A 57,671-nucleotide genomic window follows, 5' to 3' on the forward strand; every position below is an offset into this window, starting at 1 on the left:
AATGAAAAAGTTTCTTTTATACCTTTTCACGTTTCCGTGGGTTGCTAAACATAAAAAAGGATCAGATAATCATCTGATCCGTAAATGGCCTTATTTCTGTGTCTGTAATTTTAACGGTGCGGAAATTGATTCTTTCACTTTTTTCCCCTTTAGGATATCGTTCGCTGCTTCTGTTGCCAGCTTTCCGATCAGTTCTGGCTGCTGGGCGACGGTGGCTGAAAGCTTCCCGGCTTTAATGGAAGAAATCGCATCCGTATTGCCGTCAAAGCCGACGACGAGAATGTCTTTTCCAGAGCTGTTGATGGCTTCAAGAGCGCCGAGCGCCATTTCATCATTATGGGCGAAAACCGCCTTGATTTCAGGATGCCCTTGCAGCAGGTTTTCCATGACGGTCAGCCCTTTGGTACGGTCAAAGTCTGCGGATTGCTTTGTCACGACATCCAGTTTTTTGTCCGCTATATTGTGGAAGCCTGAGCCGCGTTCCCTTGTCGCGGAAGCACCCGGCACGCCTTCGAGCTCGGCAACCTTGGCGTTTTCTCCAAGCTGTTCAGCGATATATTCGGCGGCCATTTCACCGCCCTTGATGTTATCAGAGGCGACCAGTGTCTCCACTTTGCCTTTTTCTGCAGAACGGTCAAGCGTCACGACAGGGATTCCAATCGAGTTTGCTGATTCTACGGCTGTTGAAATGGCCGATGAGTCGGTCGGATTAATTAAGAGAGCGTCTACTCCTTGCTGAATGAGATCTTCCACATCATTTGTCTGTTTGGAAGAGTCATTTTGCGCATCAACGATAATCACTTTGATGCCCCGTTTTTTCGCTTCCTTCTCTACTCCTTTTTTTAAAGAAACAAAGAATGGATTATTAAGGGTTGAAACGGATAAACCGATTTTTAATTCCTTTTTTTTGTCCGAGTTTGAAGGCTTTGCCCATTGGGGAGGCTCAAGCGAACAAGCGGACAGCAAAACCAATGATAATGATACGATGACCAATAACGCCTTCTTCATGTGTAACCCTCCTATGCTGACTTCTTACGGTCTAATAATACCGCGATTAAAATGACGATCCCTTTAACGACCATTTGATAAAATGATGATACGCCGAGCAGGTTCAGTCCGTTATTCAATGTGCCGATGATTAACACCCCGATTAATGTTCCGATCATGCGTCCGCGTCCGCCTGAAAGGCTTGTTCCGCCGAGAACCACCGCGGCAATCGCATCCAATTCGTAGGATTCTCCGGCGGTCGGCTGTGCTGAATTTAAGCGGGAAGTCAAAATAGCGCCCGCAAGAGCGGATAAAAGGCCGGCCAGTGAATAAATCATTACTTTGACCCGCGGTACTTTAATGCCTGAAATCAGTGCTGCTTTTTCATTTCCGCCGATTGCATACGTGCGTCGTCCAAACGGTGTTTTATGAAGCAAAATCCAAAGAATGGCAAAGGCAATCACCATCGTAATCGCAGGGACGGGAATGCCGAGAAAGTAACCGCGCCCGAACAATTGAAACGCATAGTTCGTGCCAAGTCCTGTAATCGGGTTTCCGTCTGTATAAACAAGCGTCAGCCCGCGGAATACAGTCATGGTTGCCAATGTGGCGATAAATGGAGCCATTTTTCCTTTTGTAATTAGAAGTCCGTTGATCATGCCCAGCACAGCACCGATGACACAGCCAATGATCACGGCGAGAATCGGATCAATGCCTGACACAATCATGCCGGCAACTAACGCGCTGGACAGGGCGAGAATGGCGCCGACAGACAGGTCAATTCCTCCTGTTAAAATGATAAAGGTCATGCCAAACGCGATAAGCGCGTTAATGGCAACTTGACGCAGCAGATTTAATATATTTAACGGTTCAAGAAAACTTGGATTTAAAATAGATACAATCAAAACGAGTATAAATAAACCGAGAAAAGGGACGAGCTTTTGAATAACTGTATCAAAATGAATGCGCTTTTGTTGTTGTGTATGTTCAATTTTCATCTTACTGCCCTCCTGTGGCGAGTGTCATAATCCGTTCCTGTGTGGCTTCCCGGGAGGCGACTTCTCCGCTGATTTTTCCTTCATGTACGACAATGACTCTGTCACTCATTCCGATAATTTCAGGAAGCTCGGATGAAACCATGATAATCGCGACTCCCCGATCGGTCAGTTCGTTCATTAAAGTATAAATTTCTCTTTTTGCTCCTACATCAACACCTCTAGTCGGTTCGTCCAAAATCAATACCTTAGGACCGATGCCGATCCATTTGGCAATTACGACTTTTTGTTGATTTCCGCCTGAGAGATTGCGCGCATGGGTTTCAGGTGAAGCGGTTTTAATGGTCAATCGGTTGATCAGCAGCTCGACAAATGAGGCTTCGCGTTTTTGGTCGATCACGCCTTTAGGAGAAAAGCTGGTCAGACTGGGAAGAGCTATGTTTTCCCTGATAGACGTATCTAGCAACAGCCCCTCGTCTTTACGATTCTCAGTAATAAAGCCGAGCCCTTTTTTGACTGCGTCATTCGGGTTTTTAATGTTTGTTTTTTCTCCTGCAAGCCAGATTTCCCCGGAGTCCAGACGGTCAATGCCGAACAGCGCTCTCATAATCTCTGTCCGTCCGGCTCCCATCAAACCTGAGACACCGACAATCTCGCCGGAGCGTACATGGAAGCTGACATGTTCGAAGCTGCCTTTTTTGGACGCGTCTCTCACTTCTAATACGATATCGCCGAGCTCGGGTCTGCGTTGAGGATAACGATCGGTCAGTTCACGGCCGACCATTTTTTTCACGACTTCATCAAAGCTCGTTTCCGGAATGTTTGTCGTATCAACTGTTTTCCCGTCCCGCATAATGGTGATTCGGTCGCAAATCGTAAAGATTTCCTCCATTCGATGCGAAATATAGACAATGGACACTCCGTCCTTTTTTAAGGACGCAATAACCTCAAAAAGTTTGTTGATTTCCCGTTCTGTCAAGGCTGCGGTCGGTTCGTCCATAATGATGACTTCAGCCTTTGTCATCAGGGCTTTAGCGATTTCTATCATTTGCTGCTGGCCGACAGAACATTTCCCGGCTTCTTGATCAAGAGATAATGAGACGGAAAGCTTTTCAAATTGCTTTTTTGCTAGCGCTTTCATTTTCTTTGTGTTTAGAATTCCGAGTTTTGATGTCATCTCTTTTCCGATAAAAAGATTTTCTAAGACAGTCATTTCCGGCCAAATATTCAGCTCTTGGTGAATGAATGCGATTCCATTTTGTTCCGCTTCTTTTGGATTGGAGAAATAGGTTTCCTTGCCGTTGATTCTGATGCTCCCTTTATCAAGGCCGTGCAGACCTGTCAGGAGGTTCATGAGAGTTGATTTGCCCGCGCCGTTTTCTCCCATCAACGCGTGAACCTCGCCTGGCTTTAGGTTAAAAGAAACGCCTGAGAGCACTTGGTTTTTACCGAATGCCTTATGGATGTCATTCATGTCGATCTGCATTCTTGATCCCCTCTTTCTAGAAAATCACACCTGCCTGCAGGATGCAGTTGGCGTATGGCGTGACTTCGCCTGTTCGTATGATGGCTTTTGCTTCCTTAGTCAGCTGTTTGAATTCTTCGTGAGACAGGTATTCAACCGGCTGTTTTTTAAACTGGTTTTCTATAAAATTCGCACTCTGCGGATTGGCTGTCTTGATTTCAGAAGCTGCCGTGACTTTTTCGACGACCATTTCCTCTGCCAGCAGTTCGGTGACGTCCTTAAAGCCGGGAACACCGGGCTTTAGGGACAGATCAATTTTCAGGACGCCGTCAGGCACAGGCAATCCTGCATCCGCGATGACGATTTTGTCTGTGTGGCCAAGGTCCGCCAAAATCTTGGCGAGATGGCTGTTTAAAATGCCGTGTTTTTTCATGACAGCAGCTCCTCTACTTCTTCCCTTGTCGGCATCCCGCCCTGAGCGCCGAATTTACAGACGGAAATGGATGCAGCACGATTAGCGAATCGCAGAGCGTCGTCAATTTCTTTACCTTCCGCAAGAGCGACTGCAAATGCAGCGTTGAAGGTATCTCCCGCGCCCGTTGTATCAACCGCTTCAACAGGGAAGGAAGGGATGAGCCTTTCTTTGCTGCCGTCTGAGTAGCGGACGCCTTGTTTGCCTTCTGTAATAAACAGCTTAGCCGGATATTGTGTGAGTGCTTCAGAGGCTGTCATACCGGGAAACAAAATGGCCGCTTCATGTTCGTTTGGCGTAAGAAATGAAGCATAATCGATCGTTTCCTGTTTAAGCGGACGGGCAGGAGCCGGATTCAGCATGATCGGAATATCGTGTGAGCGGCAATAGCTGCAAACTTCATCTACCGTTAATTCAGGAATTTCCTGCTGAATGAGCACGATGTCGATTTTTTCAAGCTGTTCAAGTGCCTGTTTGGCATACTCAGGTGTGATCTCATCATTGGCGCCTTTCACAACTACAATGCTGTTATCGCCTTCTGCAAGCACGATGTGAGCTGTTCCGCTGTCTTTGTGTGTAACCGGTTCCATATATTCCGTGCTGACACCGTTTGCTTTCAGATTATCAATGATCGCTTTACCGTAGTGATCGTCTCCGACCTTACCGACCATTGTGACGCGGGCGCCGAGTCTGGAAGCCGCGACTGCCTGATTCGCTCCCTTGCCGCCGGGCACTGTCTGGAATGAGGTGCCAAGCACGGTTTCTCCTGCTTTCGGGCGTTTATCCGATGTGACGACTAAGTCCATCGAACAGCTGCCGATTACGCAAATATTGCTCATTTTTCAATCTTCCTTTCTAGTCGTTTGTCTTTTGATAAAGGTAACGGGCATCTGGATTGCCGTCTCTTTTAAAGGCTGTTTTTTTATGATGGTCAGAAGGAGCTTGGCCGCTTCCTTTCCCATGTCATATGCCGGCTGTCTGATCGTGGAAAGCGGCGGGAAGAGGAGTTCGCTTTGCGGTATATCATCATAACCGATAATCTGGATATCCTCAGGGACCCGTTTTTCTTGCTGCAATGCTTCATGCAGAACAGCCGCAGCCACAATGTCATTGCTGGCAATTACGCCGTCCGTATCCGGATAAGCAGCAAAGAGTTCTTTTGCCGATGTTTGGGCATCCTTAAAAGAAAATGATGCTGTCGTGATGATCTGAAAGTTCACATCAGCGTGACGTAAAACGTCGAGCGCGCCGCTAAAGCGTTCTTGCGCGGTCGGCAGGTGGGCAGGCCCTTTGAAGAGCGTAATGCACTTACTGTTCCCGCGCAGCATTTCCTCGGCAGCGATTTTTCCCCCGGTCCGTCCGTCGCTGTATACAGAAGGAGCGCCTTCAGGTGTCCGGTCTAAAAAAACCACAGGCTGTTCCATGCCGCTGTATTCCGCAAGGTCGGGATAGTTTGTGGCAGCAATCATTCCAGCGACTTGATTTTGCTTAAAGGTTTGAAGGTATTCAAGCTCTTTTTCAAGATTTTCATCACTGTTTCCAAAGATAAGCCGATAGCCTTCACGCTGTAATTCATCCTCAACACCCCGGGCAAGCTGAGGAAAAAAGGGGTTTGTAATATCCGGAAGCAATAGTCCGATCAGTCGCGATTCTCTTTTATAGAGGGATCTGGCGACTTCATTCGGATAATAATTCAGCTTTTCCATTGCCGCGGTCACCCGTGTTCTTGTTTCTTCATGTACATAACCGTTGTCATTCAGCACGCGGGAGACTGTCGCGACAGAAACACCCGCGGCTCCGGCGACATCCTTAATCGTAGCCACAAAAGCTCCTCCTTACAGTGTGTAACCGTTTACATGAAATAGATTATCACGAACAATGAAGGTTGGCAACAGAAATGTGCAAACCAAAAAAGGAGAACGAATCTCCTTTTCAATTCACTATGCCAATTTGAGAAATGCGAACGTCGATATCCGGAATGATTTCGATAGAGGTATACAGGTCTCTCCAATTGAATCGCCTGTAATCTTCGAGATGCTTTGATTTGTATTTTCTTCCTATTCCTAAGACATCGGATTTGTAAGATTGAGTCTTTTTAATAATAGAGGCAGCATCTTTTTCTAAATGGTTTGAAGCCTGCCGATTAATTCTTGTAATTGCCTTGTTTGAATCCAGCATGTCCTTCGGATATTCGACAACTCTTGCGTCCAGCTTTAATGACAGCTTAACTTTTAGATGATCGGGATTTGCATCTATAAAGGAAATCGAGCGCGAAGCATCTGTAATTCCTAAGGAAATGTAGTTTTTGATATCGGGTGTGTAATGATCCCAGAGTTTCAGGTTGATGCCGGCTGATTTGTTAAAATGGCCTGCCAAAAGAGTCAGGAGCGTCGAATCCTGTCCGCGTATTTCTGTCACTTTTTTCTGGTTGCTGAACAAAGCGGTACCTTCCACTTTAATCGTTTTTCCATTATGAACAGAAAGATAAGGAAGAGTAAAATCCTCACCCGTATGCAGCATTTTTGAACGGATGGTTTGCAGATTTTCAAGCTGAATGTTTGATTCCTCACTCGCGCTGTTTAAAAGGTTGCTCAAAAATTTGCTTACAATCAGTTTTTGGTCAACAATTAGCTGCAGCACTTCAATTGCTTTCCCGTCCTTTACGACAGCGGGTTGTGCGAGCAAAGGGCTTTTCGCATCTCTGTAGTACGTATCAAGATAAGGAAACATCTGCTTTTCCGCCATTTTTTCTCCGATAAGCAATATCCGCTGTTTCGAGATATCGATCCGCTGATCCACAAGCTTATCTAATTTAAAACGGGCCTCACGTGTTGTATGTCCTGTAGCACTGAGAACGGTGGTGATGAATGTCCCGCCTGTTTCCTGCTCCGCCTGTGAACTCTGTACTTTTCGATAGGTAATGCCCATCGTGTTATTTCCGTTTTCATCAGTGTCAAGACTGGCTGTCAGAACAAGTGCTATGTCTTTTAATAAGTTCTGGTCCCAACAGCCGGTTACACCCATACATAAACACATGATAATGACTAGTACATGTTTAGAGCGCATGCCGTCCCCCCTTTTTCATCATAAAAGCAATGAGTGCCACAATAACCGGAAAGAGATAGACAAAAATAAAGTCCGCGATACGGCTGACTTGATCGACAACATGCACACTTTGATCAGTACGCGTTGCCGAGATAGACAACATAAAAACGATGGCAGAGAGGATATAAACAAACCATTTATGATCTTGTTTCCCGAATAATTTAGCTGCCCCGGTACTTGCAAGATAGAAGACATTTGCTAGTGTGGCAAATACAGTGACAAACCAAAATGTCAGAAAGATGAGGTCCGTCCGCTCGATTACCCGGAATGAGACGGTTTTTAATAAATACAAAACAGGTTCAGGAATGATATTGATTTCCTCAGGGCTGAAAATGACAAAACAAGTCACAGTGATATATAGATAGTAGAAAGTCGTAAACAAATTGGCAATCGTCATGATCTTATAGCGCTGTCTGACGGTACACTTCACAAGCGGCGCTAAAATCAGCATGGATTCAAAGCCATTCACACTGACAAACATATCCTGTGAAGCCCAGAATATATCCCTTACATCACCCTGAAAAATCGGAAGGATATAAGAAATATCGGCATCGCCAAGAGTGTAAATTAAAGGCAAAGACAAACCTACCATAATCGGTGTCAAAACAAAGCTGAATCTGGCAATGGCTTGTATCGGTTCTTTTGCAATATAAACGGAGCCAAACACAATCATCAGACTGATCACCCAATTTGGCGTCAGCGGCAGCACCCAAATATCTAAAATTCTTGAAAAAACAGATAAAATAAGAACACAGTTGAGCATGAAATAAAATATATATATCAGCTGAAGCGCTTTTCCGACATATTTTCCAAACATTTTTTCCAGCATCTCATAAAAAGTCAGCTCGGGAAATCGGAAAAATAAAATCATATACAGGCTGATCGTAACTTGGATTGAAATACCAGATAATAGGATGGAGATCCATCCGTCGCTTCCCGCTCTCTTCATCAGCATATGAGGCAAAGCGAGAAGCCCTATACTAACTTGGGTTTGAATAATAAAAAAGACGGCTTGCAGCTGGCTGATGTTTTTATTTTTCATCTTTTTTCCATCCTCTTATGTTTTTAAGACGGGTTGCGGCTTTTGGTTTGAGATAAACTGGCCGCTTCTTATACAGCCAAGACGGGAGCCTGATAAAGGCATCTTTTAAATCGGAAAAATGAAACGGTGAAAGCGGAGATAAATAAGGAATTCCGAGAGATTCAAGCTTACATAAATTCATCAAAATCAATCCAAACCCAAAGCCGATTCCGATAAAACCAAAGGAGGCGGCTAAAAACATGAGCGGAAAACGTATCGTGCGAATTGTGGTGCTCATTTCATAGGAAGGAAGCACAAAAGAAGACACAGCTGTCACCGCTACGACAATAATCATCATATTAGAGATTAATCCCGCCTGGACGACAGCGTCGCCAATGACCAGTCCGCCGACAATGCCGATTGTCTGGCTGATCGGCTTAGGAAGGCGCACCCCTGCTTCACGAATGAGTTCAATTGTAATTTCCATAATCATCGCTTCAACCAAAGGAGGAAACGGAATATTGACGATCGAGTTTTTCATCGTGACAATCAAATCGTTAGGAATAACCTCAAAATGAAAAGCAATCAGAGATATATAAAAAGCCGGCAATGTGATGGCGATCGAAAATGCCAAAAATCGCAGAATTCTCATAACACTGGCGGAAACCCATCGTGTGCTGTAATCATCAGGAGATTGAAAAAACGAAAAAAAGGTAATCGGGGCTATAATGGCCGACGGGCTTCCATCCATCATCAGAATCACGCAGCCTTCCATAATATTCGCTTTTACTTTGTCAGGCCGTTCAGTATTGATGACTTGGGGGAAAAGAGAAAAGGGATTATCCTCAATCGCTTCTTCAATGATTCCGGGAGTCAATAAGCTATCTATCTTTAAATATGAAAGACGACGTTTCATTTCTTTTACGATTTCCGGATCAGCGATATCCTCTATGTACAGCAGTGCTACCCGTGACCTGGCTTTTTCTCCGATATTTACATAGTGAATAGCCATGTTATGATCCTGAACATGATAACGAATCTGCTGAATATTCGTATCCAGGCTCTCTACAAAACCGTCATGAGCCCCGCGCACGATGCTTTCCGATTCCGGTTCGGTGATAGAGCGGAGCGGATTTTGGCCCGCTGTAAAGAGTTTTGCCTGTTCGGACTGTTCGCTGAAATACACAACGCTCCCCGATAAAATCGCATCAATGATATCGCAAAGTTCATTCTTTTCCGAGCTGCTGATGGCCTTCATATACAATTCAGGAGACTCGTCCTGCTGATAAAAATCAATAATAAATTCGTTGAGTTTTTTTTCATCAATCACGTTTTGCAGATAGAAAAAAACCGCTTTCGTATCCTTCATGTCAATCATGCGAATCCTTAAATCTTCGCACAGGATCAATTCCTCTTTTAAGGTCTGAACGGCAGAATCAAAATCGCCTTTCAAAAGGAGTTTCTCATCAGATGAATTCTTGCCGGCGGGCATCCTATCACATCCTTCCGATCTCGTAGTGTAGTTTTTAACAGCTATGCAGGTTTTATTCATGTATAAAATCGAGCGAATGTGACTTCATTTGCGAAAAAAACACAAAATTTGACAAACCATTCACATTTATGGATGAAGATTTCATGAACAAAAATTAAGTTTTATTAAAATTGTTTCAAAAGCATGTGAATAGACCTGCAAATGAATAGAAATCAAAAAGACTTTTTGCATAGAAAATGTTTATTTTTGTTAGTAAACACGGACCTCTCTTCAACCTATATTCGTTGTTGAGCGGCATAGTCATTTTGGAATAGGACTGCTATCTGCTATTCCTTGCGCAAAGGATGACTATATGACCTTATCCTTAAAAAACAGGTAAATAACGTTTCAAGGTCAAAGGAAGGCCAAACCTGCGTCATACCCCTGAAAAGTTGATATGAAAGGGATGGAAAAGATAGATTCGAAGTACATCTTTATTCCAATCCTCTACACTAGGCATAAAAGTCCAGAAAAAAATGAAGTTGTAAATGTAAGCGTATTCGTAATTAAGAAAGAAAAATCCAGTAAGATCTAAGTCCTGTTATTTACCAAAAATATCAAATGTAAATTGGGTATTATATCTCCTTCAAAAGAGAGGTTTGGCTCAGAGGCTGGGGGAAGATTATGTTACATAATGCCGATTGAGAATTCATAGTGATTCTATATACTGATGAATGAATTTACAACAAATATAGAAGGAGATGTCGATAAGCAATGTGGTTACTCATTTTAGCCTGTGCTGTCATAGTAGTCATCGGAATATTAGAAAAAAGGCGACATCAGAAAAATATTGATGCCCTGCCTGTGCGAGTCAACATTAACGGCATTCGCGGCAAATCCACAGTCACAAGGCTGACAACCGGAATTTTAATGGAAGCCGGTTACAAAACTGTAGGAAAAACAACAGGTACGGACGCAAGAATGATTTATTGGGATACTCCGGAAGAAAAACCGATTAAACGGAAACCGCAAGGACCAAATATCGGGGAACAAAAAGAAGTAATGAAAGAAACGGTGGACAGAGGAGCCAACGCAATTGTCAGTGAGTGCATGGCTGTAAATCCTGACTACCAAATTATCTTTCAGGAAGAACTGCTGCAGGCGAATATCGGAGTCATCGTAAATGTCCTGGAGGATCATATGGACGTCATGGGACCGACACTCGATGAGATCGCGGAAGCATTTACCGCAACGATTCCTTATAATGGACATTTGATTATTACAGATAGTGAATATACAGATTTCTTTAAACAAAAAGCAAAAGAACGAAACACAGAAGTCATTATAGCTGATAATTCTAAAATTACGGACGAGTATTTGCGTAAGTTTGAATATATGGTATTTCCTGATAATGCTTCGCTCGCTCTCGGTGTTGCCCAAGCGCTTGGCATTGATGAAGATACAGCTTTCAGAGGCATGCTGAATGCGCCGCCTGATCCGGGAGCAATGAGAATTCTTCCATTAATCAGTCCGAGTGAACCTGGTCATTTTGTAAATGGCTTTGCTGCAAACGACGCTTCTTCTACATTGAATATATGGAAACGTGTGAAAGAAATCGGGTATCCGACCGATGAACCGATCGTCATCATGAACTGCCGGGCGGACCGTGTAGATCGGACACAGCAATTTGCAAATGATGTTCTTCCTTATATTGAAGCAAGTGAACTGATTCTGATCGGAGAAACGACAGAACCTATTGTAAAAGCCTTTGAAGAAGGAAAGATACCTGCAGATAAGCTGCACGATCTTGAATACAAGTCGACAGAAGAGATTATGGAAGTCTTAAAGAAAAAAATGCACAACCGTGTCATATATGGTGTCGGTAACATTCATGGTTCAGCAGAACCGCTAATCGAAAAAATCCAAGAATACAAGGTTAAGCAGCTCGTTAGCTAGGAGGAAACGTAAACATGTTCGGATCAGATTTATACATTTCACTTATATTGGGAGTTCTACTCAGTTTGATTTTTGCGGAAAAAACAGGCATTGTGCCGGCAGGTCTTGTTGTACCGGGTTATTTAGGTCTTGTTTTTAACCAGCCGATCTTTATTTTACTTGTTTTGCTGGTCAGTCTTCTCACTTATGTCATCGTCAAATACGGCTTGTCCAGATTCATGATTTTATACGGACGCAGAAAATTCGCAGCCATGCTGATTACAGGTATCATCTTAAAAATTGCTTTTGATTTTCTATACCCGATTGTGCCATTTGAAATCGCCGAATTCCGCGGAATTGGAATTATCGTTCCCGGTTTGATTGCCAACACCATTCAGAAACAAGGATTAACCATCACGTTCGGAAGCACGCTGCTATTGAGCGGAGCGACCTTTGCTATCATGTTTGTTTACTACTTAATTTAACGTAAGGTGTGTCAAACGATGAAAAAACAATTAAGCTTTCAAGAAAAGCTGCTAAAGATGACAAAACATCAAAAAAAGAAAACAAATAAGCACGTATTTATCGCACTTCCGATTGTCTTTTGCCTTATGTTCGTCTTTATGTGGGCGGGAAAAGCACAAACGCCTTCAGTCAAAACGTATTCCGATGACCTGGTGTCAGCCTCCTTTGTCGGCGACATTATGATGGGCCGGTATGTTGAAAAAGTAACCGAACAAAAAGGAACAAAAAGTTTATTTCAGTATGTTGAGCCGATCTTTAAAGCATCTGACTATGTAGCCGGAAACTTTGAGAATCCGGTGACCTATAAAAAGAATTATACAGAAGCAGATAAAAATATTCATCTCCAAGCCAATAAGGATTCAGTGAAGGTTCTGAAGGATATGAACTTCACCGTGCTGACGGGCGCAAACAATCACGCGATGGATTACGGCGTGCAGGGGATGAAGGATACATTAGAAGAATTCTCAAAACAAAACCTGGACTTAGTCGGAGCCGGTTCGAACTTGAAGGAAGCTGAAAACAGCATTTCTTATCAGGAAGTAAACGGCGTTAAGATTGCGACATTAGGTTTTACAGATGTGTACGGTAAAAATTTCACAGCCAGAAAAAATACGCCGGGCGTTTTGCCGGCTGACCCAGAGATCTTTATTCCGATGATATCAAAAGCAAAGAAAAATGCGGATATCGTTGTGGTTCAGTCACACTGGGGACAAGAATATGACAACGATCCAAATGACAGACAGCGCGAACTCGGAAGAGCGATGTCCGACGCGGGAGCTGACATCATTATCGGCCATCATCCTCACGTACTTGAGCCGATTGAAGTATATAACGGAACCGTTATTTTCTACAGTCTCGGAAACTTCGTGTTTGACCAAGGATGGACAAGAACGAGGGACAGCGCGTTAGTCCAGTATCATTTGAAGAAAAATGGAACGGGGCATTTTGAAGTCACCCCGATCAATATTCATGAAGCAACACCAGCGCCGGTCAAAAAAGGCGGTTTGAAAGAAAAAACGATTATTCGGGAACTAACAAAAGACTCGAATTTCGTCTGGGATATCGAAGACGGAAAATTGACGTTTGATATCGACCATACTGACAAATTAAAATCTAAAACGGAGTGATAAAAAATGAAATGGATTAAAGCAAGCTGGCCATTTGCCGCTATTATCATGGTATTTATGTTTATGTCAGCCTTTAAATATAACGATCAGCTGACAGATCAGGAAAAAGAAAAAATCGACACAGAAATCCATAAAATTCAGCAAGAAGAGACTGCACAAACAAATTAGTAATAAAAAAGAGAATGCCCTAAATGGGCATTCTCTTTTTTGATTCGTAATACCAACTCCTCTATAATCTACTTTTAACTTCTGCTAGATTTCAAAACCTTCAAAAAAACGTCAAAAAGTAACTTAACATCTCCAAAAAAATACCGATGTAAACACTGCAAAAAGAGGAGGAGAAATGTGAAGTGAACACCTTTGCAAGCTGGAGGAAGTATTTGCTTGTTGCTATGATGATTGGACTTTTGACACCTATTATGACAAGGGCGGAGATTGCGGAAGCTGACACGAAAAAAGACGCAGCGATCAGCCGGGCCAAGGAACTGGTAGGATATAAATATAAATATGGAGGCGAAAAGCCGAAGGAAGGCTTTGACCCGTCCGGCCTGATTATGTATATTTTCGCTCAGAACGGCATTCACTTGCCGAGGTCTGTAAATGACCAATGGAAAGTGGGAAGCGCTGTGAAGCAGGACGACCTTAAGCCGGGGGATATTTTGTTTTTTAAAAAAGCAGGAGGAAGTAAGCCGACACATGCAGGGCTTTATGTCGGAAACGGCCAAATGATTCACAGCTCTCAGACAAAGGGCGTTTCATACGAGAATTATAAAAAAAGCACATATTGGAGCACGTCGTACATCGGCGCAAAACGAATCTCATCAGATCCCAAAATAGCCGATACTCCGGTCGTCGAACAGGCGGCAAAGTATTTAGAAACGCCATACGTCTTTGGCGGAAGCACACCGAGTGAGGGGTTTGACTGCTCCGGGCTTGTGCAATATGTCTATAAAGAAGCGCTCGACGTGTATTTGCCTAGATCGGCAGAACAGCAATGGACTGCAGGAGAGAAGGTTGCGCTGAAAGATATAAAGCCGGGTGATGTGATCTATTTTAGCAACACCTATAAAAAAGGCATATCACATGCGGGCATCTATGCAGGGGGCGGCAGGTTCATCCAAGCAAGCCGCTCCGAAAAAGTAACGATCTCTTACTTATCAGAAGAATATTGGAAAAAACGTTTTTCAGGAGTCCGGCGATTCGAACATTTGAAGATTCCGAAAGAAAATCCGATTGTGTCCGAAGCAACGCTTTATCTTGGCGAAGTTCCTTATAAAGACGGCGGCACATCGCCAAAAACGGGCTTTGATACAGCGGGCTTTATTCAATATGTCTATCAAGAGGCGGCCGGTATTACGCTGCCCCGTTACGCGGAAAACCAATACAAAGCCGGAACGAAGATTGATAAATCCGAACTTCAGCCCGGCGATCTCGTCTTTTTTAAATCAAGCAGCCTTAACCCGGCTATCTATGTCGGAAACGGCCAAGTCGTGCATGTCACGCTATCAACCGGTGTGACGCTCACCAACATGAATACGAGCACCTATTGGAAAGACAAGTACGCGGGCAGTGTCCGAATTCAGTAGCCTGTGCGATACAGAAAAACCTCCGGAGCTTTCTCCGGAGGTTTTTCTTATTCATATTGATTGGCAAGCAGCTGATCTATAAAGTAGGCCACGCCATTTTCGTCATTGCTCTTTGTCACGAATGTACTTTTTTCCTTAAGCTCTTCAATCGCATTCTCCATGGCGATTCCATGGCCGGCGACCTCAAACATCGACAAGTCATTCGGACTGTCGCCGATGGCATATATGTCTTGTTTTTCGATGCCGTATCTTCCGGCTAACTCAGTCAGCGCACGGCCTTTGCCGGATGAGGCGGGCAGAATCTCAATAATATGTTTTCCCGATGAAGTCTGGGAGAGCTTTTGATGATTCGTCAGTTCTTCTTTTGCTTTCTTCAGCTTTTCCATGTCAAAAGAGAAACAAAGCAGCTTGTAAACATTTTCGTTTCCGTCAAATACAGATTGAATATCATGCACAGGTTTAATGCCAAACTGCTTAAATTGAGTTATGGCGCCTTGCCACAGTGTATCAAAATCTTCATCCGGATTTGCGCTCTTCAACATATCAAGCTCAGCCTGAAGCTTGGATTGGCCGTCAAAAGGAGAAAGCAGATGATGGTCAGTATAAACCTCGAAGTATATATTTTGAGAGAGAAGGTAGTCAGCAATGTCTTTTCCAGCTTGCTGATCCATTAATGTGTTGCTGATCAAACGGTAGCCTGTATCATGGACGGTTCCGCCGTTAGCTGCAATAATGGGAATATCCAAGTCTTCCAGGAGCGCCTTGACATCGAAAGTGGCTCTCCCTGTACAAATGGTCACGAGAATTCCCGCATCAACCGCTCTTTTAATCGCCGCTCTGTTTTCTGCGGAAATTTTGCTTTCCGTCGTAAGTAATGTTCCGTCTAAATCAATTGCGATTAATTTCATATGTATGAAAAACCTCCTTGTGAATAAAATGCCGCTTCGTGTAGTATGTTCAGCTTTCGTATGAAACATAAACTAATGGATAGTAAGCCGACAGTAAAAGGCTAAACCTTAATTTCGAATTTTTCAACGGGTAATTAAGCATTTAATAGAAAAAACGGGATGGTTTATAAATAACCACCCCGTCAGGCTTTCCATTAAGCGTCCAAATCTTTTTTTAATTCCTCTTTCACTTCTTCCAGCTTTTCTTGATTGAGCTGTAAGTAATAGACTCCCGCAGGCTCATAATCGGACCCTGTCAGCTGAATAGAATCAACCGAATTCAAAGAAGTAATGAAAGGGAACAAGCCAATCGCATCCTTAAGAGATAAATTCATTTTGAGATTTTCTCCCATCGTATCCACGATATCATCATAAGCCGGAATTGAGCTTAATGATTTTGATTTTTCAATAATGGCTTTCAGCACTTCCATTTGTCTCTGTCCTCGGTATAGGTCGCTGTCTGCTTTACGTGTTCTGACATAAGCTAACGCTTCCTCGCCGTCCAGCGTGTGTGTTCCTTTTTGCAATGTAACTTTTCCTTTTGTATCTTTTTGAATTTGCTGAATGACTCTGTCACTGTCCACGGTTACTTTTACGCCGTTTAATTCATCGACCACATCTTCAAAGGCTGTGAAGTTGCTCTCAACGACATAATCAACCGGAATATCAAGCAATTCCTCAACGGTCTTAACTGACAAGTCGACACCGCCGAGAGCATGAGCGTGTGTAAACTTATCATAGCCGTGACCAGGGATATTGACATAAGCATCCCTCGGTATGCTCAGCATTTTGGCGGTTTTATCCTTGCGGTTAAAGGTAATCAGCACATTTGCATCACTTCTGGCTTGATCAACAGTTTCACCTTTGCCCGCTCTGGCATCTATACCGAGCAGCAATACAGAAAAAGAGTCTTTTCCGGGATCAAATTCCTTAATCCGCTTAACAGATTGTTCACCTCGGCTCAGGCTAACGTGTGCCTGTTTAGAAGCGTTATTGAGCTTTACATATGCATACGTGCCGGCAGAACCGACAATAACGAGTAAAAAAGCAATTGTGACGATTAAAAATTTAACCCATTTTCTCAGGCGTTTCTTTTTTTTCTTGCGTTGGGATCGTTCTTCCATATCAATACCTCTCATTTCTTTACTGTTTGAAGCGTACCATGAAAGTTGTGTTAGTACAATTTCAAAAAGACAATATTCGATAAACTTTCCTAAATTTATATATAAAGTGCGGATGTTTGCAGTTAATTGTCAGCCGGATCACACTATATTGGACGACAGGAAGAAGGAAATGTTTCGCTATCTCCTAAAAAATTAATTGGTAAATATATGGATATTAGAGAGTTGCGGTTGATCCCAAGGTTTAAGGACCGTAAAAATAGGATAAAAGATTTCTACAAGAACTCCTTGCTGGTACGATCGTTCTAGTTATGGAGGAGAGGAGTCAGGATTTATGAAGAAAAATCGTTCTAATATATGGCTTTATTTTTTTGGCGCTCTTGGCGGCGCTTTATACGGATATGATACCGGAGTGATTTCAGGAGCCATACTTTTTATGAAAAATGATTTAGGCCTTACTGCATTCACAGAAGGGCTGGTCGTCAGCTCATTGCTTGTCGGGGCCATGCTTGGATCAGGGTTTGCAGGAAAACTGACGGATCGATTTGGAAGGCGGAAAGCGATCATGGCAGCCGCGCTTCTGTTTTTTATAGGCGGACTCGGAGTTGCGCTCGCTCCCAATACAGAAGTCATGGTGCTTTTTAGAATTGTGATTGGGCTCGCAGTAGGCGGATCTACAACAATTGTGCCGCTCTATCTGTCTGAACTTGCACCGAAAGAAACACGCGGGGCGCTGTCTTCGCTTAACCAGCTGATGATTACTGTTGGTATTTTGCTTTCATATATCGTCAATTACATCTTTGCCGATGCCGAAGCTTGGCGCTGGATGCTCGGCTTGGCGACTGTGCCGTCGCTGCTCTTGCTCGTAGGAATCATGTTTATGCCGGAAAGCCCGCGCTGGCTGTTTACGAACGGCGAGGAAGATAAGGCGAGAAAGATTCTTGAGAAGCTGCGGGGCGGAAAAGGGATTGATCAAGAAATACAAGATATTAAGGAAACGGAAAAACAGGAGGAAGGCGGTTTGAAGGAACTGCTTGATCCATGGGTGCGCCCCGCACTTATCGCCGGGCTCGGACTGGCATTTCTTCAGCAGTTTATCGGAACGAACACCATTATTTACTATGCGCCGAAAACCTTTACCAATGTCGGCTTTGGAAACTCCGCTTCCATTCTGGGAACTGTCGGAATCGGAACAGTGAATGTGATTATGACACTCATAGCCATCAAGATTATTGATAAAGTAGGGAGAAAGCCGCTGTTATTAATCGGCAACGCAGGAATGGTCATCAGCTTGATCGTTCTGGCGATGGTCAATCTTTTCTTTGATAATACCGCGGCCGCATCGTGGACAACGGTTATATGCTTAGGCTTATTCATCGTCGTTTTTGCCGTCAGCTGGGGGCCTGTTGTGTGGGTGATGCTACCTGAATTGTTCCCTCTCCATGTCCGCGGAATCGGTACGGGCGTTTCTACACTGATGCTTCATGTCGGTACATTGATTGTTTCGTTAACCTACCCGATTCTCATGGAAGCGATCGGAATCAGCTATCTGTTCCTGATCTACGCAGCCATCGGAATCATGTCCTTCCTGTTTGTCCGTTTTAAAGTAACAGAGACTAAAGGAAAGAGCCTTGAAGAAATTGAACAGGATTTAAGAGACAGAAATGGCCGTGACAAAGCGGCAGGAAAACAACAAACAGTGAATACGTAAAGAGAGAGGACTGTCATTTATGGCAGTCCTTTTTTAAGTTGACTATTAATAGAATATTAAACAAACGTTTGATTATAGACTGCTGTGTGTCCTACATAAAAATCGAATCCGCCTCATACGCTAAATAAGAAGTAATGAAAAAGGCGGGGGCGCAAGTGAAAACAAGTATTATTATACTTACATATAACGAGCTGGATTTGACGAAGAAATGTCTGGCCAGTATCGAGAAGCATACACAAGAAGAGGACATTGAATTAATAATAGTAGATAATGGATCAACTGACGGGACGCGGGAATATTTGTCGGGCCTTTCATCCGTCCGCACCATCTTGAATGCTGCAAATCTCGGTTTTGCGAAAGGCTGTAATCAAGGGATCGAAGCCGCAAAGGGTGACAACTTGCTTTTTCTCAATAATGACACCATGGTGACGCAAAACTGGCTTAGCGCGATGCTGCGTGTGCTTGATCAATCGGATCAAACCGGAATGGTCGGGCCTGTCAGCAATTATGTCAGCGGCGCCCAGATGATCCCGAATGCGTATCAAACGTTAGAGGAAATGGAGCCTTTCGCGAAAGCCCATTGTGAAAAAGAAAAACACAAAACGAAACGGGTGCTGCGTCTCGTGGGTTTCTGCCTGCTTATCAAACGGGCTGTTATTGACGAAATCGGCGGATTCGATGAAAGCTTTGCGTACGGGTCATTTGAGGATGATGATCTTTGCCTGCGCGCTATCCAAGCCGGATACAGTCTGGAAATCGCCCTTGACTCATTTGTTCATCACCATGGGCACGCGACATTTACGGCTAATCGAGAAATCAATATCAATCACCTATATACGGCCAATAGGCAGCGCTTCATAGATAAATGGGGAACAGACTTCAATTATTTTACCCATCCCCGTCCAGAAATTGTGCAGCTTGTTCCCCCAGAAGCGAACCGGATTCTTGATATCGGATGCGGTGCAGGAGCGACCGGATTAGAGCTGATGAACAGGCAGTCCTGCGAGTTATACGGAGTGGAGCTTCATCCGCTTGCTGCAAAAGCGGCAAGGAGCCATTATAAAGCCGTAATCCAAGAAGATGTTGAACAGGCACAAATGCCGTATCCGGAAGGCTTTTTTGATGTGATTATTTTCGCCGATATATTGGAGCATTTAAAGGACCCGTGGACCGTTATTCAAACGTATGCCAAATATCTAGCTCCTTCCGGCTGCATGGTGTGCAGTATCCCGAATATATCGCATGCGGAGGCCCTGTTTCCTCTTTTGCTCGGTGACTGGACTTATAGAGATGCCGGTATATTAGACCGCACTCATTTGCGTTTTTTTACACCGCAAACCGTGCACACTCTTTTCCCGGTGGAGCAGTTTGAAATCAAAGCAAAAACCTATAATATAGTTGATGTCGATGTAAAGGTTCAGCTGTTTTTTAATGAAATTGCCAGGCTGGCAAGAGCGCTCAGTTTCCCCGTTACACAGTTGGCAGACCAATGCAGCATTTATCAAATATTGATTCGCGCCGAAAAAAAGGCCCAATAGGATCTGCACTTTATTTTCCCGCTGTTCCGAAATTCACGATTTTAAGAGAAATATCATAATGAAAATCGGCTTCAGCAAACACTTCATCCCAATCATTCTTCACCTTATTCCAATAATCAGGAAAGTTAATCCGGACGTAATCAGAAAAAAAGACAGGGTCAGTTCGATACGTATGCTGGAGTTTATACATCGCATTTTTCATATCGGCTTCAAGCTTTTTTTCAAAAATCCGTTCAACTTCCTTCAAATAACTCTCGTTAAATGAATTTTCTTTAGGATTTTGATTCTCTGTCAGCATGCCTTTTGTAAAAACGGAAACGTAAAATGAAAGTTTCCCGTTTTTAACGGCCGGTTTTATTTTTGACTTTGAGCGCTTGATTTCAAAGGTAATCGGATACCCCTTTTCCTCAGCAGGCAGTACACCGCCTTGAACCGTTCCGATCAGCCAATTAAGGGTTTGCGTTTCGTAGGGAGAAATAAATCCGATTAATTTATTCTCTCCGCTTTTTATAATCCCGGCTCCGTCATAAACGGCTTTTTTTCCTTTATTTGTTACAGTCTGAATGAGAAAGCTATTGCCGTTTTGACAGTAGATCGAAGCTCTTCCGATGCGAAGCGGCATCATGATTTTGCCATTATAGCCGCCATGGTTTGTGATATCAATCAGCTTTTCAGCCGGCATCACCTGCTGCTGGGTGGGGGTGCTTTCAGTCAGGATATCTGCCGCTTTTCCTTTCGCTATAAATATATAGCTGCTTCGTCTTAACTCATCATCACGAATAAAATGGTTAATGAAATTGTTTATATTTTGATTGGTCATTAGTTTTTCGCCAAAGATCAAGACCTTTAAATGGTCACTATAAACGGGAGGATCTTGTAAAGCTATCTCACTGACCGCTTCAAGCATAGTGTTCCCCCGTGCTGTTACATTTACGAATTTGGGCTTCCCAGCCGTCTGGCTGTCCTCACTTTGCGGAAGAAGGTTTTGATACGTCAGTTTGTACTGATGATCACTTGTTTCATCAATCGCCAGTCCTCTGGCAAATGACAATTTTTCAATCTCCTTTACATCCCAGCATCCGCTGAGTACTTGTAACACAAGGCAAATAACCGTCAGCTTAAAGAGAAGTTTCATTGCGGCTGCTGCCCCCCCATTTTTTCTTTATCCAACTCACAAACCAAACGATAAAAGGAATCAGAAGAATGATTAAAAATACATAACCTAACTTCCCGCCAAAATAAATGACAGCATTCAGATCGTCAGGATACATTGCCACTCCAAAAGTGAAGAGGAGCAAACCAGCTATAAGCCATGCATTGTTTTTATTTTTTAGACGGAACAGAGTATTTAAACCTAAATGCGCGCCCTGAAAAGAACCGAGCATGCAGGTGAACTGCTGGCATGTCCAAGTGATCAGTAAAAAGAGATCAAACCGTTCAATAAAAATACCTTGAATCTCCAAGGCGTGTATTAAAGAAATCGTCGGCCACGTCAAGGTCTTCGCTTCGGCAACCGTCATACAGCCGATCACGACGAATAGTGTGATGCTGTAGAATATAGCAGAAGTCGCAATCCCGAGCACCAACGCTTTTTTAGCCTGTTTAGGGTCTTTCATAAAAGGCACTAAATAAAAGATAACTTCAAAGCCTGAGAAATATATAAGCGTCTTCGGAAATAAGGATAAATAGCTTTGATAACCGCCTTCTAAAACGGGACGAAGAAAATTAAGATGAAATAACCGAAAGCTGAACATCAGGAGCATCAGAAAAATGATAATCGTGATCGGAAAAATATAGGCATATAGCTTAGAGACCGGATAGACGCCGCCTGTCACGTGATAAATGCCGACTGCGAGAAAAATAAATACGACAATCTCCATCGGTGTATTTTTCAAAAGAAAGAAATTCACGACCTCGCCCAGCAGGCGGGCCTGAAAGCAGACCATGGCAATAAAATAAAGACTCATAAACAGATTCAGTAATGACCCGACAATGTTGCCTGTGATATCACGATTCAGTTCGTAAATGGTTTTTCCGCTGTTCTTTTGCAGAAAGGGTAAGAAAAGCAAACCAATAACGATAAAAATAATACTTTGAAGAAGAATCATGATCCAGCCGCTTGGGCTATCTGATTGTGCAGCTGAACGGGGAAGCGTTAAGGCCCCGGCGCCAATCATCGTTCCGCTCACCATAATGAATGTCTGCATAAATGTAAGCTTGTCTTCCTGTTGCTTCATGGCCATCACCTTTGTCTGAGTTTATCTTTCGGCCCTTTTCTGGTCGGTCTTTTTTTCATATATCTGGTTGGAAACCGAATGACAGTATCCTTCAAATCTTGGCCGGGCTGCGCCAGAATAGGAATAAGGTAGTCCTGGCCAAAGCTTTTCAGACGCATTAATTGGCCGAGGACGAGCAGAAAGCACATGATGACCCCGTACATGCCGAGTACCGCAGCGCTTACCATAGAAATGATCCGAATAATCCGTAACGGAAAGTTGTAGGCATATGACGGAACGGTAAACGAGGCAAGTGCCGTTACGGAAACGACGATTACCATCAGCGCGCTTACAATATTCGCCTGAACAGCCGCCTGTCCGATTACGACTCCTCCAATCAGTCCGATTGTCTGTCCGATCGGTTTTGGGAGTCTCAGCCCGGCTTCTCTGATCAGCTCGATCGTGAAGGTCATAATAAAAGCTTCTACAAAAGGCGGGAAAGGAACGTTTAATCTGCTGCCGGCAATTGCAATCGCCATTCTCGTCGGCAAAAGCCCCGTATGGAAAGAGACAAGCGATATATACAAGCCGGGCAAATAAATGGTGAGCAGGATGCAAGAATATCGCAGCAATCTGAGCAATGAAGACTGATACCATCTCTCATAATAATCCTCAGGAGAATGAATAAATTCATCTACTGTAACGGGTACGATCAACGCAAAGGGTGTGCCGTCCAATAAAATGGAAACCCTTCCTTCAAGCAGCCCTCCGACAACCCGATCGGGCCGTTCTGTACTTAAAATGGTGGGAAAGATGGAAATGGAACTATCCTCAATAAGCTGTTCCAATACCCCCGATTCCGGCAAGTCATCAATATGGACGGAATTCAGCCTTTTAAAGACCTCTTTTACAACATAATCGGGCGCGATATCACGGATGTAGGCAACCGCCACTTTCTTCTTTACTCTGTCTCCAAGTGTCAGTTCCTTTATCACAAGGTTCGGATCATTCGCGCGTTCCCTCAAAAGCGCTGTATTTGTCCTTAATTTCTCGATAAAGCCGATTTTTGGACCGCGCTCAAGCACCTCTGACTTCGGCTCTTCAATATCGCGTATTTTAAAGGTTTTCGTATCAAAGGCGAGTCCTTCGCTGTAATCGTCAGCCAATAAGACCGATTTTCCTAAAAAAATATTGTTCTGTACATCTTTCAATGAAGAGATGGTGATGTGATTAAAGCCGAAAAAGAAGGACGATAAATCTTCAACAAATACATCCTTTTGTTTTTTAGCCTCAGTTTGCAAAGGGGAAATAATATGCTCTGCAAGCAGTTCATTTTTTGTCAGGCCGTCAATATAAATTAAACAAGCTTTCCGTCCTGTATCTCCAAAAGAAAATGTATAAAAAATGATGTCGTCATTTTGGCCGATTTTCTTTTTCAAAGCTTCTATATTTTGTGTAAGATCAGAGTTTATGGTCATGTGTTCATCTCCTTTACAAAGATGCGGACAGTCATATTAATTTGCATCAAAACAGGAGAATTATTCTTATAGTGGAAATGTGTGAGTAAGAAGGTTTTAAATGAAAGCGCTTGCTGTATTAAGACGCCGCAGCAGCGGATGAGCATTGACTAATTTATGATTCCCTTCATAATGGAAGTGGGAAGCTATACATATAAAGCCATACATAAGCAGATCAGCCATTTCTGGCGTTTGCCAGTGTGGCGCAGAGGGAATTGGATATCAGCCATTTTTAAGGGGAGGGGAACGCAACATGACGCAATCACCCATTTTTTTACGGCCCGTATATAAAGAAAAAATCTGGGGCGGCACTGCTTTTCACGATACGTTCGGATATAACATTCCATCAGAAAAGACCGGAGAATGCTGGGCTATATCCGCTCATCCGAAGGGGACAAGCACTGTGATAAGCGGCGAATATAAAGGAAAAACACTAGCTGAGCTTTGGGAGCATCACAAAGAGCTGTTCGGAGGAATAGAAGGTGACCGGTTTCCGCTCCTCACAAAAATTGTAGACGCCAATAAAGCGACGTCAATACAAGTCAATCCTGATGATTATTACGCAGGAGAAAAAGAAAACGGGGAACTCGGCAAAACACAGTGCTGGTATATTATTGACTGCAAGGATAATGCTGAAATCGTTTACGGGCACACTGCCCGGACAAAAACGGAGCTTGTTACTATGATTAATAGCGGCGACTGGGACGGTCTGCTCCGCAAAGTGAAAATCAGGCCGGGAGATTTTTATTATGTGCCAAGCGGAACAATTCATGCATTAGGCGAGGGGACACTCGTATTAGAAACCGAGCAGAGTTCAAACATTTCCTATTGTGTATATGACTATGACAGGTCTGATCAAAAAGGAAACACACGCGAACTTCATCTCGGACATGTCATCAACGTTACAACCGTTCCCCACGTGGACGGCTTTATAGACGAATCAACGGAATCCAGAAAAGGTATCACGATTAAAACGTTTGTACAGGCAGAATATTTTTCAGTATATAGATGGGAAATAAACGGCACCGCTGAGCTGTCGCAAGATGCTCCTTTCATGTTATGCAGTGTTATAGAAGGAGACGGAATACTTGCAAGTGAAGGAAGGTCAAGCGAGCTGAAAAAGGGTGACCATTTTCTCCTGCCGGATGATATGCCGGACTTTACAATAGAAGGCGCATGCACACTGATCGTGTCTCATATTTAAACAGGTCAAGAGCTTAATCTCACTGAGAGGTTAAGCTTTTTTTTATTTTTCAGAAATGGAACCTATCAACCTATAAATCTAGCTCGCCTTTGCCGATAAATAAACTAGTTTTATAGATGACAATTGAATATGAAAGAGGAGAAGGTATGAAAAAGAGATATTTTGCATCCATGTCATTGTCCGCCGCTGCCCTTGTCTTTTTTACGATAGCAAGCTCTGCTCAAGCAGCCTATATCGACAACTCGATTTATAAGATTGACCCGGCTAAGCAATTTGCATCCGAGAGCGAGGCATCACAAGCCGTAAGCAAGCTGAAAAAGGACACCGGCTGGCAGGCTATTTACAAAGCTTCAGGAAACAGTTCTGCAGCCTACCAAATCTCAGCTACTGGAATAAACAGCGAAGCCGCAGCTAAATCTGCGTTGGGGCAGCTCACAAAACAGACAGGCATCACAGGCACATACAGCCCGGTCGGCAGCAAACAGCCGTATGTCACCATCACTTCGGGCGCAATAGCTGGCGAACAGCCGGCAAACAGCTTGCTGGCCAAGCTGAAAAAAGAAACAGGAATAACAGGATCAGTAAAGGCAACTGGAGTAAAACAAAATTATATAAATGTCGTTACTTCAGAAATAGAAGGCGAGACAAAGGTCAAAGGTATCACCCAAGGCCTTGCGAAAGAGACGGGCGTCAAAAGCACCTACCAGCCAGTTAAAAATGAAATATCCTTGACACGAATCCAATCTGGCATCATTCAAGGAGACGGCAAAGCAGCACAAATGAAAACCGCGTTCCAAAAAGAGACCGGTCTGACGGCTTCATTAAAAGAAACATCAAAAGGTGAGATTTATTATACCTTGACCACAGCTGATCTCTCTGGCGAAAGCAATGCGAAAAATCTTGTTAAGCAGCTTGAACAAAGTACGGGAATCAAAGGAAGCTACAAGGCGATCAGCCAGAAAAAAACCGTTTCCGCCTATAACGTCCAATCAGGCTACTTTAAAGGGCTGAGCACAGTGAAAAACGCGATCGGTCAAATTAAGAAAAACACGGGAGTGAGCGGGACCTATCAAAAAGTTGGAAAAAGCACATCGTATACCGTGAATATGAAAGGCATCTCAAAACAAGAATTACAAAAAGTTCAGGCATTCTTTAAGAAAAAAAAGTGGCGCTATACCTCTGCATCAGCAAAAACAACAACGTCAGCTACAGTCTATCAAATTACGACTGCACCGGTTTTAGGCGATCAGCTTGCCAATAAAGGCACTGCCTTCTTCACACAGAAAAAAGTAAAAACAAGCAGAAAATCAACCGGAAAGAAAACTGAAAACCAATACCGGCTTGTATCGGAAGAAACATCTGATCAAGGGAAAATCACCAAGGGGCTGAGCTTTTTAAAGAAAAACAATCTCAGCGCCACAACACAAACCATCAAAAAACAAACGAACAGTCAATTCAAAATAACGACAGAGTCTTTACTTGATACAACGAAAATCAATCAGACATTGGCTTATTTTAAAGGGAAAAGCATCCCTGCTAGCAGCCAAAAAACGGGAAAAACCACAAACAGCCAATACCAAATCACCACGGCCGAATTGCTCAATCAACAAGACATTGATCGCGTGCTCACCTTTTTCAAACAAAACAAAGCATCCGGTTCAAAAACACCAACGGGTAAGACAGCTTATACGCAATATAAAATTGTCACTGCGCAACTCAGCGACAAAACGACATTGAATAAAGGGCTGAATTATTTTAAAACAAACAAGATCTCAGCAAGCTATACGAGCAAAAGCAATCCGCTTTACGAGATCAGCATTACTCAACAATTCACAGGAAATGACACTGCTTCGGCGGCAGCCGCAAAATTGAAGAAATTGTACGGCTGGACATCTTCCATTGTGAAAATCAAAAACGGCCCGCAAATCATGAAAACGAATTACAACATCTCGCTTCGTGATATGGTACAAAAACAAATGACTGTCAGCCCCCAAACAGACGGAGCCGCATACGTGTCACTCGCCTATATCTACACAGGCACCCAAACGGTCACGGCAGATGTATTAAATATCCGATCAACACCGGCGGTCAGTCCGACCAATGTGATCGGCCAATTCACAAAAGGCAATAGAGTCAAAATCATCAGCCAGGCAAACGGCTGGGCTAAAATCAACATGAGCTGGAGAAACGCAAGCAGTGATGAAGTAGAGCAATATGTTAATCCCGATAACTTCTCATTAGACAGCAAATACTATTTTCAGTTCTTAAAGCTGTCGCAAACAGCCGGACTGACAGCGTCAGAGGTTAACCAAAAGGTGCTTTACAACAAAGGGATCCTTGCGGGGAAAGGCCAGTCCTTCATAGACGCAGCCAACAAATACGGCATTAATGAGCTTTACCTGATTTCACACGCCCTTCTGGAAACAGGCAATGGTACATCTGATCTGGCAACAGGAACAACCTATAACGGAAAAACCGTGTACAACATGTACGGAATCGGCGCCTATGACAGCAGCCCGTTATACTACGGAGCAAAATATGCCTACGAACAAGGCTGGTTTACACCGCAGGCAGCAATCATAGGAGGTGCAAAATTCATAGGCTCATCCTATATTCACAACACAGCCTACCAGCAGGACACCCTCTATAAAATGAGATGGTCGCCGACTGCTTCTCACCAATACGCCACCGATATCGGCTGGGCCTACAAACAGGTGAACCGCATGTACAGCCTGTATACATTGCTGGATGGATATACGCTTTATTATGATGTTCCGGTTTATAAGTAAGGATAAAGACGGCTGAAGCTTTTAATGCTTCAGCCTCTTATTTTTTTAAAAATCTTCCACTGCTATTTCTTCCCGCCGCATTCACTTCTTCTGGGCTTTCCAACGTACTTAAGCACTGGTGGCAATAAAAAAACACTTGCTCTTGAAACTGAATTTTCCAGTTTCAAGAGCAAGTATTATTATTTGTTACCTCATATTTTTCTCAATAAAGTGCAAGAGATTATAGCTTGAAGACCCTTTAGAGTAGAGATTCCATTTCTGCGAAAATCGTTTTATTTGTTCTGTATCAGCAGAAGGATCAGCTATTTCTTCGAGCAGCGAGCCGCTGTTCATACAGGCTTTTCCGGGAATAACAGCTTTATAATCGTCAATTAAACCCCGTTTTTCATCATATTCTTTTAAGTCATATGTGAAAAACAGCATAGGTTTATTTAGAAAAGCATATTCAAAAGGTACAGAAGAATAATCAGTAATTAAAATATCCGAAGCGATAAATAAATCCTTAAGACGGAAATCAGACACATCTTTCACATACTGGCCGTCCGATAGTACGGTTATTTTATTACGTAAAGCGGGATGAAGCTTCACAAACAGGATATAATCGCCATTTAACTCATTTATCAGCTCTTCTTTTGTAAAGGGGAGGCGCAGTGAATGCATGTCGTAATCTCTAAACGTCGGTGCATACAGAATGATTTTTTTATTTGAAAAGCTTCTGAGGTATTCCGCCTGTGTCTTTTCATTTGTCTGATAGTATTCATCTGTTAAAGGAACACCGATTTTTAATAACTGCTGATCTTTTACGCCAAAAGAATTTTTGAATATCCTGCCCATCTCTTCTGATCCTACAGTTACATAATCGAATGATTTGTAAACCTTTTTAAATCTTTTGATATCCTGTTTGGACCTCTGTTTATTGGTGACATCCTCTAAGCCAAACTTTTTCAGCGATCCGTTTGCATGCCACACCTGTATACATTTTGTTTGCGGGCGATTGTTCAGCGCGCTTGTCAGTAAAAAGTAATTGTCTGTAATTACAAACTTACTTTTAAAAAGTGTAAGAACGGCATGAAAAAGATGAAATGGATTTTTTTCGTTAAAATAACGTGAGTTATGACCGGACAACTCATCTTTAAGGGAAACGGCATGCCTTGTATACAAAACGGTTAAATCATAGGAGAGTGAATCGGAATGGGCCCTGTAAGAGTTGATGACAGCTTGTGCATTTTCTTCAAAAGACACAAGCAGTGTCACTTTATCCCCGGGCTTAGTCCATCTCAGCAAAGCGCCGAGGATATATAAATAAATTGAATAAAAAGCGGTCAATAAAGATCGAATGTTCATATATTACCAGTCTCTTTTGTTATAAAATTTTATTTAAAGCTGCTTTGTTTGATCCTTAGCCTGTTCCGAATAAAAACCTTTCTGAGTTTTATTTTCTCTCAGAACGGTAAAAGCATACTTCGGAATGTTCAACATTCTTTTCCATCTCCACGGATTTTTGATAAGCCTGTAAAGCCACTCCGTATTTGTTTTAATCATCCAGCGGGGAGCTCTTTTTACCGTGCCGCTGAATACGTCAAAACTTCCTCCCAATCCGATTGCTACAGCTTGAGGAAAGAGATGTTTATATTCATAAATAAACTTTTCTTGATGCGGGTATCCTAAAGCAACAAACACGATATCAGGCTTGGCTCTGGAAATTTGTTTGGCAACAAAACGTTTATCTGCTGCATAGCCGTCACTTGATCCGACAACTTCAATTTGCGGAAATTCCGTACCGATACGTTTCAAAACCGCATCCAGTACTTCTTTTTTTGCACCATATAAAAATATTTTTTTAGATTGCTGGTTTGCAAGATTGAGCAGGGAAATAAAGACATCGAATCCTGCAATTCTTGATTTTAATGGATGCTGAGTCAAACGGGACATCAGCACTACACCAATTCCATCCGGCAAGACGAAATCAGCTGAAGAAATGACATTGTGGAAACCTTTGTCTTTCGCTGCCGCATACCCGATTTCAGGATTTACAGTCGCAATTACCGCCCCTTGGCGTTTGGCAATATAATAGGTGTTTAAATAAGACATAAATTCCTGCAAATCTCCATTTATATAAGAAAGGTTGTGTACCATTTCAGTTTGCATCTGTTCCGCCCTCCTTCTTTCATTGGACTTTGATCTATAATGAAGCGATCAATTTTTAGGGTTATTTGGGTAAACTTTATTTTAACATAGAAACTTCACCTATACTTAACAATAGTTTTACAAAAATATAAATAAGATAACAATTTTTAAATCCTGGGCAGTATAACCAGTCTGAAACACCAAGAATACAGTATTTTTAAATTGTGTTGAAAAATTTGGAATCGGATGATCTTTACATAAGCTTAACCTTTTCTAGGCTATGTGATATAATTAGGTTCCATGAGTTACGAATTTGTTGTCGAATTTTAAAAGATTAAGGATATTGCAGCTGCTTCACTATCCGGGCAGTTACTTGGTATACGTATGAATATAGAAAGGAGCTTTTGTTTTCATGAAGAAAGTCATTACTTACGGAACGTTTGATTTACTGCATTGGGGTCATATTAAACTGCTTGAGCGTGCAAAGCAGCTTGGAGATTACTTAGTCGTCGCGATTTCAACTGACGAATTTAATCTTCAAAAACAAAAAAAAGCGTATCACAGCTATGAACACAGAAAACTGATTCTTGAAACGATCCGCTATGTTGATGAAGTTATTCCAGAGAACAGCTGGGATCAGAAAGTACGTGACGTAGCAGATCATAATATTGATGTGTTTGTCATGGGAGATGACTGGGAAGGCAAATTTGACTTTCTGAAAGATCAATGCGAAGTTGTTTACCTTCCGAGAACAGAAGGCATTTCCACTACGCAGATTAAAAAAGAAATTGCTGGGGTATAACATACATTTGGATATCTAAATATCATAGAAGTACTCCCTTATAGATGAGGGAGTACTTCTTGTAATATAAGGTTATTTTCGCTATATTTGTTATGCGCTTTTGAAAAAAAAAGCTAGACAATAAGAGGAGAATTTAATTATGAATCTTAGTAACTTTTTTAAACTGAACAAAAAAGAATCCGATCAGTCTGAAAAAAAACGAGAATATACATTATTAAACAAAGAAGCTTTAACAGAAGAGAAAAAGGTAGCAGTTGTTGTACCTGTATATAATGCGGAACAGTACTTACGAAAAACTGTTGACTCAGTCATTTTGCAGAATATTGGCTTTCACCATATTTCATTAATTCTGGTAGATGACTGTTCTACAGATGAATCAAGGAATATTTTGACTCAGTATGCCGAATTGTATGAAAATATTACTGTTGTATTTCTGAAAAACAACACGGGGACTCCGGCATTTCCTAGGAACCTGGGAATCGAGCTTGCAAATGCAAAATACATTACTTTTTTAGATGCGGATGATTGGTTTGCACCAAATGGAGTAAAGATCTTATTTGACATGCTTGAAGAAAATAATGTGAATTATGCAGTCGGAAAAACGATTGAAATGCAAGTGAACGGCCAAAAAGCAATAGGGAAACATGAGTCTTCACTTAAAAGAGAAAAAGTCTCACCTTTTTCAATTCCTCATATTTTTTATCATTTAGGCCCTCGTGCCAGAATGATGAATTTGCAGTTCTTAAAAGATAATAATATCAGATATCCGGAAATGAAATTTGCTGAAGACAAGCAGTTTTTTATGGACGTTCTGTTGTCTTGCGGAGATATTGCCACGTCTACAGAACCGATTTATTATCTCAATCGAATGGATAATAATGAATCGCTTACAAAACAGACGAATATTATGGAAAAAACTGATACGAACATAGCTGTTATGAAGTATATTTTAAACAAAAAATTAGATGTTGAAAAAGAAAAGATGGCTATGAATCGTCTGATTGAATTTGATTCAATCACCCGTCTTTTTGACAGAATGCATTATTTAAAAAGTGAAAACAAGCAAGCCTATTACAATAAATTTAATGAGATACTCTCTGTTTTAAAGAAAACAAATTATGATATTTCTGAAACATTTTTTCATCCGATTCATAAAACTGCGTTTCAGCTTCTAAAGCAAAAGCGTTATGCCGAGATTGAAAAGCTGTTTCGCTGGTCAAAAAAAGAGCCGAATAAGAAGATTATAACGAAAGATGGTCTGGCCTTTTTAGAGAGTCCATTAACCGATGAAGAAAACAAGTTAATTGAACTTCGAATGCATGGTGAGACAGAAAATGCAGAGTTTTCGAATGGCAAATTCGTCATCACTTTTCAATTGTTTGGAAGAGCGAGAAATAATGCAAAGTATGTACAATTCCAGAGCAGAAACGATATGAAGGTATACTATCAATTTAATGTTCAGCTTCAGGAAGATGGCCGATATGTTCTTGAAATTCCGCTGGGTGATATTGAAAAAATCGGAATTGGCGGTTATATTATGTATGTCATTTATAACGATTATGAGCGTGTTACTTTATATAAAGAAGACGATCAGCAAATTTTGGCAGAAACGAGCGGACGAAAATATCAATTTTATCGGACGGTGAAGGAGAACCTATCGTTAAAAGTCATTAAATAATTGTTGTTGTGATTGGATATGTTTATTTGAAATAGAGGAGTAGACTTATTTTATGGGTATAGAAAATCCTGTCAGGTACAAATTGAAGCATCTTAGTATAGAGGAAGAGAAACTCAGTATTACTATTTCATGTGAGAATATAACATTAAAGGAAGAACCAAATCTTCAGATTATAAATCGTAAGACAAAAGAAGATATTTCCGTACCTTTAAAAAAGATTGATGAACTAGGTCAACAATATCTTGCCGTCATGGATATTCACTTGCTTTCGGCCCATGTGCAAAACAAAGGGTGCCTGGATTTTTATGTGAACTTTTTAAGTGATGAGAGTGATATAAGCAAAAAAAGGCTGAAATCAAGCCTTGAGCCAATTGAACTGTCTCATTATAAAGATGAAGTAAATAATATCATTTTTTTCCCGTATACCACCAAAAAAGGGAACTTTTCATTGAAGTTATTGGTGAAAAAATTTGTCACTCGTATTGACGACATTAAGCTTACATCTGAAGGTATCTTGAAACTGAAGGGATTCGCTTTTCGCCTAAATGCCGCAGAGTCACTTAATATAAAAGAAAAGTATCTGATATTGAGAATGAAAAAAGGCAATGATGAAGAACCTCTCATCATGAAATACGTACTGAAGGATCTGCCGAGATATGATCTTGCTGAATATGTAAATGAACAATCAAGTCTTGAATCCATAGGTTTTGATGCAGAACTAAACTTAAAATCTTTATATGAAGAATTAAACACGCAGCTCGTTTTTCAATTCTACATTCAATTCATTTATGAGAATACAACTGCAGGTGATGAAATCATCAGCACCAGTAAACCGATAAAAGTGATAAAAACGGAACACTTAAACCCGAATCAGTTTACTGTGCTGACTACAGAAAAAGGGCCTGCCAGATTCCATGTGTTCACGAAGAAGAAAACAAAACATTTTCAATTGAGAATGAATGATTATCGTCTTAGCACACGGATAGAGTATTTTGTGAAGGGCAAACTGAAACGCGGCGCTGCCTTTATTCGCAGAAGAAAAAATAAATTGAAAAAATCGATTGAAAAAAGGATTCAAAACTCCTATAAAGCTGGATTTAAAATGGCGGGGAAATTGCCGGTTAAGCAAAAGCTTGTGATGTTTGAAAGCTTTGCTGGTAAACAATACAGCTGTAACCCAAGAGCTATTTATGAGTATATGAAAAAAGAAATGCCGGAATATCAGCTTTGCTGGAGTGTTAATTCTGCATATACGCAAACATTTGAAGAAAAAGGAATTCCCTATATCGAACGCTTTTCTTTAAAATGGCTGTTTGCGATGGCAAGAGCAGAATACTGGGTAGTAAACAGCCGTATGCCTTTGTGGATCCCGAAACCTGAACATACGACATATGTACAAACATGGCATGGAACGCCTTTGAAACGACTGGCCGTGGATATGGATGAAGTGCATATGCCAGGGACAAACACTGAAAAATATAAAAGAAACTTTACAACAGAAGCGTCTAAGTGGGATTATTTGATATCGCCAAATGCGTATTCAACTGAAATTTTTGCAAGAGCTTTTCAGTTTAATAAAACAATGATTGAATCAGGATACCCGCGAAACGACTTTCTTCAGACAGATAATAGTGCAGCTGTAATCAAAGCACTAAAAGATAAAATGAAACTCCCTCAAGATAAAAAGGTGATTATCTACGCGCCAACATGGCGAGATGACCAGTTTTATAAAAAGGGAAAATATAAATTTGATCTTGACTTAGACCTCCATCAATTGAGAGAAGCAATAGGGGAAGACTATGTCATTATCTTAAGAATGCACTATCTTGTAGCAGAGAACTTTGATTTAGGACCTTATGAAGGCTTTGCATATGACTTTTCAAATTATGAAGATATCCGCGAACTCTATATGGTATCAGACTTACTGATAACAGACTACTCTTCTGTATTTTTTGATTATGCAAACTTGAAAAGACCGATGCTGTTTTATGTACCGGATATCGAGACATATCGTGATAAACTCAGAGGCTTTTACTTTGACTTTGAGAAGGAAGCTCCAGGTCCTCTTGTAAAAGAAACTGGTGACGTGGTTAAATGGGTAAAAGAAACAGAATCAGAAGCCTATAGTCTGCCACAGTCATTTGGTCCTTTTTATGAGAAGTTTTGTTATCTAGAGACAGGGGAATCATCTGAGAAAGTTGTGGATGTCGTTTTCAGGAAAAATAAATAATAGTTATAAGGCATAATTTAACTTAATGTTAATTATGCTTTTTTTGTACAGGAGTTCATTTTCAATTAAATGGGTATCAACAAGTACATTTGTCCCTATATGAGTTTCTGTGCTTTCTTAAGCAACCTTATATGCTGCTAATGGCAACAGTTTTAAGAAATGAATTTAGAGCATGATAAGAGGTATAAAACGATAAACAGGCCAACTTGTTTAGAAGTGAAAATTACATCATAATCTGTTACAATTATGAGCGGTGCTTTTGTAAGTCAAAGCTATACCCAAAACTTACGACTAAGGAAGATTAGAATGAATGCATTGGTTAAAATTCTGAAAGAGCAATTCAACTCGTTTCCGCTTATAATGCGGCTTGCAGTGTATGAAACGAAGTCAAAGTATCAAATGAACTATCTGGGTGTATTGTGGCAGTTTCTAAACCCTATGATTCAGATGCTCGCATACTGGTTCGTATTTGGGCTCGGAATACGCGGCGGGCATGATATGAAACTTGGAAATGGAGATAGCGTATCCTTCATCATTTGGATGCTAGCGGGCTTAATTCCTTGGTTCTTTATCAGTCCGACCATACTTGATGCATCTAACAGTGTCTTTAAAAGAATTAATTTGGTTTCAAAAATGAACTTTCCAATCAGTTCACTGCCTTCAGTTGTCATAGTTTCTAACTTGTTCAGCTATTTTGTCATGATGGCGATTTATTTGATTGTTCTGTTAAGTAACGGTCTTTTTCCGACGCTTCACTGGTTGCAATATATTTATTACTTGTTTTGTATGATTGCTTTTATGTTTGCCTTTGGTTTGTTTAATTCGACCATTAGCGTGTTAATCAGGGATTATCAATTTCTGCTTCAAGCTGTTACCAGGCTGCTCTTTTTTCTTTTGCCGATCTTCTGGGATATCGCCGAGAAATTTGGAGATAAGAAAGAAGTGTTGACCTTATTAAAGTTAAATCCCCTCTTTTATATTATAGAAGGATTTAGGGACAGTTTTATGGAAGGGCAGTGGTTTTTCCAAGATATGAAGTATACGTTGTATTTCTGGCTGATTACGCTGCTTCTGTTGACAGTCGGCTCACTTCTTCATATGAAATTCAGAGATAAATTTGTTGACTTTCTTTAATATAGTAAGGAGATTATACGATGAAACTAAAGGTTTCGTTTAGAAATGTTTCAAAACAGTATTTTCTATATAAAAAACAGTCTGACAAAATAAAAGGGCTGTTTTTCCCAAACAGAAACGAAAAAGGTTTTTTTGCTGTCCGAAATGTTTCGTTTGATGTGTATGAAGGAGAAACAATCGGATTTGTAGGCATTAACGGTTCAGGTAAATCGACGATGTCGAACCTGCTGGCAAAAATCATACCGCCGACAAGCGGAGAAATTGAAATGAACGGACAGCCGTCTTTAATTGCGATATCGGCCGGGCTTAATAACCAATTAAGCGGTAAGGACAATATCCGTTTAAAGTGTTTAATGATGGGGCTTAACAATAAACAAATTGACGAGCTGTATGAAAAAATCGTTGAATTCGCAGACATTGGCGACTTTATTGATCAACCGGTTAAAAGCTATTCAAGCGGTATGAAATCGCGTCTTGGTTTTGCAATATCCGCCCATATGGATCCGGATATTCTTATTATAGATGAAGCGCTATCTGTGGGAGACCAAACATTCTACCAAAAGTGTGTAGACCGCATCACTGAATTTAAAGAGCGGGGAAAAACCATTTTCTTTGTCAGTCATTCAATCGGACAAATTGAAAAAATGTGTGACCGTGTGGCTTGGATGCATTATGGTGAGATGCGGATGTTTGATGAAACAAAGCCGGTTGTCAAAGAATATAAAGCGTTTGTTGACTGGTTCAATAAGCTTTCAAAAAAGGAAAAAAAGAAATATCAGAACGAGCAAATTGAAGGCAGAACACGTGCTTTGGAAGAGCAGGAAATTGCTCGTACTCAAAGTGAGAAAGCAAAGCCGAAATTCATTGCAAATGCGATTCAAATTACGCTCCTTGCAGTTCTCGCAGTGTGTCTGGCCGCTTCTATGTTTTCGGACAAGCCTTTACGTACTCTTGCAACCTTTGGCGCAACTAAGCAAGATGACGTAAAGCAAAATGAAAGTGATAATCAGCAAATGCAAAAGCTAGAAAAGTCGAATGGATCTGCTTTGATTAAGGCAGAAAAGGCAGATGTTTTCTCAAATCAAAATCTAAATGGGAAAAGCTCTGCAAAATTAGATTTCGGTACAAAGGTACAAATAAAAGCTGAAAATGACAAAGTGTCGCAAATCAAAATCGGAGATAAACAGTATTTTGTGAAAAAAGCTGATCTCCATAAATTAAATGATCTGCAAGCGACATCTATAAAGCTCAGTGCTTTTCATCCGTACTTAGCCCAACAAACGGCAGCATCTCATGAGTATCTTCTTTCTTTTTTAAATAAAAGCCAAGAAAGCCTCAAAGATAAAATGGGCGGCCTTAAACCGGGTCAAACCGATGATGGGAGAAAAGTGCTGAAGTCTTCAAATAAACAAACGGATTTTGTAATTGAAAATAACATAGCTTCTGAAGCGATTTTTCATTTAACTAGTCCTGTTGATTTTTCTGCTTTATCTATTAATGATGATAACGTGATTTCAAACCAAAATAAGAAACAGTTTATCTTCAAGAATAATCAGTATACGTTCTCAGTCGACAATGATCAAAAAACAATGACGGTTGTTTCTAATACGGATGATCAAAAAACGTCGTGAATATAAGGATGTGTGCATCTGCTGAAGAATCGATAAATAAATATGAAGGTTCTCTGACCAGATAGCCGACTATCTTCCTGTATTAAATTTTGCACAATAAAAAGCTGCCAAGCAAATGGCAGCTTTTTATTTAATTCATATCTTCTTTTGCCAATAGATCTTTCATAAACGGAATTAACTTATGACGGATATCCTCATCTTGCAAGGCGAATTCAAGAGTTGTCTCTATAAACCCGAGCTTTTCTCCGACATCATAACGTTTTCCTTCAAAATCATAGGCAAACACACGCTGAATGTCATTGAGTTTTTGAATAGCGTCTGTTAATTGGATTTCTCCGCCGGCACCGACTTCTTGCTGTTCTAAATACATAAAGATTTCAGGTGTAAATACGTATCTTCCTAGAATAGCTAAGTTTGAAGGTGCTGTTCCTGGTTCAGGTTTTTCAACGAATGTTTTCACTTGATAGCGGCGGCCTTCGTTTGTTAACGGATCGATAATACCGTATCGGTGTGTATCACCTTCCGGCACTTGCTGAACTCCGATAATGGAAGATAACGTTTTTTCATACTCGTCCATTAATTGACGAAGACCAGGTTTCTCAGCTTGTACGATGTCATCTCCGAGAAGAACGGCAAACGGCTCATCGCCGATAAAGTTGCGTGCACACCATACTGCATGACCAAGACCTTTTGGCTCTTTTTGGCGGATATAGTGGATATCCGCAATGTTTGAAGATTTTTTCACTTTTTGAAGCAGTTCTATTTTTCCTTTTTCTTCTAGGTTTCGTTCGAGCTCTGGAGCGTTGTCAAAGTGATCTTCTATCGCTCTTTTTCCTTTTCCTGTTACGATAATGATGTCTTCGATGCCAGATTCTACAGCTTCTTCAATAATATACTGAATTGTTGGCTTATCAACGATTGGAAGCATTTCCTTAGGCATTGCTTTGGTTGCCGGGAGAAACCGAGTTCCCAACCCAGCTGCCGGTATAATGGCCTTACGTACTTTTTTCAATGAATACACCATCCTTGTTTCTGAAAATCTTTTTTTGGAACAAAAAAATTCCTAGCCTTTTTCCACTTTACCACACTCGTTTGATTTTCTCACGTTTTAATATAAGGTAAACTCCCGCTTTCAACATAATATAAATTGTTTTTGATTTGTTTATCAGGAAGCTTTAAAATATCAAAGAAATCATATAAATATGTTAACATTAAGTGCATATTCTCATACATTTAAACGAGGTGCAGATAAACCGTTGAAAAAATTAAAAGTTATGACCGTATTCGGTACAAGACCTGAAGCAATTAAAATGGCTCCGCTTGTATTGGAGCTTAAAAAACATTCAGAAATTGATTCGATGGTTACTGTGACTGCTCAGCACAGACAAATGCTTGATCAAGTGCTGAAAGCATTCAGTATAAAACCTGATTTTGATCTAAACATCATGAAAGAGCGCCAAACACTATCTGAAATAACGTCCCATGCGCTTTTGAAACTGGACCAGCTGTTTCAAGATGTGAAACCTGATATTGTTTTAGTTCACGGAGACACAACGACAACGTTCGCGGGCAGTCTTGCTGCTTTTTATCATCAAATAGCAGTCGGCCATGTTGAGGCTGGATTGCGTACACAAAATAAGTACTCACCCTTCCCGGAGGAAATTAACAGACAAATGACGGGCGTGATTGCTGATGTGAACTTTGCCCCGACAAGTCAGGCGGAACAGAATCTGCTCACGGAACATAAAAAACCAGACACCATTTTTGTCACTGGAAACACAGCAATTGATGCACTTAAAACAACAGTAAGTGAAAACTATCATCACCCGATATTTGATCAACTGGGCTCAAGCAGAATGATTCTTCTCACGGCACACAGGCGCGAGAATTTAGGTGAGCCGATGGAAAATATGTTTAAAGCTATCAAAAGAGTGGTTGAAGAGTTTGAGGACGTTCAGGTTGTATACCCTGTACATCTTAATCCGGCTGTTCGTGAAGCCGCACAGGCTCAATTTGCGGACCTGGACAGAGTACATTTGATTGAGCCTTTAGAGGTTGTAGACTTTCATAATTTCGCTGCGAAATCACACTTTATTTTGACGGATTCGGGCGGCGTGCAGGAAGAAGCACCATCTCTTGGTAAGCCGGTTCTTGTATTAAGAGACACAACCGAACGGCCTGAGGGTGTGAAAGCAGGCACTTTGAAGCTTGCCGGCACAAATGAAGAGATGATTTATGAACTGATAAAACAGCTGTTAACAGATCAAAAGGAATATGAAAAGATGTCAAAGGCCTCAAATCCTTACGGTGATGGGTTTGCTTCAAAGCGAATTGTAGAGGAATTGCTCTATAGATATGGGCTGAAAGCAGATCGTCCGCAGCCTTTTACAGAATAAAAAAAGACTCTGCATTCTGTGTGCAGAGTCTTTTTTTATTTATTCCAAGCTTTCCTTTAATTCCTTTTTCACAGAAGCAAGGCTTGTTTCATCTAATTGATAGTAATAAATATTGTTAATTCTTGTGCCTGATCCCTTAAGCTCATGCTGATTGACTTTATTGCGTGCTTTTTTATAATCAGTCATGATCGTCCACATATCATCAAATGACATGTTTGTTTTCATGTTGTCTTCAACAACTTTGAACATATCGCCAAATTTCGTTATGGACGAAATATTTGCTCCTTTGGAAATAATCCCTTCAATAACTTGGCGCTGACGCTGCTGTCTTCCAAAGTCTCCCTTTGGATCTTCTTTTCTCATACGTGTATAGGCAAGAGCTTCTTTGCCATTCAAATTGATGTTCCCGGTGCCGAAGGAATGCCCGTCATAGCTGAATGCAAACGTGCTGTTTACCGTAATTCCGCCGAGTGTATCCACGGTATCTTTAAAACTTTCCATGTTTACTTTTACAAAATAATCGACTGGAACATCAAGCAGTTCTTCAACGGTATCTGCAGCCATTTGGGTACCCCCATAAGCGTAAGAATGGTTGATTTTATCCATGGTTCCTTTGCCGACAATTTTTGTATACGTGTCACGCGGAATGCTGACCATTTCGGTCGTCTTTGTTTTTGGGTTGACTGTCATGTAAATAAGCGTATCAGCCCGCCCTTTGTCATTTTTTCGTTCATCTACGCCCATAATTAAAACAGAAATCGGGTCTTTCTTGCTGATATCTATATCTTTATCCCGTTTATCGGATTTTTTTAAATCTTCCTGAATACTTGCAACGGTTGATGCCGCCTTGTTCCACAAGTAATAAGCATACCCGCCTGTTGCTAAAACAAACAGCCCAATGATCATTAAAACAATTAGAAGAATCTTCTTCTTCTTTTTTCTTCTTTCAGCTCTCATTTGACCCTCACCTTTTCTATGATCTTTAATGATTATAGATTTACTAATCTTTATAAACAAGTTATTTATTTACTGCTAACCTAGTAATAGACGAATTTCTGAAAAAAAGGTTTCAAAAAGCCTTAAAATTACCTTAAAATATTTTATTGTAAGACGATACATAATGATGAGGTGAAAAAAATGAAGAAAAATGTCGCATCATCGTTCTTAATACTGCTTTTTTCTATAATGCTGGCAGCATGCGGAACAGCCGAACAATCTAAGGAAGGAAACGGTTCTTCAAGTTCTCAAGTTCAAAATGAAACAGCATACTATGTCGGTATGGCGGATACACACACCATTGAAGTGAAAATTGATGATCAGCCGGTAAGCTTTGAATTTACAGATAATTTTTCGGAAATTTTAAATGAGTTTGAAGAAAATGACAAAGTGAACATTTCTTATTTTACAAACGATAAAGGACAAAAAGAGTTAAAAGAAATCGAGAAAGTGCAATAGAAAAGGCGGGATGAACCAAATTGAAGAAAAAGATATTGGCTGTTTGTGTCTCTGTGATATTCAGCCTGGCTTTATTACCGGAAAATACTTTAGCAGCTAGCTCTAATATTTCAGTGAAACTAACAAATTACATAGGTAATAAATCGACTCTGGATATCGAATCTTCCGGAACCTATAAGCTGACAGGAAGCAATGTTTCCGCAGTCACAAGGCTGGGAGGGGCATCTAAATATGACACAGCAAACACCGCAACTTCTAACTATTGGAAAAATCCGTCTAATGTTGTTGTTGTCAATACTGATGCTTATTTTGCGGATACGCTTTCCGTTATTCCTTTAGCTTATAAGTTAAAGGCACCGATTTTATTGACTGAACAAAATAAACTCAGCACCAGTACAGAAGCACAGATTAAAAAATATAATCCAGACAATATTCTAGTCATCGGCGGAACAAACAGCATTTCTTCTGCCGCTGAAAAAACATTGAAAAAGTATGGCCAAACAAAGCGTATAAGCGGAAAGAACAGATACGATCTTTCTAGAAATATTGCGAAAGAAATGGGCAGCTATGATCAGGCGATTGTCGTGACGGGGGATGTGTATACAGATGCCCTAGCCATTGCTCCGTACGCTGCGAAGAACGGTTACCCTATTCTATTAACGAAGAAAGATTCATTGCCAAGCTATGACCTTCCAAAAAAAGTGATTATAATGGGAGGAACTTCAAGTGTAAGTAAGACAGTAGAGAACCAAATTAAGTTGAAGTCAACGGTTATGAAAAGGATTACCGGATCTAACAGATACCAGATTTCGGCTAACGTCATAACTAGCTTAGGAATGGACGCAAGCAAGGTAGTTACAGCGAACGGAACCAAATTGGCTGATATGGTAGTCGGTTCGAATATCGCCGCAAACAATAATATTCCTCTGCTTTATGTCAAAAAAGACGAAACGACGACTGATGTCAAAAATATCTTTAAAAACAAAGGCACCTATTCTTATACATTAATAGGGAGCACTAATTCAATTACTGATTCTGTCAAGAATTCATATGCAAATGAATTCTACCTTGTTAGCGGAAAGACATATCAGGTCAACGCTAGTGGCGGAAAGCTGGGCATTAAAAATATTAATAGCGGGAAATCATCCTTTAAAGCAATTCCGGAAAAATATTCTACTGCTAATTCAATTAGCATTAATGGAAAAACATACTTGGGAGATATGAATTTTTCTGTTGAATCAAGTAAATATGTAAGACCGGTTAATGAAAACATCCCATTCGAGGATTATTTGAAGGGCGTACTGCCAAACGAAATGCCGGGGAGCTGGCCGATTGAAGCATTAAAGGCTCAGGCTGTAGCTGCTCGTACATATTCAATCAGCAGTGTTGGCAAAACGGTTGCAGATACAACTGCATTTCAAGTTTACGGAGGATATAGCTGGTATCCTAATGCGACAAAAGCAGTTGATGGAACTAAGGGCAAAGTGCTCGAATACTCGGGTAAGTTAATAACCGCCAATTACTCATCAAGCAATGGGGGTTATACAGAGGCAAGTGATGAAGTATGGGGAGCGCAAGTCCCTTATTTGACCGCTAAGAAGGATACAATGGATCCTGAAATCAACTGGTCTGTGTCTCTTCTGAAAAATCAGATTGCCACAAACTTAAATATGAACGACCCTAATTCTTGGTGGTCTAAGACAACTGAGCAAAATGCAACACAAGTCGCTGGAATCAAAAATTGGTTGATAAAGAATAAAGAGACCAATGCAAGATCAGTCAAAATAGCGAGTATTTCTGGGCTTACTTTCAGCGGAAAGACAAAAGGGCAGCGTGCTGAAAAAGCCACGATCAAACTGACCTATCATGTTGATGATAAGTCAAAAGGTTATGTTTTGAATAAAAATGCAACAATTGATGTAAAGGCTTCAGAATTCAGAACAATGATTGGGGCTTCCTCAATTAAAAGTACGTACGCCAGTGTGAGCAGTGATTCGAAACAATTCACAATATCCGGAAAAGGATATGGCCATGGTGTCGGAATGAGCCAATACGGGGCAAAAGAAAGAGCGGAAGCAGGAGACTCATATACTTCCATTCTTAAGTTTTATTATCCTGGTACAACACTTACTAACTACTAAAAAAATGTGGAGGAGATTATATTGAAATTTTTATTTAAATGTCTCCCTATTTTCCTGCTGGGAGTGATTCTTTTTGTTCCTTCTGCATTGGCTGATAATTCGGTCAAAAGAGTAGGCGGAAGCACTCGATATGATACAGCGGTATTGGCAGCGAAACAGTCATGGAGTGAGGCGAGAACAGCAGTAATTGTCGGAGGAACTGCATATCCAGATGCCATTACTGCAGCACCGTTAGCATACCAAAAAAATGCGCCATTGCTGTATACAAATAAAGACCAGCTTTCTGCAGGAACAAAAAAAGGGTTGATAGATCTTAAAACTAAAAATGTCATTATTGTAGGCGGAACACCTGCCGTTTCAAAAAATACTGAGAATCAAATTAAGAAATTAGGAATATCAGTTAAGAGATTGTCCGGCAGCACAAGGTATGCAACAGCTGCAAAGGTTGCAAATGAAATGGCCAGATCCACTACGGCTCTTGTAGTTAATGGTTTTGTTGATGCTGATGGAATGGCCGCTATATCCTACGCATCTTCAAAAAAATACCCGATTTTATTCACTAATGATTCCACTTTAAACGGGTCTGCAGCAAATGCGATTAAAAATTTAGGGATTAAAAATACAATTGTCATTGGCGGAACGAAAAGCATCAGTAATTCGCTTTATAATAAACTTCCTAACCCTTCAAGGGTCACCGCCAAAAACAGATATGATTTATCTGTAAAACTTTCAAAAAAAACAAGTTTAAGTACTAGCTACACATTTATAACAAACGGGTTCAAAGAAGCGGACTCTATCGTCGCAGGAGCTATTAGTTCAAAACAAGGCAGAGCGCATTTGCTGACAAATGGAGATAACTTATCAAAAGAAGTAAGAACCTATATAGGCGATAAAAATATGAAAAGCTTTACAGTAATAGGAAAAGCATCATCCTTAAGTGACAACGTCGCATCCCAGCTCAAAAATCCAGTCGTCGGAAAAACTGTCTTTATTGATCCGGGACACGGGGACCAAGACTCTGGGGCAACTGGTTATGGATTGCTTGAAAAGAATGTGAATCTAGATATCGGAAAACGCCTTAACAGTAAATTATATAGTGCAGGCGCCCTTCCTGTGATGTCTAGAACAGGCGACACATTTGATTCCCTTGAGGAACGAGTTAATAAAGGAGCAAAGGCCAAGGCTGATATTTTCATCAGTGTTCATGCTAATGCAAATGATAACAATAGCGCAAACGGAACGGAAACATATTATGATAAAACCTATCAATCAGCAAACAGCCTGAAGCTTGCGCAAAATATTCAGCCGCAAATGGTCTCTGCTCTCGGTACACGTGACCGCGGCGTGAAAACTGCCGGCTTCTACGTTATTAAATATTCTCAAATGCCGAGCGTATTGTTGGAAACCGGTTTTGTCACAAGCCCGATTGATTCAAATATTTTAAAACAGTCAGCCAAAAAGGACCGCCTAGCAACAGGCATCAGCAAAGGCGTCTCTTCATACTTTAAATAAACCGTAAAATCGGAACACGAACAAGCAACAGAAAAACAATTCTGTTGCTTTTCTTTTTAAGATACAATTATTTTAATTAGTATGTTTTTTGTTATGATTGAATGATTATGAGGAATTTGTTTATAAGTAACTTGCGATCTGTGTAGGATAAAGGTAAAAGAATGGAAGAGGTGAAAAAGTTGAAAAAAGTATTCATGTTGCCGCTGCTTTTAGGTTTTATACTAACAGCGTGCGGAACAAATGAACAGTCTGCTGAAAAACCTGTATCAAAACAAAAAAACACAGAAGAAGCGACAAAGGATACTTCATCTGGGAAACAAAGCGAAACAAGTGAGGAGACAGTAAATCAAGAAAAAGAAGAGGACAAGCCTAATGATCAACAGAACGCTGAAAATACGGCCTCAGCCAATTCTGTTAAAGTGTACAAGAGTGAAGGAACATTTGTAGGGCTTGCTGATAACCATACAATTGCAGTTGATATTAACGGAAAAGAAATAGCAATCCAAGTAGATAACACACTGAAAAATAAAATCTCAAAACTGAAAGAAGGCGCCTCAGTAAAAGTAACATACGAAAAAGATCAAAAAGGTACACTTAGACTGAAAGAAATTGATGAAAAGTAAGAAGGGACCGCTCGCTGTTAGACACATCTTCTCCCGGATGTGTCTCTTTTTTATGGAAAAAAACAAATTCAAGCACTCGTAAAATATGCTAAATCCAATAAAAGTTTTCAGAAAACAAAAGTAATTCACACTTCTTAACATACCCTTTACAACCAGTTTACATCCGTCTGCTAAACTGACTGGCATAGGTCATCATAAACATCCCCAACAAATCGTGAGGTGTGTGTCAGTGGGTGCAGAGAAAAGCATGGATGTGAGTTACGAGTTTTTAAAGCAGCAAGGGAATATTGGTGCTTTATCGGGAAAAACGGCTCGTTATTTGGCTGTTAAGCGCGTGATGGATGTGTTGTTTGCGCTGGTTGGGTTAGTGGCAGCGCTGCCGATGATAGCTGTGTTTTCTATATTAATCAGTCTGGAGACGCCGGGCCCTGCGATTTATACACAGGAGCGCGTGGGAAAAGGCGGGAAATCTTTCAAACTTTATAAGCTTCGTTCTATGAAAATAGATGCTGAGAAGTCGGGTGCGGTGTGGGCGCAGAAACAAGATCCCCGTGTGACAAGGATCGGGGCCTTTATAAGAAAAACGCGGATTGATGAACTGCCACAGCTGTTCAATGTGCTTCGCGGCGAGATGAGTATGATCGGTCCGCGTCCCGAACGCCCTGTGTTTACAAAAAAATTCCAAGAGGAAATCCCGGGATTTACGCAGAGGCTGGCGGTTAAGCCCGGTTTAAGCGGATGGGCTCAGGTAAATGGGGGTTACGAAATGACACCGAAGGAAAAGCTGATATTTGACTTATATTATATCCGCAACCTGACCTTTACGCTGGAATTGAAGATTATGTTAAAAACTTGTAAAGTGGTTTGCACAGGTGATGGCGCAAGATAATGGCCTGAATGTGTCATCAAGCTGATGCTTAAAAAAGAAGTAGGGAAAACAATGCCAAGTATTACAAACCAGATTTTGAGCGGCGCAAAATGGACAAGTTTATCAACAGCATTCATCACGATTATTCAAATCGTTCAGTTTGCCTTGCTCGGAAACATGATGACCTTAACAGAATTCGGGCTTGTCGGAATGATCACAACGGTTGCCGTTTTTGCCCAAATCGTGCTTGATATGGGGTTTGGCGCCGCGCTGATTCAAAGAGATGATGCTACAAAGCGTCAGATGTCCACCTTGTATTGGCTCAATATCATGACCGGCCTTTTGCTGTTTGTGATTCTTTACTTATGCAGCCCCGTGATTGCGGGATTTTATCAGCGGGAGGAACTCACCTTCCTGATTAGAGTTTTGGCGATTATGTTTGTGATTGCTCCGGTCGGACAGCAATATCAGTATATGCTTCAAAAACATCTGCAATTTAATACGTTAAGCAAAATAGAGATTGTTTCAAATGTGGCGGCTTTTGGTTATTTAGCGATATCAGTCTTTATGATGGACGCGATACTCGCCTATGTCATTTCACAAGTCATTTTGCAGTCTTGCAAAGGAATCTTATTCTGGGCTGTATATCGAAAAAAGTGGCGTCCTTCCTTTGTTTTTGATCTGCGGGGAATGGGAGATTTCTTTTCCTTCGGGGCATTTCAGCTTTCATCAAGGCTTGTGAACCGTTTGGGTTCCAATATTGACATGATTTTGATCGGGCGTTTTATCGGAGCGGAGGCGCTGGGAATTTATAATCTAGCTTATCAAATCGTGACAATGCCTGTGTTAAAAATTAACCCGATTATAACGAGAGTGGCTTTTCCCGTGTTTGCAAAAAACAAACATGAAAACAGCGTGATCAGAGAAGGCTTTCTCGATATGACAAAGATGCTGGCACTTGTTTCATTTCCGCTGCTTATCGGCCTTGTGTCCGTATCAGACGCATTTATTGCAACAGTTTTCGGAGACAAATGGCTTGTCGCGGTTCCCGTTCTGAATGTCCTTGCCATTGTTGGCGTCCTGCGCGTGCTGATGAATCCGAATGGGTCTGTGCTTCTTGCGAAAGGAAGAGCGGACTTGGCGTTTTATTGGGACTTCGGCGTTATGCTGCTGTACGGAGTTTCGCTGTATGCGGCGGTGCAGACAGGTAATCTGCTGACGGTGGCTTGGGTCTATGCATTTATCAGCGTCTTGAATTTTATGATCGGCCGCTGGCTTTTGTCATATGTCATCAAATTACAGCTGGCTGCCTATTTTCAAGCCGTGACTAAGCCCCTCCTCATTACGGCTGCAATGGCGGCCATCGCATTTGGCGCAAGCTACGGGGGAGGGCGCTTCAGCCTGAATGCTGAGCTGCGGCTGGCGATTTCTGTCGGCGCAGGCGCCATGTGCTATCTGTTTCTTTTAATAAAAGCGTATCCGCAAATGAAAAGCAAATTACGAAAAGGGCGTTTGTCATGAAAATATTATGGATTACAAGCGTTTATCCGAGCGCTCAAAAACCGGGTGAGGGTGTTTTTCATGAAACTCAGGCACAAGAGCTTTATAAGCTTGGGATTGACATTACCGTCATATGCCCAAGACCTTTTCACCCGGCACCGGTGCGTATGCTGAAAAAAGCATACCGTAAAAAGGATGCAAGACCGGAATATGAAATACGAAAAGGGATTCCGGTATATCGGCCGTTGTATCAAGCGCTGCCGGGCCAGTTAAAATGGGCGCAGCCGCACAGAAGAATTGCAGCTTCCGTCTTGCGCACCATCAGAAAAAACCGCTTAAATGCCGAACTGATACACGCGCACTTTGCGATGCCATCAGGCGGAACAGCGGCTATTGTCTCACAGGCGCTGGGAATTCCCTATATGCTGACCTTGCATGGCAGTGATGTCAATATCTACCCGCATTACAGCAAGGGAGCGTACAAAGCTTTCCGGAAGTCGGTGCAATCTGCGGCAGATGTTCTTGCCGTCAGCTCCAAGCTGCAAGAGCAGACAAGAAAGCTGACAGGGGTAAACAGCACCGTCCTGCCAATCGGCATACAACTCGGCAGGTTCCAAGAAAACGAAATGCCAAAGCATGAAATCAGAAAAAAGCTGGGGCTGCCGCAGGATCGAATGTTACTTGTCTATATCGGCAGGCTTGTCAAAGAGAAGGGCATATTCGAATTGGCGGAAGCAACCGATTCACTGGATGAGCGATTTACCGCCATTTTTGTCGGTGACGGGCCGGCCAAATCAATGCTTGAGCACAAGGACAAAATTATCCTAACAGGCCAAGTGCCGAATCAAAGGGTAAAGGAATATCTTCTTGCGGCTGATATGTTTGTGCTTCCTTCCTACAGTGAGGGAATGCCGACTGTTGTCATCGAAGCGCTCTCGCTTCAAGTTCCGGTCATCTGCACGGATGTAGGCGGAGTAGGGTCCTTATTCGAAGATCACAAGCATTTACTGATTGAGCCGAAATCATCGCTTGCTTTAATGAATGCGATTGTCTCTTATGCAGATCAAGATGGTTGGAAGCCGGATGTCTCAGCTGACTTATATCAAACCATCCGCACTGAATATGACGCGAGTAAGAATGCAATGGCCTTGCGTGACCGTTACCAGGCAGTCATTCAAGCTCAAGAGGAACAGTTTAAAGCCGAGCGACAACGTCCAAGCTAAAGAGTAAGAAAAGTTCATTTCGCAAAAGAGAGGAATGATTGGTAGTGAAAAAGATCGCTGTGATTGGAACCGGATATGTAGGCCTTGTGTCGGGAACATGTTTTGCTGAAATCGGAAATAAGGTTGTCTGCTGTGATATTGACGAGTCAAAAATCAGAAGCCTGAGAAACGGAGTAATCCCGATATATGAGCCGGGTCTTGCTGATTTAGTCGAAAAGAACGTCCAAGAACAGCGCCTGTCTTTCACAAATGAAATACCGTCCGCTGTAAAAGAGGCCGACATTATTTATATCGCTGTGGGAACGCCTATGTCTAAAACCGGCGAGGCTGACTTAACGTATGTGAAAGCCGCAGCCAAAACGATCGGAGAACACCTCAACGGCTATAAAGTAATCGTAAACAAAAGCACGGTGCCGGTCGGGACAGGGAAACTTGTTCATTCTATTATCCAAAAGGCCTCAAAGGGAAAGTGCCCGTTTGATGTCGTGTCCAATCCTGAATTCCTCCGGGAGGGCTCGGCGATATACGACACGATGAACATGGAGCGCGCGGTCATTGGCGCAACAAGCAACAAAGCGGCGTCCATCATTGAAGATCTGCACCAGCCCTTCCATACTCCTATCATCAAAACAAACTTGGAAAGCGCGGAAATGATTAAATACGCGGCAAACGCATTTTTAGCCACAAAAATTTCGTTTATCAATGACATCGCGAACATCTGCGAACGGGTGGGAGCGGATGTTTCAAAAGTATCGGACGGCGTCGGGCTCGACAGCCGGATCGGAAGAAAGTTTTTAAAAGCGGGCATTGGCTTCGGCGGTTCATGCTTCCCGAAAGATACAACCGCATTGCTTCAAATTGCTAAATCAGCCGGCTATCCGTTTAAGCTGATTGAAGCCGTCATAGAAACAAATGAAAAACAGCGGGTTCACATAGTAGATAAGCTGCTGAACGTTATGGGGGATATAAAAGGAAGAACCATTTCCGTTCTCGGCCTGGCATTCAAGCCGCATACAAATGATGTTCGTTCTGCTCCCGCACTCGATGTGATTCCGATGCTTCAGCAGCTTGGCGCCATTGTAAAAGCATACGATCCAATTGCCATTCCGGAAGCGTCATCTATTCTAGGAGAACAGATCGAGTACTGTACAAATTTGTATGACGCGATCAGCGATACAGATGCATGTCTGATCTTAACGGATTGGCCTGAGGTGAAAGAGATGGAGCTGGTCAAAGCCAAAACGCTCTTAAAACAGCCGATCATCATTGACGGGAGAAATCTATTTTCACTTGAAGAGATGCGGGCTGCCGGTTACATCTACCATTCAATCGGCCGTCCATCGGTTCAAGGTTCTGAATCTCTTGATCACTATTTCCCTGCCTGTCCGATTGAGGAGATGGCGAAGGAATTTAGAAGCGTAAATATATAAAAAAGATAAAAGGTTTCAGCTTGAATGCTTTCGGCTGCTGTGGCTCGGCTGCCGGTTCCTGAAACGTCAGGAAAGGGGTTGCACATGTGAGTATCAAACGTTCAGCGGTGCAAATGTTTGCCTTGCTGGCCGCTGTCATATTAGGAGTTTTTATACTGCTGGGAGCTGCCCGGGCGGAATTAGGGGTTGTCCAGACTGCCGCAGCGCTGGCGGTATTGGTTATCGGTCTGTTCGGCCTTTCGCTTGCAACGGCTTTTACAACAAGAGATCAGCTGTTTATGGCTGTTATCTATCTATTGATCGCCTGCACTTTTTTAAATAATGCATTTTTTGCGATTCATCTAGGCTTTTTCAGTTTATTTCTTTACCGCATTCTGCTGATTGCCGCAGGCTGTCTTCATTTTGCCGGAATGCTGCGGGATCGCACCCATATCCAGAGATGGAACAGGCTGAATGTAAAAGGAATTTTGCTATTTTTTGCTTTATGGTTTATATACGGGCTTATGTCCTTGCTTTGGGCTAAATCCGTGACGGAAGGGATTAAATATTTAGCGTTATTGGCGATGGGGATATTTATGATTTATCTCATCGTTATGTATATCCAGAAGATGGAGCGCATCCTGATCTTTTATACGATCTGGCTGGTCATGACGGTAGTTCTGATGGGTATCGGAATTTACAACAACATCACTTTGCACCATCTGCCGACATCGACGCTCTATAACGGGCCGGAATACAAGCAGCATTATCCCACGTCTGTGTTTTTTAATCAAAATGATTTTGCGACGTTTTTGTCCATTAGCTTCTTTTTTTACCTCACAATGGCCAAAAATATCAAGAACGGATATCTCAAGGGGATCGGGCTTCTTCTTTCCTTATGCGCACTGTATTTAATTATTTTGACTGGCTCTAGAGCAAGCTTGCTAGGTGTTTTCGCAGGTGCAGCTGTCTATATCTTTATTTTGCTGCCTTCTGTGCTTAAAAAAGCTGCGATTTGGCTCTCGGCGGTTGGTTGTGCTGCTTTTGCCATTTTGTTTGCAAATCGAATTTTCTCTGTATTCTGGAAGTTGTTTCTTGCTCCGCAGACGGCTCATTCATTTGATGAGCCGCTGCCTTCCAATGTTGCAAGGGCGAATCTTTTGAAAAACGCCTGGCATTACGTTCTTGATACATATGGATTCGGAGTAGGCGCGGGGAATGTTTCCTACTATTTAAAGCATTACGCTCTGTACGATACAGATCAGGTGGTAGAGGTGCATAACTGGCTTGTGGAAATTATGGCGAACTTCGGTTTGATCATGATGCTCGGATATCTTACCGTTTATCTGTATTTAATTTGGACGCTTTACAAATTGTATGAAAGAAAAATGGATAATTGGTCAAAACTGGTCATAGAAGGACTTATTACGGCTCTGGTCAGTTTCCTAGTATCCAGCATCAGCCCAAGCTCCGTTTCAAATCTATTTTTTCATTGGGTATTTCTGGCGCTTGTCATTGCAGCTGTCAATGTCATTAGGCGTTCAAAGCATGAGCAATCTGAACCCGTATACCGCTAGACATAGACTAAGAAAAGCAGGGAGACTTATATGAAGGATATATTGATAAGAATAGCCCGGCGTTTGAAAAAGAATAGTATCTGGATCATTGCGCTGCCGCTTATTTTAGGGGTGCTAGGTTATCTATTGCCATTGCAAATGGAAGGGAAAAGCAGCTACGCGGCGCAAATCACAATAGCTTCGGGGAATTATGACAATCCGCTTTATAACAATACAGAAGAAATTCCGCTTCTCTTAAAAAGCGATTCTTTTTTAAAGGAGGCTCTTCCTGAGGAAAAAGAGGAATATCTTGCTGAGGTAAAAGAAAAGCTCATCATCAACGCGGAGTCTGACTCGTTAATAACAATCAGCTATAACGACCGGGAGAAGGAGCGGACGGAATCCGTTTTGAACGCCATTTCTTCTGCTTTTCTGAAAAAGGATCAAGAGCTGTTTGCAAAAAGGGACGCAGTCATTAGCCAAAGTATAGACGCGCTTGATGGCGAGAATGTAAGCGAAGATTCTAAGGTGGATAAAGAAAGATTTTTATATGAGCTGAAAAACACAAAGCTTAATGTAAAAGCTGCCAGTATCGTAGATTCTGAAACAATAAATGAGGCATCAGGCGAAGGAATGTCCCCAAAAAAGAAAGCTGTTCTAGGTGTGCTGATCGGTGTAACCATTGCGTTCTTTTTCATTGTCATTCCTGAATTTTTCAGAGAGTCCTTTTAAAATCATACGATGGAGATGTGATCATGACCAACTGGAAACCTTTCGTATCTGTCATTACGCCATCTTATAATGCCCGTGATTATATTGAGGACACCATTCAATCTGTATTGCAGCAAAGCCATCCGCATTGGGAAATGATCATTGCGGATGATTGCTCTACAGACGGAACTCGGGACATTCTAAAACAATATGAAATGAAAGATGAAAGAATTCATGTGATATATCTGGATGAAAACAGCGGGGCCGCTGTGGCGAGAAACAAAGCATTAGAGCGTGCAAAGGGACGTTACGTTGCGTTTTTGGACAGCGATGACAGATGGAAGAAAGAAAAACTGCAAAAGCAGCTTCACTTTATGACTGAGCATTCTTGCGCCTTTTCGTTTACAGGCTACGGCTTGATGACGCAAGACGGATCACTGATTGACAAAAATATTCAAGCGCCGGAACGCCTGACGTATGATGATGCCTTGAAAAATACCATTATCGGATGCCTGACGGTGATGATTGACAGGGAACAAACTGGACAGATTCAAATGCCGAACATCAGAACGCGGCAAGACTTGGCTACGTGGCTTTCTTTACTAAAAAGAGGATTTACCGCATACGGAATGAATGAGTGCCTGGCCGAATACAGGCTTGTCAATAATTCAATCTCGAGCAACAAATGGAAAGCCGCCAAAAAAACGTGGTTCGTCTACAGGGAGATCGAGCGGCTGCACTTTATGAAGGCATCATGGTGTTTTTTCCAGTACGCGAAAAACGCCATGAAAAAAAGACTGTAATCGTAACAGAGAGAAAAGGTGATGAAGGTGGAAACGAAATCTATAGTTCATGTCATCGTCGCAACGGCTGAATGGGGACAGGATCATCTGAGATACAGGCGGCACAGACTGGCTGAATTTTTAGCGGGTCAAAGCGCTACAAAGGAAGTCATTTGGGTGTGTCCGTCACCGGAAAATCAAGAGTCGGTGTTCAAAAATCTGACAGGGGGCATCCGGCAATTTGCCGTAAAAGATCTCCTCCAAAAAAAGATGTTCCGCTTCGGCCGATATACTGATTTGTTTTATAAACACAAGCTTTCTCCTTTATTGGAAGAATTGCGTTCTGCTTCAAGTAAAGGAGAGCGCTGCTGTTTATGGTATACCTTCCCTGGTTTTCCGCTGCTGTCAGAGCTTTACTCGTGGGATCAAGTCATATACGATTGCAGCGACTTATGGGCCGCGCCTATCAGCGGCCGGTCAAATTTACTTTCGGAATTCAGACGCAAAGTCATTAAAACAGCGGAATTGAGAATTATTCAGCGCGCCGATTCAATTACATGTTCATCTGACTACCTTCATCGTGAAGTAGATAAGAAGCTCTCAGGCCGCCGTGAAAAGGTCCACACTGTGGAAAACGGCGTGGAATATGATTTGTTTTCCGCGCAAAAAGAAAAGCCTGATCAAGACATTTTAAAAGGAAGAAATGGGGAGGTTCTCGGTTTTATAGGGGGAATTAAACCAAAGCTTGATTTTAAGCTGATTGAGCAAACGGCTGCCATAAAACCAGATTGGACTTTCTTATTTGTCGGGCCGGACGCAACAAACGGCGATCCGGCATTCCAAGAGCTGCTGAAGCGGCCGAATGTGATTTGGACGGGACCTGCTGACCCTGACAAGGTGCCGGAATATATGGAGCTTGTTGATATCGGTATTATGCCATACAAGAAATCGCCATATAATCAAGCGGTTTTTCCGCTTAAACTTTATGAATTTTTAGCGGCCGGCAAGGCAGTAGTCGGCTGTAATCTCCCGTCTACGTCCAAAATGCAGCAGCCTCATATTTATGAATATCTAGAGGACAGCGATCCCGAAAGTTTTATACAGGCTTGTGAGAAAGTGCTGGAAAAGGAGCGGGATGCATCATACAAAGAGTTGCGCCGGCAAATCGCCCGCCGGCAAGACTGGAATTGTTTATTTAAACAAATTATGCAATACACCGGGATTCAAAGGAATGCGTAACCCTTTTTTGGGGATGCGCATTTTTTGATTATCCATGTTTCTTTTTGATGAAGCTTGTTATAATAACTAGTAAGAATGTATAATGGAAAGAACGGTTCAATTAATAAAGACTTCATTCAATACCAAAGGAGACTTCTTTATGCTTGACGAACGCATGGTTCGCATTGTTGTTGCGTTTTTTGTCTCTCTGCTAACGGTTTTAATCATAACCCCTATCGTAAAAAAACTTGCGATCAAAATAGGTGCAGTTGACCAGCCCAGCAATCGAAAAGTACATGATAAAATTATGCCCCGTATGGGCGGATTGGCAATCTTTATAGGTGTCATTGCAGGCGTTGCCGCAGCCGGCATATACAATGAAACAAGAATGACGGCTATCACCGTCGGCGCGTTTATGATTGTCATTTTAGGCATTATTGACGATAAGTACCAACTAAGCGCAAAAATTAAATTTTTAATTCAAATAATAGTAGCAATTATGATTGTGAGCACCGGACTGAAGATGGAATTTTTCTCAGTGCCGTTTCTAGCTGAGCGTTTCGAATTAGGATGGATGGCATATCCTCTCACCGTATTTTGGATCGTCGGCATTACAAATGCGATGAACCTTATTGACGGACTAGACGGATTGGCAGCCGGTTTATCCGTTATTGGGCTGTCAACCATTGCGGTTATGGCGCTGTCCGGCGGAAAAATCCTGATTCTGTCACTTTCACTCGTCGTTATAGCGAGTACACTAGGATTTTTGTTCTATAACTTTCATCCGGCTAAAATTTTCATGGGAGATACCGGATCACTCTTTTTAGGATATGTCATTTCAATCTTATCACTGCTAGGCCTGTATAAAAGTGTAACCTTATTCAGTATTGTTATTCCGATTATTATATTAGGCGTTCCTATTTTTGACACGACATTTGCCATCATAAGACGAATCTTAAATAAACAGCCAATATCGGCGCCAGATAAATCACATATCCATCACCGGCTGATGGCCTTTGGGCTGTCCCACCGAATGGCGGTTATCATCATATACCTAATCGGGTTTATTTTCAGCATCAGCGCGATATTACTGACGAGCGCCACCATCTGGCTCTCGCTGTTGATCATTTTCACCTTGATTGTATTTATGCAGATCATTGCAGAGGTAACAGGGTTGGTGAATGAACAATTTAAGCCGTTTACAAAGTTCTATAAACGGCTTGTCAAAAGAAATTAAAAAGCTCCGGCCCTAGGCCCGAGCTTTTTTAATGTGTAAAGGTAAATGATTTAAAAATTCCCGATCCAAAAGAGGACCGGGAATGATTTTAATAAGAAGAACCAGTTGTTGAATTTGTAGTACTATCGGAACTTGAACTGCCGGAGCTGCTATTGCTGTAGCTGTCTGAGCTTGAACTGCTTGTAGAATCATCAGTACCAGTCGTTCCGGACGTCGAGCCGCTGGAATTGCCTGTGCTTCCGGATGTCGAGCTGGCCGAATCATCAGTGCCGGTGCCGTCAGCAGTTGAACTGCTGCTTTCCGGCCTATAGTCTAAATAATCTTGAAGCTCCTTCTGAAGATTGGCAAGGTTGGTTGCATCCGGTTCAAAGTAATACGTTCCTTTGGTGCTGGTCGTGCCCCCTAAATAGAGGTCAGACCCTGTGATTTTTAATGTTTCTGTGTTTTTGCTGGAAAATCCGCTGTAAATTTGCTGCAATGCTAAACCTTCAGTGATTCGAATATTTGTTTCAACGTTTTTGCTCGCTGTTTGTGCAATTTTATCAATCTTTGCAATGTTACTTGCTTTAGACATTTGATCGATGATGGCATTCAAGATCTGCTTTTGTCTGTCATTACGTCCAAAGTCTCCGCGCTTATCTTGTTTTCTCATACGTGCATAAGCAAGTGCTTCCTCGCCGTCTAAATGCATTTTGCCTTTAGTAAAATAGATCTTTTTAGACTTATCAACGTCACTTTTTTCATTGAAATCGAAAGGAACATCTACATCAATTCCCCCAACCTCATTAATTACGTCTTTAAAACCGTCAAAATCTACTGTTACATATTTATCAATCGGTATTTGTAAAAAGTCTTCAACAGTCTCAACAGTTTCTTCTTTGCCGCCTTTACTGTATGCTGCATTTATCTTTGTTTTATTTCCTGTCGTATCACCGTGCAGTTGAACCCGTGTATCACGGGGAATACTCAGCATTTTCATCGTTTTCTTTTTTGGGTCGAGAGTGACGACGATAAGAGAATCGGATCTGCCTTTTTCGCCTTTTGTCGAATAATCTTCAATTCCCATAAATAAGATGGAAAATGGTTTTTTCTTCATATCAACCACTTCGCTCCGAAGATCTGATTTATCTCCCCGTGAGAGTGCGTCGTACGAATCATCCGCGGCACTGATGGTTTTGTATAATTTATATCCACCCAGCCCGACAACAACTAATAAGGCAAGGACAAACAGCACTAAGATTCTCTTGAAAATTATCTTTCGTTTACTCTTCTTTTTACGTACCCGTACTCTTACACGTTCAGCCATTATTCTGTCTCCTTTAGATGGTTGACGACTTTTTCAAGATACGTCAAATCTCCTTCTGTATTATCACCTTTTCCATTTGTTAAATCCGTAATCCATTCAGAGAAGGCTTGTTTCTCTTTCTCTTCTACGTATGTCTCAAATTCGACGTGTTCCGCATAATGGATTTCTTTTAGCTGATAAGGCGATTCTCTTAATTCATTTTCTACTTTTCCGAGCCATGTGTAATCGACAGAAGTATGCATGATCCTCATCAGCTTCCGCTCGACGACTCCTATATGATTTAAACCCTCAGACACTGACTTTCCATAAGCGCGAATCAGTCCGCCCGCACCAAGCTTAATTCCTCCGAAGTACCGTGTTACAACAGCGCAAGTATCCTTGAGTCCGCGTTTTTTCAATA

At 41.7% G+C, this 57,671-nt stretch carries 48 protein-coding genes (1 of these 48 only partly in view); 28 read left to right on the plus strand and 20 right to left on the minus strand.

Features of this window, described 5'->3' with window-relative positions:
- Positions 1–90 precede the first annotated feature (90 nt).
- From rbsB to GXP75_RS08035, 9 genes are all read right to left on the minus strand, one after another.
- Complete coding sequence (gene rbsB, locus GXP75_RS07995; protein WP_214916253.1) at positions 91–1,008, minus strand: ribose ABC transporter substrate-binding protein RbsB; 918 nt, start codon at positions 1,006–1,008, stop codon at positions 91–93.
- Positions 1,009–1,019: 11 nt separating this feature from the next.
- Positions 1,020–1,985, minus strand: coding sequence for a ribose ABC transporter permease RbsC (rbsC, locus tag GXP75_RS08000; protein ID WP_010790126.1), 966 nt, complete (start codon positions 1,983–1,985; stop codon positions 1,020–1,022).
- A gap of 1 nt (position 1,986) precedes the next feature.
- Positions 1,987–3,468, minus strand: coding sequence for a sugar ABC transporter ATP-binding protein (locus GXP75_RS08005; protein ID WP_242556534.1), 1,482 nt, complete (start codon positions 3,466–3,468; stop codon positions 1,987–1,989).
- Positions 3,469–3,484: 16 nt separating this feature from the next.
- Positions 3,485–3,880, minus strand: a complete 396-nt coding sequence (gene rbsD / locus GXP75_RS08010) for a D-ribose pyranase (RefSeq protein ID WP_242556535.1) — start codon at positions 3,878–3,880, stop codon at positions 3,485–3,487.
- Positions 3,877–4,758: a ribokinase gene (gene rbsK / locus GXP75_RS08015; RefSeq protein ID WP_242556536.1), complete on the minus strand. Its 882-nt coding sequence runs from the start codon at positions 4,756–4,758 to the stop codon at positions 3,877–3,879. Before rbsK ends, rbsD begins: the two co-directional genes overlap by 4 nt.
- A 3-nt stretch (positions 4,759–4,761) precedes the next feature.
- Positions 4,762–5,742: a LacI family DNA-binding transcriptional regulator gene (locus GXP75_RS08020; RefSeq protein WP_242556537.1), complete on the minus strand. Its 981-nt coding sequence runs from the start codon at positions 5,740–5,742 to the stop codon at positions 4,762–4,764.
- Between the two features lie 109 nt (positions 5,743–5,851).
- Positions 5,852–6,985, minus strand: coding sequence for a Ger(x)C family spore germination protein (locus GXP75_RS08025; protein ID WP_214916264.1), 1,134 nt, complete (start codon positions 6,983–6,985; stop codon positions 5,852–5,854).
- The gene (locus tag GXP75_RS08030) at positions 6,975–8,066 is read right to left on the minus strand and encodes a GerAB/ArcD/ProY family transporter (RefSeq protein WP_242556538.1); all 1,092 of its coding nucleotides are present in this window, start codon (positions 8,064–8,066) and stop codon (positions 6,975–6,977) included. Before GXP75_RS08030 ends, GXP75_RS08025 begins: the two co-directional genes overlap by 11 nt.
- Entirely contained in the window at positions 8,056–9,537 is a 1,482-nt protein-coding gene (locus tag GXP75_RS08035) for a spore germination protein (protein ID WP_242556539.1), read from the minus strand. The genes GXP75_RS08030 and GXP75_RS08035 overlap by 11 nt, the downstream gene beginning before the upstream one ends.
- A gap of 753 nt (positions 9,538–10,290) precedes the next feature.
- Here GXP75_RS08035 and pgsB point away from each other — a divergent pair.
- From pgsB to GXP75_RS08060, 5 genes are all read left to right on the plus strand, one after another.
- Positions 10,291–11,472 (plus strand): poly-gamma-glutamate synthase PgsB, encoded by a 1,182-nt coding sequence (gene pgsB, locus GXP75_RS08040; RefSeq protein WP_003326669.1) that lies wholly within the window; start codon positions 10,291–10,293, stop codon positions 11,470–11,472.
- A 14-nt stretch (positions 11,473–11,486) separates the two neighbouring features.
- Positions 11,487–11,936, plus strand: a complete 450-nt coding sequence (pgsC, locus tag GXP75_RS08045; protein ID WP_061570836.1) for a poly-gamma-glutamate biosynthesis protein PgsC — start codon at positions 11,487–11,489, stop codon at positions 11,934–11,936.
- A gap of 18 nt (positions 11,937–11,954) precedes the next feature.
- The gene (gene pgsA / locus GXP75_RS08050) at positions 11,955–13,103 is read left to right on the plus strand and encodes a capsular polyglutamate synthetase PgsA (protein ID WP_214916266.1); all 1,149 of its coding nucleotides are present in this window, start codon (positions 11,955–11,957) and stop codon (positions 13,101–13,103) included.
- Positions 13,104–13,109: 6 nt separating this feature from the next.
- Positions 13,110–13,271, plus strand: coding sequence for an extrachromosomal elements maintenance protein EdmS (edmS, locus tag GXP75_RS08055; protein ID WP_189319306.1), 162 nt, complete (start codon positions 13,110–13,112; stop codon positions 13,269–13,271).
- Positions 13,272–13,453: 182 nt separating this feature from the next.
- Positions 13,454–14,689, plus strand: a complete 1,236-nt coding sequence (locus GXP75_RS08060; RefSeq protein WP_242556540.1) for a C40 family peptidase — start codon at positions 13,454–13,456, stop codon at positions 14,687–14,689.
- A gap of 47 nt (positions 14,690–14,736) precedes the next feature.
- On the opposite strand, the gene GXP75_RS08065 is transcribed toward GXP75_RS08060, so the two are convergent.
- The gene (locus GXP75_RS08065) at positions 14,737–15,597 is read right to left on the minus strand and encodes a Cof-type HAD-IIB family hydrolase (protein WP_242556541.1); all 861 of its coding nucleotides are present in this window, start codon (positions 15,595–15,597) and stop codon (positions 14,737–14,739) included.
- 194 nt (positions 15,598–15,791) lie between these two features.
- A complete protein-coding gene (locus GXP75_RS08070; protein ID WP_061570832.1) occupies positions 15,792–16,760 on the minus strand; it encodes an LCP family protein in 969 nt (322 codons plus the stop codon).
- A gap of 331 nt (positions 16,761–17,091) precedes the next feature.
- Here GXP75_RS08070 and GXP75_RS08075 point away from each other — a divergent pair, with 331 nt between their 5' ends.
- Positions 17,092–18,468: a sugar porter family MFS transporter gene (locus GXP75_RS08075; protein ID WP_214916271.1), complete on the plus strand. Its 1,377-nt coding sequence runs from the start codon at positions 17,092–17,094 to the stop codon at positions 18,466–18,468.
- A gap of 134 nt (positions 18,469–18,602) precedes the next feature.
- Positions 18,603–20,006 carry a bifunctional glycosyltransferase family 2 protein/class I SAM-dependent methyltransferase gene (locus tag GXP75_RS08080; RefSeq protein ID WP_214916274.1) on the plus strand — a complete coding sequence of 468 codons (1,404 nt, stop codon included), beginning with the start codon at positions 18,603–18,605 and terminating at the stop codon, positions 20,004–20,006.
- A 10-nt stretch (positions 20,007–20,016) separates the two neighbouring features.
- On the opposite strand, the gene GXP75_RS08085 is transcribed toward GXP75_RS08080, so the two are convergent.
- Genes GXP75_RS08085 through gerBA form a run of 3 tightly spaced genes read right to left on the minus strand, consistent with a single transcriptional unit; the run spans position 20,017 to position 23,700 of the window.
- Positions 20,017–21,141, minus strand: coding sequence for a Ger(x)C family spore germination protein (locus GXP75_RS08085; RefSeq protein ID WP_242556542.1), 1,125 nt, complete (start codon positions 21,139–21,141; stop codon positions 20,017–20,019).
- A complete protein-coding gene (gene gerBB / locus GXP75_RS08090; protein ID WP_061570828.1) occupies positions 21,125–22,243 on the minus strand; it encodes a spore germination protein GerBB in 1,119 nt (372 codons plus the stop codon). Before gerBB ends, GXP75_RS08085 begins: the two co-directional genes overlap by 17 nt.
- 5 nt (positions 22,244–22,248) lie before the next feature.
- Positions 22,249–23,700, minus strand: coding sequence for a spore germination protein GerBA (gene gerBA / locus GXP75_RS08095; RefSeq protein ID WP_242556543.1), 1,452 nt, complete (start codon positions 23,698–23,700; stop codon positions 22,249–22,251).
- A 292-nt stretch (positions 23,701–23,992) separates the two neighbouring features.
- Between gerBA and manA the strand changes: the two genes are divergently transcribed.
- The gene (gene manA / locus GXP75_RS08100; protein WP_242556544.1) at positions 23,993–24,943 is read left to right on the plus strand and encodes a mannose-6-phosphate isomerase, class I; all 951 of its coding nucleotides are present in this window, start codon (positions 23,993–23,995) and stop codon (positions 24,941–24,943) included.
- Positions 24,944–25,089: 146 nt separating this feature from the next.
- Positions 25,090–27,732, plus strand: coding sequence for a glucosaminidase domain-containing protein (locus GXP75_RS08105; RefSeq protein ID WP_242556545.1), 2,643 nt, complete (start codon positions 25,090–25,092; stop codon positions 27,730–27,732).
- 186 nt (positions 27,733–27,918) lie between these two features.
- Here GXP75_RS08105 and GXP75_RS08110 read toward each other — a convergent pair whose 3' ends face one another.
- Positions 27,919–29,076: a CDP-glycerol glycerophosphotransferase family protein gene (locus tag GXP75_RS08110; protein WP_242556546.1), complete on the minus strand. Its 1,158-nt coding sequence runs from the start codon at positions 29,074–29,076 to the stop codon at positions 27,919–27,921.
- 33 nt (positions 29,077–29,109) lie between these two features.
- A complete protein-coding gene (locus tag GXP75_RS08115; protein ID WP_061570823.1) occupies positions 29,110–29,880 on the minus strand; it encodes a WecB/TagA/CpsF family glycosyltransferase in 771 nt (256 codons plus the stop codon).
- Positions 29,881–30,271: 391 nt separating this feature from the next.
- On the opposite strand from GXP75_RS08115, the gene tagD reads away from it, so the two are divergent.
- The 5 genes from tagD to tagH all read left to right on the plus strand — a co-directional run bounded on the left by tagD (position 30,272) and on the right by tagH (position 37,334).
- The gene (gene tagD, locus GXP75_RS08120) at positions 30,272–30,661 is read left to right on the plus strand and encodes a glycerol-3-phosphate cytidylyltransferase (protein WP_010790104.1); all 390 of its coding nucleotides are present in this window, start codon (positions 30,272–30,274) and stop codon (positions 30,659–30,661) included.
- Between the two features lie 139 nt (positions 30,662–30,800).
- Positions 30,801–32,339 carry a glycosyltransferase family 2 protein gene (locus GXP75_RS08125; protein ID WP_242556547.1) on the plus strand — a complete coding sequence of 513 codons (1,539 nt, stop codon included), beginning with the start codon at positions 30,801–30,803 and terminating at the stop codon, positions 32,337–32,339.
- Between the two features lie 52 nt (positions 32,340–32,391).
- Positions 32,392–34,569, plus strand: a complete 2,178-nt coding sequence (locus GXP75_RS08130) for a CDP-glycerol glycerophosphotransferase family protein (RefSeq protein ID WP_242556548.1) — start codon at positions 32,392–32,394, stop codon at positions 34,567–34,569.
- 306 nt (positions 34,570–34,875) lie between these two features.
- Positions 34,876–35,703 (plus strand): ABC transporter permease, encoded by an 828-nt coding sequence (locus GXP75_RS08135; RefSeq protein ID WP_010790101.1) that lies wholly within the window; start codon positions 34,876–34,878, stop codon positions 35,701–35,703.
- Between the two features lie 20 nt (positions 35,704–35,723).
- Positions 35,724–37,334: a teichoic acids export ABC transporter ATP-binding subunit TagH gene (gene tagH, locus GXP75_RS08140; protein ID WP_242556549.1), complete on the plus strand. Its 1,611-nt coding sequence runs from the start codon at positions 35,724–35,726 to the stop codon at positions 37,332–37,334.
- 130 nt (positions 37,335–37,464) lie between these two features.
- On the opposite strand, the gene galU is transcribed toward tagH, so the two are convergent.
- Positions 37,465–38,346 (minus strand): UTP--glucose-1-phosphate uridylyltransferase GalU, encoded by an 882-nt coding sequence (gene galU / locus GXP75_RS08145; RefSeq protein ID WP_010790099.1) that lies wholly within the window; start codon positions 38,344–38,346, stop codon positions 37,465–37,467.
- A 244-nt stretch (positions 38,347–38,590) separates the two neighbouring features.
- Here galU and wecB point away from each other — a divergent pair, with 244 nt between their 5' ends.
- On the plus strand, positions 38,591–39,730 hold the full coding sequence (gene wecB / locus GXP75_RS08150; RefSeq protein ID WP_214916297.1) for a non-hydrolyzing UDP-N-acetylglucosamine 2-epimerase: 1,140 nt from the start codon (positions 38,591–38,593) through the stop codon (positions 39,728–39,730).
- Between the two features lie 39 nt (positions 39,731–39,769).
- On the opposite strand, the gene tagU is transcribed toward wecB, so the two are convergent.
- Entirely contained in the window at positions 39,770–40,687 is a 918-nt protein-coding gene (gene tagU / locus GXP75_RS08155) for a polyisoprenyl-teichoic acid--peptidoglycan teichoic acid transferase TagU (RefSeq protein ID WP_061570819.1), read from the minus strand.
- A 180-nt stretch (positions 40,688–40,867) separates the two neighbouring features.
- Here tagU and GXP75_RS08160 point away from each other — a divergent pair, with 180 nt between their 5' ends.
- From GXP75_RS08160 to GXP75_RS08220, 13 genes are all read left to right on the plus strand, one after another.
- Positions 40,868–41,185 carry a hypothetical protein gene (locus tag GXP75_RS08160; protein WP_061570818.1) on the plus strand — a complete coding sequence of 106 codons (318 nt, stop codon included), beginning with the start codon at positions 40,868–40,870 and terminating at the stop codon, positions 41,183–41,185.
- A 20-nt stretch (positions 41,186–41,205) separates the two neighbouring features.
- Complete coding sequence (locus GXP75_RS08165; protein ID WP_214916299.1) at positions 41,206–43,326, plus strand: SpoIID/LytB domain-containing protein; 2,121 nt, start codon at positions 41,206–41,208, stop codon at positions 43,324–43,326.
- 21 nt (positions 43,327–43,347) lie between these two features.
- Positions 43,348–44,838 (plus strand): N-acetylmuramoyl-L-alanine amidase, encoded by a 1,491-nt coding sequence (locus GXP75_RS08170; protein WP_242556550.1) that lies wholly within the window; start codon positions 43,348–43,350, stop codon positions 44,836–44,838.
- Between the two features lie 170 nt (positions 44,839–45,008).
- Positions 45,009–45,461: a hypothetical protein gene (locus GXP75_RS08175; protein ID WP_242556755.1), complete on the plus strand. Its 453-nt coding sequence runs from the start codon at positions 45,009–45,011 to the stop codon at positions 45,459–45,461.
- Between the two features lie 229 nt (positions 45,462–45,690).
- Positions 45,691–46,350 (plus strand): sugar transferase, encoded by a 660-nt coding sequence (locus tag GXP75_RS08180; RefSeq protein WP_061570815.1) that lies wholly within the window; start codon positions 45,691–45,693, stop codon positions 46,348–46,350.
- 51 nt (positions 46,351–46,401) lie between these two features.
- Positions 46,402–47,850, plus strand: a complete 1,449-nt coding sequence (gene tuaB / locus GXP75_RS08185; RefSeq protein WP_242556551.1) for a teichuronic acid biosynthesis protein TuaB — start codon at positions 46,402–46,404, stop codon at positions 47,848–47,850.
- Positions 47,847–49,052 (plus strand): teichuronic acid biosynthesis protein TuaC, encoded by a 1,206-nt coding sequence (gene tuaC, locus GXP75_RS08190; protein WP_242556552.1) that lies wholly within the window; start codon positions 47,847–47,849, stop codon positions 49,050–49,052. The genes tuaB and tuaC overlap by 4 nt, the downstream gene beginning before the upstream one ends.
- A gap of 44 nt (positions 49,053–49,096) precedes the next feature.
- On the plus strand, positions 49,097–50,482 hold the full coding sequence (gene tuaD, locus GXP75_RS08195; protein ID WP_242556553.1) for a UDP-glucose 6-dehydrogenase TuaD: 1,386 nt from the start codon (positions 49,097–49,099) through the stop codon (positions 50,480–50,482).
- Between the two features lie 86 nt (positions 50,483–50,568).
- A complete protein-coding gene (gene tuaE, locus GXP75_RS08200) occupies positions 50,569–52,038 on the plus strand; it encodes a teichuronic acid biosynthesis protein TuaE (RefSeq protein WP_242556554.1) in 1,470 nt (489 codons plus the stop codon).
- Between the two features lie 30 nt (positions 52,039–52,068).
- Positions 52,069–52,749, plus strand: coding sequence for a teichuronic acid biosynthesis protein TuaF (gene tuaF, locus GXP75_RS08205; protein WP_242556555.1), 681 nt, complete (start codon positions 52,069–52,071; stop codon positions 52,747–52,749).
- A 23-nt stretch (positions 52,750–52,772) separates the two neighbouring features.
- Positions 52,773–53,531 carry a teichuronic acid biosynthesis protein TuaG gene (tuaG, locus tag GXP75_RS08210; protein ID WP_242556556.1) on the plus strand — a complete coding sequence of 253 codons (759 nt, stop codon included), beginning with the start codon at positions 52,773–52,775 and terminating at the stop codon, positions 53,529–53,531.
- 27 nt (positions 53,532–53,558) lie between these two features.
- A complete protein-coding gene (tuaH, locus tag GXP75_RS08215) occupies positions 53,559–54,749 on the plus strand; it encodes a teichuronic acid biosynthesis protein TuaH (RefSeq protein ID WP_242556557.1) in 1,191 nt (396 codons plus the stop codon).
- A gap of 139 nt (positions 54,750–54,888) precedes the next feature.
- The gene (locus GXP75_RS08220; RefSeq protein WP_214916312.1) at positions 54,889–55,965 is read left to right on the plus strand and encodes an MraY family glycosyltransferase; all 1,077 of its coding nucleotides are present in this window, start codon (positions 54,889–54,891) and stop codon (positions 55,963–55,965) included.
- An 88-nt stretch (positions 55,966–56,053) separates the two neighbouring features.
- Here GXP75_RS08220 and GXP75_RS08225 read toward each other — a convergent pair whose 3' ends face one another.
- Positions 56,054–57,271, minus strand: coding sequence for an LCP family protein (locus tag GXP75_RS08225; RefSeq protein WP_214916313.1), 1,218 nt, complete (start codon positions 57,269–57,271; stop codon positions 56,054–56,056).
- Positions 57,271–57,671: the 3' portion of a YigZ family protein gene (locus GXP75_RS08230; RefSeq protein ID WP_003326713.1), read on the minus strand. It continues 253 nt past the right edge of the window; only the last 401 of its 654 coding nucleotides appear in the window; the start codon falls outside the window, past its right edge; its stop codon occupies positions 57,271–57,273. Before GXP75_RS08230 ends, GXP75_RS08225 begins: the two co-directional genes overlap by 1 nt.

Origin of the sequence: Bacillus sp. HU-1818 (assembly GCF_022695965.1) — a bacterium.
GTDB lineage: Bacteria > Bacillota > Bacilli > Bacillales > Bacillaceae > Bacillus > Bacillus atrophaeus.

Bases quoted from the DNA above. Each gene is read 5' to 3' on its own strand.
- gerBA (WP_242556543.1), bottom strand. From the start codon at position 23,700: ATGACCATAAACTCTGATCTTACACAAAATATAGAAGCTTTGAAAAAG.
- tuaC (WP_242556552.1), top strand. From the start codon at position 47,847: ATGAAAATATTATGGATTACAAGCGTTTATCCGAGCGCTCAAAAACCG.
- GXP75_RS08160 (WP_061570818.1), top strand. From the start codon at position 40,868: ATGAAGAAAAATGTCGCATCATCGTTCTTAATACTGCTTTTTTCTATA.
- pgsB (WP_003326669.1), top strand. From the start codon at position 10,291: ATGTGGTTACTCATTTTAGCCTGTGCTGTCATAGTAGTCATCGGAATA.
- tagU (WP_061570819.1), bottom strand. From the start codon at position 40,687: ATGAGAGCTGAAAGAAGAAAAAAGAAGAAGAAGATTCTTCTAATTGTT.
- tagH (WP_242556549.1), top strand. From the start codon at position 35,724: ATGAAACTAAAGGTTTCGTTTAGAAATGTTTCAAAACAGTATTTTCTA.
- rbsC (WP_010790126.1), bottom strand. From the start codon at position 1,985: ATGAAAATTGAACATACACAACAACAAAAGCGCATTCATTTTGATACA.
- GXP75_RS08005 (WP_242556534.1), bottom strand. From the start codon at position 3,468: ATGCAGATCGACATGAATGACATCCATAAGGCATTCGGTAAAAACCAA.
- GXP75_RS08125 (WP_242556547.1), top strand. From the start codon at position 30,801: ATGAATCTTAGTAACTTTTTTAAACTGAACAAAAAAGAATCCGATCAG.
- GXP75_RS08080 (WP_214916274.1), top strand. From the start codon at position 18,603: ATGAAAAAGGCGGGGGCGCAAGTGAAAACAAGTATTATTATACTTACA.
- pgsC (WP_061570836.1), top strand. From the start codon at position 11,487: ATGTTCGGATCAGATTTATACATTTCACTTATATTGGGAGTTCTACTC.
- rbsK (WP_242556536.1), bottom strand. From the start codon at position 4,758: ATGAGCAATATTTGCGTAATCGGCAGCTGTTCGATGGACTTAGTCGTC.
- GXP75_RS08130 (WP_242556548.1), top strand. From the start codon at position 32,392: ATGGGTATAGAAAATCCTGTCAGGTACAAATTGAAGCATCTTAGTATA.
- GXP75_RS08030 (WP_242556538.1), bottom strand. From the start codon at position 8,066: ATGAAAAATAAAAACATCAGCCAGCTGCAAGCCGTCTTTTTTATTATT.
- GXP75_RS08220 (WP_214916312.1), top strand. From the start codon at position 54,889: ATGCTTGACGAACGCATGGTTCGCATTGTTGTTGCGTTTTTTGTCTCT.
- GXP75_RS08225 (WP_214916313.1), bottom strand. From the start codon at position 57,271: ATGGCTGAACGTGTAAGAGTACGGGTACGTAAAAAGAAGAGTAAACGA.
- GXP75_RS08115 (WP_061570823.1), bottom strand. From the start codon at position 29,880: ATGCAAACTGAAATGGTACACAACCTTTCTTATATAAATGGAGATTTG.
- rbsD (WP_242556535.1), bottom strand. From the start codon at position 3,880: ATGAAAAAACACGGCATTTTAAACAGCCATCTCGCCAAGATTTTGGCG.
- GXP75_RS08070 (WP_061570832.1), bottom strand. From the start codon at position 16,760: ATGGAAGAACGATCCCAACGCAAGAAAAAAAAGAAACGCCTGAGAAAA.
- edmS (WP_189319306.1), top strand. From the start codon at position 13,110: ATGAAATGGATTAAAGCAAGCTGGCCATTTGCCGCTATTATCATGGTA.
- tuaG (WP_242556556.1), top strand. From the start codon at position 52,773: ATGACCAACTGGAAACCTTTCGTATCTGTCATTACGCCATCTTATAAT.
- tagD (WP_010790104.1), top strand. From the start codon at position 30,272: ATGAAGAAAGTCATTACTTACGGAACGTTTGATTTACTGCATTGGGGT.
- pgsA (WP_214916266.1), top strand. From the start codon at position 11,955: ATGAAAAAACAATTAAGCTTTCAAGAAAAGCTGCTAAAGATGACAAAA.
- GXP75_RS08085 (WP_242556542.1), bottom strand. From the start codon at position 21,141: ATGAAACTTCTCTTTAAGCTGACGGTTATTTGCCTTGTGTTACAAGTA.
- gerBB (WP_061570828.1), bottom strand. From the start codon at position 22,243: ATGAAGCAACAGGAAGACAAGCTTACATTTATGCAGACATTCATTATG.
- GXP75_RS08075 (WP_214916271.1), top strand. From the start codon at position 17,092: ATGAAGAAAAATCGTTCTAATATATGGCTTTATTTTTTTGGCGCTCTT.
- GXP75_RS08135 (WP_010790101.1), top strand. From the start codon at position 34,876: ATGAATGCATTGGTTAAAATTCTGAAAGAGCAATTCAACTCGTTTCCG.
- tuaF (WP_242556555.1), top strand. From the start codon at position 52,069: ATGAAGGATATATTGATAAGAATAGCCCGGCGTTTGAAAAAGAATAGT.
- manA (WP_242556544.1), top strand. From the start codon at position 23,993: ATGACGCAATCACCCATTTTTTTACGGCCCGTATATAAAGAAAAAATC.
- rbsB (WP_214916253.1), bottom strand. From the start codon at position 1,008: ATGAAGAAGGCGTTATTGGTCATCGTATCATTATCATTGGTTTTGCTG.
- GXP75_RS08035 (WP_242556539.1), bottom strand. From the start codon at position 9,537: ATGCCCGCCGGCAAGAATTCATCTGATGAGAAACTCCTTTTGAAAGGC.
- GXP75_RS08105 (WP_242556545.1), top strand. From the start codon at position 25,090: ATGAAAAAGAGATATTTTGCATCCATGTCATTGTCCGCCGCTGCCCTT.
- GXP75_RS08025 (WP_214916264.1), bottom strand. From the start codon at position 6,985: ATGCGCTCTAAACATGTACTAGTCATTATCATGTGTTTATGTATGGGT.
- GXP75_RS08065 (WP_242556541.1), bottom strand. From the start codon at position 15,597: ATGAAATTAATCGCAATTGATTTAGACGGAACATTACTTACGACGGAA.
- tuaB (WP_242556551.1), top strand. From the start codon at position 46,402: ATGCCAAGTATTACAAACCAGATTTTGAGCGGCGCAAAATGGACAAGT.
- GXP75_RS08110 (WP_242556546.1), bottom strand. From the start codon at position 29,076: ATGAACATTCGATCTTTATTGACCGCTTTTTATTCAATTTATTTATAT.